This is a genomic window from Rhizobium sp. AP16, assembly GCF_000281735.1.
In the GTDB taxonomy this organism is placed as follows: domain Bacteria; phylum Pseudomonadota; class Alphaproteobacteria; order Rhizobiales; family Rhizobiaceae; genus Rhizobium; species Rhizobium rhizogenes.
Genome location: NZ_AJVM01000039.1, coordinates 1 through 50,397 on the forward strand (window position 1 = coordinate 1; position 50,397 = coordinate 50,397).

Below are 50,397 nucleotides of genomic sequence, written 5' to 3' on the forward strand. Positions count from 1 at the left end.
GGCGGGCGTAACCGCCGGTATCGATCTGACCTTGGCGCTGGTCGAGGCGGATCTCGGCCGGAAACTGGCACTGGCCGTTGCACGTGAGCTCGTCGTCTTCCTCAAGCGGCCAGGCGGCCAGGCGCAGTTCAGCACCATGCTGACGCTGCAGGAGGGCGGCGAGCGCTTCGATCGCTTGCACGGATGGATCATGGACAATCTGCGCGCGGACCTCTCGCTGCCGGCCCTTGCCGATCAGGCCAACATGAGCGCACGCAGCTTCTCGCGGCATTATCGCCTGGCGACGGGACGTACACCGGCCAGGGCTGTCGAAGATATTCGCGTCGAGGCCGTGCGCCGGCTTCTGGAACAGGGCCTTTCCGTCCGCCAGGCACGCATGCGCTGCGGCTTTGGTTCAGAGGAAACCCTGCGGCGAAGCTTTCTGAGAAGCTTTGGCACAACGCCGCAAGCCTTTAGTGACCATTTCGGGTAGTTTAGTCGCACGATATGAACTCGCATTGAGGCATTTGCCTCGCCTGACAAAGCCTGCGATTAACCCTTCCTGATCAGAGGACACCATGCTTACCTTGGAAACCTCACGGCTGATCTTCCGTCCTTGGCAAGACCGGGATCGCGCACCATTCGCCGCCATCAATGCCGATCCCGAGACGCGCCAGTATTATTATCCAAGCCTGCTCACGCCTGCGGAAACGGACGCGATGATCGATGAGGCCAATGAACAATTGGCGAGCGAAGGGTTTGGTTTTCTTGCCGTCGAGCGCAAGGCGGACGGCGTCTTGATCGGTGGGGCCGGTCTCTCGCGTCCCGGCCCCGAAGTTCCCTGCAACTTTCCCCTCGAGATCGGCTGGATTCTCGGACGCTCCTACTGGCGACAGGGCTATGCGACGGAAGCTAGCCATTGCTGCCTCGACTTCGCGTGGAAGGAATTGCAGGTAAAAGAGGTGATCGGCTACACCTCGACCATCAACACTCCCTCGCGCTGCGCTATGGAAAAGATCGGCATGGTGCATATGGAAGACGCCGATTTTGAGGATACGACCGTTCCCGTCGGACACGTCCTGCGCCCGCATGTGCTCTATCGGATCAGCCGCCCCTTTCGCTAGGAGCGGCCTGGCGTTTCAACGCGAGCCGCCGCGAAATGCCGCGCCGGCATGGCGAGCCGGCAATCGGTCACCCTCGCGGAAGATCCGGTTTCGCAAAGACCCCTCGGCATAGGCGGTCTTGTAAAGACCACGATCCTGCAAGGCAGGCACGACGATGTCGATGAAGTCCTCGTAGCTCTCCGGCGTCACCGTTCGCGTCAGATTGAACCCGTCGATCTCGCCTTCGGTGATCCAGCTTTCGAGCTCATCGGCAATCTCAGTGGCATCGCCGACGATAACGGGATAGCGACCGCCGACGGCGAGCTCCTTCAGCAATTGCCGCTTCGTCCAGCCGCGCTGCTGTGCGAGCTGCGTTGCCGATTGAATGGCGTTGGAGGTGCCATAGGAAATCGGATCGTCCAGCTCGTAGCGGGAAAAATCGATGCCGGTGCTGGCCGCGAAATGCGCAAGTCCCGCTTCCGGGCTCGCATGGCGCAGATAGTCTTCGTATTTTTCTCGCGCCGCCTGCCGCGAGTGGTCCGGGATCACGGTAGTCCCGACAAATATCTTCACGTCCTCTGGCCGCCGCCCCGCCTCGACAACCGCCTGCCTCAGAATGCGCGATGTGGTCCGCGCCGCGGTCTTGTCGGTTGCGGTGATGAACACACATTCCGCGTGCCTCGCCGCAAACTGGCGGCCCCGCCCCGACGTGCCGGCCTGATAGAGCACCGGCGTCCGCTGAATGGACGGCTCGGAGAGGTGGTAGCCATCGACCTGATAGAAGGGTCCGCGATGATGGATCGGCCGCACCTTGGCCGGATCGGCGAAAATACGCGCCTGCCGGTCGGCGCGCACAGCATCGTCATCCCAGCTTCCTTCCCAGAGCTTGTAGAGCACCTCCAGATAGTCGTCCGCGCGATCATAGCGCGAGTCGTGATCCGCCTGCCCATCCTGGCCGAGGGCGCGTGCGGCGCTGTCGAGGTAGCCGGTGACGATGTTCCAGCCGACGCGGCCGCCGGTCAGATGGTCGAGCGTCGACATACGGCGGGCGAAGAGATAGGGCGCTTCGGAATTGAGGTTGACGGTAATCCCGAAGCCGAGATGGCGCGTCACCGCCGCCATGCCGGACACCAAGAGCAGTGGATCGTTGACCGGAAGCTGGATGGATTCGCGCAGCGTCAGGTCGACGGAGTTCTGATAGACGTCATAGACGCCGACGATATCGGCAAGGAATATGCCATCGAACAGGCCACGTTCCAGCGTCCTGGCAAGCGACGTCCAGTAGTTCAACGTCTTGTATTGATCCGATCGGTCACGCGGATGCGTCCAGAGACCATGATTGATATGGCCGACGGAGTTCATGTTGAAGGCATTGAGGAGAATCTGCTTTTTCATGACATCGATGACCTAGATCGCGCCATGGCGCGGCGGCAGCTTGCCGTTCAGGTAGTAGTTGCCGACCGCCTGATATTTCCAACGAACGGGGTCATGCAGCGTGTGTGTCCGCACATTGCGCCAGTAGCGATCAAAATTGTCCTCAGACAGCGTCGAGGAGGTACCGGAAAGTTCGAACAGCTTGTTGGCGGCGAGCAGCCCGGCCTTCGTTGCCAGAATTTTTGCTTCCGCCACGGCGATCGAGGCACGCGCGACGCTCTCTTCCGTCATATCGGCCCGCACTGCATCGATCTCCGCCGCGGCACGATCAAGCAGCACCTGCGCCGCCCGCAGCCGTAGCCAGACATTGCCGACCTGATGCAACGTCAGGGGATCCTCGGTAGCGCGATCGACCTTGGCATCCAGCCAGGGACGGGCGCGCTCACGGATGAAGCGCAGCATCTCCTGATAGGCACCGAAGCCGATGCCGAGATCGATGGCCGCATGCATGATCTGTGCAAACGGCCCGATGGTCGTCGGCCGTTCGAAGGAGGTCTGGAACGGAACGACCCATTCCGGCTCTATCCTGACCCGCTCGAACAACACCGTGCCGCTGCCCGTCACGCGCTGCCCGAAACCATCCCAGTCGTCATGGATGGTGACACCCGGCGCGTCCCGGGGCACGAAGGCGAGATAGGTGACAGGTGCGCCGTCTTCCTCGGCAACGACGAGGGTCGGAATCCAGTGGGCATAGATCGCGCCCGTGCAATAGAACTTCTTTCCGTCGACATACCAGCCACCCGGATCGCGCACGAGCCGGGTGCGGCGCTTGAAATTGCGCTGACCGATTTCGGCGAGTGCATTGCCCAGCCGCTCGCCGGCCAGCACGCGCTCGTAGAAAAAAGCCTTCTGTTCCGCGCTCCCACCGACGCGAAGCACCTCCAGCGCGTAGTAATGGTTCTGCGGAATCTGCGACAGCGATCCGTCCGCGGCACCGATGGTGACGATCGTCTGCGCGACGGTCTTTGCCGAAACGCCGGCCCCGCCATACTCACGGGGAACGGTAATCCCCCAGAGGCCGCTGGTGCTGTACTGGTCGAGTTCCGCCCAGGGCAGAAGCCGTTCGCTATCCCGCGATGAGGCGCTTGCCGCAAAATCGGTGGCAAGACGTTCCGCGATCTTAAGTGCCTGCGCATCATCACGGATGATATCGGCGGGGCGACTTGGCGGCGGCGCGGGAGAAACCGGCTTGGGTGAGTTGATCTCGGTCATGTCGCTTTCGCGCTCCTAATTCCACTGATGACGGGCGGGAAAGACACCGTTGAGCTGGTAGTTACCAAGCAGGTGATATTTCCAACGCACTGGATCGTGCAGCGTATGCACCCGCGCGTTGCGCCAATGCCGGTCGAGATTGTGCCCGGCGCGGGTTGCGGCTGACCCTGCCAGATCGAACAGCTTCTCGGTTGCTTCGAGCGCGATCTCCGTCGTCAGGATCTTCGCTTCGGCAACGGCTGCCGACGCCCGCGCGCTGGACGCCTCGGTGATCGGCGCACGCGCTACCTCGTCCAGCACCTCACCGGCGGCGTAGAGCAGAGCCTGCGCGGCATGCAGTTCGGTGTAGAGATGGCCGATCTCGTGGATGATGGTCGGATCGTCGCTTGCCGATTGCAGACCGGAATCCATCCAGGGACGGGCATAGTCCCTGACGAAAGTAACCGTATCCTCGATCGCGGCTTTAGCGATACCGGCATCGATCGCCACCTGGATCAGTTGTGAGACAGGGCCGGTGATGCCCGGACGGTCGGCAAGCTGCCAGACGGGGAAAACCTGTTCGCTGCCAATGGCAACATCGGTGAATTCCACAGTACCACTCGCCGTTGTCCGCTGGCCGAAAGAGGACCAGTCGTCGATAACATTGACGCCGCTAGCGTCATAGGGTGCCCAAACCTGAACCGGGCGCTCCTGATCGTCGATGGCGCGTGTCGGGATCCAGTGCGCGAAAAGTGCTCCCGTCGAATAGAAGCGCCGACCGGTGAGCCTCAGCCCGTCAGGCGTCTGGCGCAGACGCGTCGTGCTGACATTGACGGCATTGCGGCCGCGCTCCGGTCCGGCATTGCCGATACGATAGCCCCGGAGAATATCGCCATAGAAACGGCGCTTCTGCTCTTCCGTGCCGATCTCGCGCAACAGCGACAGCACGCCGAACTGGTTCTGCGGGATCTGCCCAAGCGCCGGATCAGCCGCACAGAGGATCTCAAAGACCTTGGCGAGCGTGACATGGGAAACTTCGGCGCCGCCATAGGCGTTCGGTACGGTGATGCCGCCGAGGCCGCTTTCCGTATAGAGATCGATCTCCTCCCAGGGGAGCCGCCGTTCGCGGTCGCGCTCGGACGCCCCCGCCCGGAATTTTTCGACCAGCGCCTCGGCGGCCTTGATCGCCTGATCGTCGGTTTCGATCAGCCGGGGCGGCCATGGCGGTGCCGGTCGGCGCGGCTCCGGCTTTTCGGTGGATATAGTGTTCGAGCCCGTGGGGTAGGCATCGGTCATGCAAAACTCCTGAGAAAACGTCAGCGCGCCCGCAGGCGGCTAACGGCATAGTCGCCGGTGAACTGCACGAGGCAGACCAGCGCGATGAGGACGACGATGACCATGGCCATCACGGTCGTGTCGTAGCGTTGATAGCCGTAGCGGATCGCCATGTCGCCGAGGCCGCCGGCACCAATGGCGCCCGCCATGGCGGAGGCGCCGATCATGCTGACGATGGTGATGGTGAAGCCGCCGACGATGCCGGGCAGTGCTTCCGGCAGGAGCACATGGCGAACGATGTGCCAGCGGCGGCAACCGATCGCCTGCGCCGCCTCGATCAGCCCGGCATCGACCTCACGCAGGCTGACCTCGGCAATGCGGGCGAAGAAAGGCGTGGCGCTGATGGACAATGGCACAATGGCGGCCCAGACGCCGATCGTGGTGCCAGTCAACGACCGCGTCAGCGGCAAGAGGGCGACCAGAAGCACGATGAAGGGCGTAGCGCGGAACCCATTGATGAGCGCCGCCAGTACCCGGTTGAGGCGCGGCGCATGGATAAGGCCGCCCGGCCCCGACAACACCAGGAACACTGCCAGCGGAATACCGATCGCAAGGGCGAAGACGGCGGAGACGCCGACCATGACGATGGTGTCGAGCAAGGCCTGCCACAGGCGTTCATACATCAGCGTCGACATAGCCCAATATCCTTGTTTCATGCGCGAGACCATCAAGCCGTGCCAGCCTTTGGCTTTCCGGTCGGCGCGTGGTGATCAGCAGCCGGCCGTGAACATGGCCGTCGATCCGGTCGAGCGAGCTTTGCAACAGCCGCACCGGCGCGCCGATGGCGGCGGCAATGGCGGCAATATCCGGCTCCAACCCGCCTTCGCCCGTATAGGACAACGCGATGATCGCATCTTCGCGGCGGGCAGGATCGGCCTCCAGCCGCAGGCGCCGCGCCACATCCTCGGGTATATCGCGATGCAGCGGCTGCAGCAGCGCACGGGTGGCGGCATGCTGTGGATTGCCGAAGACGCGCCAGACCGGACCGGATTCGACCATGCCGCCCTGTTCGAGGACGACGACATGATCGCAGATCTCGCGGATGACGCTCATCTCATGGGTGATCAGCACGATGGTCAGGTTGAGGCGGCGATTGATATCCTTCAGCAGCTGCAGGATCGACAGCGTCGTCTCGGGATCGAGCGCCGATGTCGCCTCGTCGCACAGCAGGATTTCCGGATGATGAACCAGGGCGCGGGCAATGCCGACGCGCTGCTTCTGGCCGCCGGACAGGCGTGAGGGATAGGTGTCGCGCTTGTCCTCGAGCCCGACGAGCGCAAGAACCTCGGCAACGCGTTCCTCGATCTGGCGGCGCGGCACGCCCGCCACGATCAGCGGCAGCGCGACATTGCCCCACACAGTCTTGGCGGACAGCAGGTTGAAATGCTGGAAGATCATGCCGACCCGGCGGCGGAGCGCCACCAGCACATCCTCATCATATCCGCCGATATCCTCTCCGTCGACGAGAACGCGGCCGCTTGTCGGTTTTTCCAGCCGATTGATCGTCCTGAGCAGGCTCGACTTGCCGGCACCGCTGCGCCCGATAATGCCGTAGATCGCGCCTGCCGGTATATCCAGGCTGATGTCCTGCAGCGCCTGCACCGATCCCGCCGAAGACGTATAGGTCTTGCCGATCCCCTCGAAGACGACGGAACCCGGGCGTTGCCCGGGCTCGGCGCCCTGCTCCTCGAGCACCGTCTGGCTGCGCTCCGCGCACGGAACGGGCCAGACCGTGGCCGGAGCGATATCGCTGTCGATCACGGCAGCCATGGCAGCGTGTAGAGCTTGTTGTCGGAGCCGAACGCCTTATTGATCGCGTCGCGAACTGCCGTGGAATTCTGGTAAAGGGCAACCAGTTCCTTCAGCGCCGGATTGTCCGCCTTGTCCTTGCGGACGGCGAAGACGATTGCGAACTGCTTGTCGTCGACGCCGGAATAAAGCAGGCCGGAAGACGGATCGAAGGTCTTGGCCGCGACGATGAAATGCGGGTAGCCCTGCGCCAGATCGACGTCGCCGGTCACACGCGCAAGCTGCGGGCCTTCGATTTCCTTGAAGGTCAGCTTCTTCGGATTGTCGGTGATGTCATCCAGCGTGCCCTTGAAGCCGACACCATCGCGCAGCTTGACGAGGCCCGCCTTCTGCAACAGCAGCAGACCGCGGCCCTGGTTGACCGGATCATTAGCAATGGCGACCGTGCCGCCCTCGGGAATGCTGGCGAAGTCCTTATGCTTCAGCGAGTAGAGGCCGATATTGGCAAGCACGCCCTGGCCGACGCTGGTAAAATCATAACCGCGCTCCTTAATCGCGTTGTCAAGGAAGGGCTTGTGCTGGAAATAATTGACGTCGATGTCGCCCGACTGCAGCGCGACATTCGGCGTCGTCCAGTCGCTGAACTCGACGATCTCGATATCCAGTCCCTTGGCCTTGGCCTCCGGAACCAGAGCCTCGATGGAATCGGCATAAACGCCGGGCACGACGCCAACCTTCAGCGTCTCCGCGAAGGCCTGGGTGGAAAGCAGCAGAACGGCGGCCGCAAACAGATTTGCGATGGTAAGTTTCATCTATGTCCCCTCAGTCAAAATAGGTGAGTCAACGCTCCCTCGATGGGGATGATCATAAAGACGATAGTTTTTATGCACAAAACGTGCCGTGCCAGAATCCGGAAGCACCGGGCAAATTTATTCCGCGCTGCGGCATATCGGCGAAAAGTTTGCCGCGCATGGTTTGAACGGTGCCTCCGCAGCGGCGTGGCGAAGGCGAGATGCGGGCAAAACAGATCCCGCCATTTCGATGCAAGCATTCATCCGGTTGTTATGGTAAAAGACTATCTTCGCTAAAAAGATGTACTGCTCTTTCGTCGTGCTTCGCATGAGAGTTGATGTGCAGTCCGAACCCGGTTTGCGTCCGGCTTCCGCCCCGCAGCCTCGGCGTCCTTAAGGGACGCCCGATCCTCAAAGGCGCATCGACCCTCTGGCGAACGGACCATTTGGGGGGATGAGACATGCGAGTTATAGCGGCAAGTGCGGTTCTGCGCGCCCGGGCAGTTGCGGGAACCTATGTGGTCATCCTGGCCTGGGACTTCGTCGCCGGGCAGGACGCCAAGAAAACCGGGCTGATGGGTTTCGCCATTCAACGCGAGGAGCTGAAGGACGGCGCTGTTATCGAGCGCTACTGGATGACCGGCATCAAGCGTTTCAAGGACAAGGATAAAGGCCTGCCGCCGGGGACGCCCGTCAGCACGGCGGAGCATCCGGTACAGAGCTTCCAATGGGCCGACTATACGGCGGAAACCGATCACACCTACCGCTACCAGATCGTCCCGGTCTACGGTACGGTGAAGATGCTGCAGCTCGACACCGCCTCGGCCGTCACTCTCGAAATCGCGACCGAGCTGGAATATCTGCTCCATCCCGACAAGAGAAACGACCAGGCGCGCCACGACGTCTATTTCAATCGCGGCGTGATCGGCTCGCAGGCCTATGCCCGCCGTTTCGGCAACCGCATGCCCAACGCCGACAATCCTATGGCCGAGGAAATGGTCTGGCTGTCGCGCGGGCTCTTCGAGGCGCTCATCAAGTTCATCGGCCTTGCCGAGGATCATCGCTTCGGGCTTCGCGCCGCACTCTATGAGTTCCACTATCAGCCGGTCGCAAATACCTTTGCCAAGGCAGTGGAAGCCGGCGCCGACGTGAAGATCGTCTTCGACGACGAAAAGACCTACAAGGCCGCAAACGAAGCGGTCATCCACAATGCCCGGCTCGACGAGATGAAGGTAGTCATCCCGCGCACCGTGACCGAGGGCATCCGCCACAACAAGTTCATCATCCTGCTTGAGGATGAAAAGCCGATCGCGGTCTGGACTGGGTCAACGAATATTTCCGACGGCGGCATCTTCGGCCACTCGAATGTCGGCCACATCGTCTGGAGCCCGGCGATCGCGGAGACCTATCTCGAATACTGGACGCTGCTGTCGCAGAACCTGACGCCGACCAAGTTGCGGCCGAAAAATCGCGAATTGACGCCCCTTCCCCCTGGCCGCACCCAGCCAAACAGCGTCACGCCGGTCTTTAGCGCCCGCGACGCGAAAGACAGCAGCGAATCGCTGCAATGGTATGCCGACCGGATGGGCGAGGCGCAGGAGATTTCCTGCATCACGCTCGCCTTCAACCTCGACAAGGTCTTCAGCAAGGTGATCGCCCAGGACAATGACGTGCTGCGCTATATCGTCAAGGACGACGACCTCGGTGACGGCGAGATCATCGGCCGCGACCGCGACGTCCTGTTCGCCGCCGGCGGACGGCTGGAGGTTGGTGCTCTGGCAAATTTTCTGGCCGAGCGCGACAACCCGCTCAACACCAACGACTACATCCACGACAAATTCATGCTGGTCGATCCGTTGAGCAACGACCCGCTTGTCGTCAGCGGCTCGGCGAATTTCAGCCAGCCGTCGCAGCGCATCAATGACGAGAACATGATCGTCATTCGGGGCGATACGCGTGTCGCCGATATATATTTCGGCGAATTCATGCGCATTTTCGACCATCACTACGCTCGCTATGTCGTCAAGAAGCTCACCGATGCCAACAAGCAGGATCCGGATGCCGGATATCTGAAGGCGAACCCGGAGGACTGGCTGCGCGGTCAGTTCGACGAACGGAGCTACAAAGCCAAGCGCCGGAGATATTTCGTCGGACCATGAGGAATTGCGGCCATTCCGCTCTTTTCACAGGGACTAAACCCAGCCTAGGTTAGGAGACCGAACTCCAGACAAGGCTGACGCTCCATGACAACGCATCGCTTCGTTCCGACCGCCTATCACAATGTCATCGGCTCCCTTTCCCCGGCATTGCGCATTGCCGATGGTGACACCGTCATCACTGAGACGATCGATGCCGCCGGCTATGACAAAGACGAGGTTCGGCAGGCCCCGGGCCCCAACCCGATGAACGGCCCAATCTTCGTTGAAGGTGCAGAGCCGGGCGATTCTCTCAAGGTCGAAATTCTTGGCATGGTCCCGACGCGCGACACAGGTTTTACCCGCAGTGTCGTTGCCGGCAATGTTGTCGATCCCTCGGACATCAGGACATTGCCGGCAGGCGACAAGGCGATCTGGCAGATCGATCGCGAAGCTTTGACGGTCCGGCTTTCCGAGCCGGTTGCCGGTCTGGAGGCTTTCGTGCTGCCGCTATCGCCGATGATCGGCTGCTTCGGCGTTGCTCCATCCCTCGGCCAGGCCATATCGACCGCCACCAGTGGCGAGTTCGGCGGCAATATGGATTATCGCCTGCTCGGCCCCGGCACGACCATCTGGTTTCCGATCTCCGCACCCGGCGCGCTCTTTTTTCTCGGCGACTGCCACGCGGTACAAGGAGACGGCGAGATCGTCGGGACCGGTATCGAAACCACCTTCGAGGTGACGGTGCGGCTCAGCGTCGAAAAGAAGAAAACGATCGTCTGGCCGCGCGGCGAGACGGCGGATGATATTTTCACCATCGGCAACGCCCGGCCGCTCGACCAGGCGCTACAGCATGCGACCAGCGAAATGCTGCGCTGGCTTGAAGCCGATTACGGCCTCGACAAGACCGCCGCCAGCCACCTGCTCGGCCAGGTCGTGCGCTACGATGTCGGCAATGTCTTCGACCCGGCCTATACGATGGCCTGCCGCGTTTCCAAAAGCTGGCTGACGCGGCGCTAAAGCAATTCCAGAAAAAGTACGCAGCGGTTTCCGTCCGGAATTGCGTCAAAACGAGAGGATAGAGCTGTTCGGCGAAATCGATCAGCCGGCGTCGCGTGATTGGTCCCGCCTCTGGTTGCGGGAAACGTTCATCTCCTGCCGTTCCTGCGCCAGGCTGCTGACGGCGGCGCGCAGTTGCGGGTGGCGGGACATGAACAGGTTGAAATCGCGACGTTCCAGGACAAGGAACTGACAGAAGTCGACGGCGACCACATCGGCTGTTCGTCGCGCGCCCGTCAAGACCGCCATTTCGCCGAAGAAAGAGCCGGCGTCGAGCGGGATCTCCTCGTCCTCGAGCTGCACTTCGACCGCGCCGGAAGCAACGAAGAACATGCTGTCGCCCCGGTCACCGGTGCGGATAACCCGGTCGCCCGGCAATGCCGATCGTGGCCGGAAGAGCAGCAGCAGTTCCTCCTGCGCGCCCTCGTCGAGCTCGGCGAACATCGGAAAGGTCTCGATCAGCTGCTCGATTTCGAGATGATGCTGCCGGTCGCGCTCTTCGCGTTGCTCGCTGATGACGGCCAATTCGCGATACAGGCTATCATGCTTCGCCATGCCATAATTGGACGCGAAGGCAGGCCATCGGGAAAAGATCCATGCCTCCAGCCTCCCAGTGCCGGCGAAAACCAGCTGATTGAGCGTGATCGACAAAATCGCGCCGGCAAGGATCAGATCCTGCCCCTCGCGCGGCAACAGCCCCAGCGAAACGCCGAGGCCCGCCAGGATAAAGGAAAACTCGCCGATCTGGGCAAGCCCGGCGGCGACGGCAAGGCCCATGCTGACGGGATAGCGCAGCAGCACCACCACACAGAAGGCAATCAGCGCTTTCCCGAGAATGATGAGGGCGAGCACGCCGATGATCATCAACGGTTCGCGCACCAGTACCGAGGGATCGAAGAGCATGCCGACGGAGACGAAGAACAGTACCGAAAAGGCATTCTGCAACGGCAGGGAATCGGCGGCCGCCCTGTGGCTGAGATGGGACTCGCTCATGATCAGGCCGGCGAAGAACGCGCCGAGTGCAAAGGAAACGCCGAATATCTCCGCCGCTCCGAAGGCAATGCCGAGCGCGATGGCGAGAACGGACAGAGTGAAAAGCTCGCGCGAACCGGTGCGCGCCACCGAGGTCAGCAGCCAGGGAACGATCTTCGGGCCGATGAAGATCGCAACGGCGGCAAAAGCGGCCACCTTGAGGAGCGTGATGCCGATGGTCAGCCAGATCGACCCCGTGGCGGCATGGCCGCCCGCATCAGCATGTCCCCCGAGCGCTCCTGCAAAGGCCGGCAGCAGGACGAGCGCCAGCACCATCGCCAGATCCTCGACGATCAGCCAGCCGACGGCGACGCGCCCGTTGGTCGAACTCACCAGATTGCGCTCCTCCAGTGCCTTCAGGAGCACGACGGTACTGGCGACGGCAAGGCTCAAGCCGAGGACCAGGCCGGCGCCGATGCCCCAGCCCCACAGCGACGCAAGACCGATGCCCAGAAGCGTGGCGATGGCGATCTGACCGATCGCACCTGGAATGGCGACCCCGCGCACTGCGAGCAGGTCCGCCGCCGAAAAATGCAGCCCGACGCCGAACATCAGGAGGATGACGCCGATCTCGGCCAATTGCGAAGCGAGCGCCATATCGGCGACAAAGCCCGGCGTCGCCGAGCCGATCATCACACCGGCGACAAGGTATCCAACCAGCGGCGGCAAATGCAGCCGGTCGGCGAGATAGCCGAAAATGGCGGCAAAGCCAAAACCGGCGGCAATCAATGCTATCAATGCGACGTCGTGCGGCACCGCGACCCTTCCCGTTTTCCGGCGTTGCCGCCGTGTTCCTGCTGTTTCGCGCTACGCTAGCATCGCATTTGCGGGGACGTCTACGGGATCATGCGAAACAAAAGACAAACCGCCGCCTTGCCGAAACAAGGCGACGGCGAAAGCAGCGGTTACTGATCGAGAACGATCTGCAGCTTGACGTCGCTCGGGCGTGCTTCCACGGCGCGATCGAAGGCTTCGATCGATTGCTCGAATGTAAACGTCTCCGAGATCAGCGGCTTCAGGTCGACGCGGCCGGAGGCGATCAGCGCGATCGAGCGCTCATATTGATGCGCGTAGCGGAAGACCGTTTCGATGCGGACTTCCTTCGTCGAGGCGGTCGAGACATCAAAGCCGACCGGGGCGACCGGCAGGCCGACGGCGACGATAACGCCGCCCGGACGCGGCAGCTCCATCACGGTCTCCCAAGCCTTCGGCGAACCGGAGCATTCGAAGACGACATCGGCGCCCCAACCGTCGGTCAGGCGCCTGACCTCCTCGATCAGGTTCTTCTCGCGGATGTTGACGGGGATCACGCCCTGATACTGCGCAGCGATATCGAGCTTCGGCTGGGCGAGATCGGCGACGATAGCGCGGGCGCAGCCGCCGGCGAGGGCTGCGATGGCGACCATGGTGCCGATCGGCCCTGCGCCGAGCACGACGGCGGTATCGCCGGGTGTAATCTTCGCCTTGGCCGCCGCCTGCATGCCGACCGCGAAAGGCTCGACCATCGCACCCTCCGCAAAGCTGACATTGTCCGGAAGCTTGAAGGTATAATTGGCCGGGTGCACGACAAAGGGCGTCAGCACGCCATGGATCGGCGGCGTCGCCCAGAAGGTGACGGCGGGATCGACATTGTACATGCCGAGGCGGCTCGCCTTCGAATTGGCATCGGGAATGCCGGGCTCCATGCAGACGCGGTCGCCGACCTTCAGATGAGAAACACCGGCACCGACTTCGGCCACCGTGCCGGCCGCCTCATGACCAAGCACCATCGGCGCATTGACAACGAACGGGCCGATGCGGCCATGGGTGTAATAATGCACATCCGATCCGCAGACGCCGACCGTGTGGATCTTGATCTTCACTTCGCCCGGCCCGACCTCCTGTGGCAGGTCGATGTCGCGCAGCGCCAACTCATGCTGACGCTCCAGTACCAGGGCACGCACCTTGCTCATCACGTCTTTCCTCTTTCAGAAGTCATTCCGCCCCCGCACGGCCGCAAGGACATCCTCATTCGTTATATAGCCATGACTTGCATCACAAAATGACCTTTCCGCGAAAACCAGACCAATTTGGCTCAATATGAGGGAAAATGGCGCGAACCGCCCATTAGTATATTAATATTAGAATATCATTTTAAAGAGACGCCCCAAGACTAATCATATTGGCAATATTGACTAGTGCTCCATTTCTTGTCCTTTTAGCAGGTACGGAACAGGAGGACGCTCAAATGGTATATGACTGGACCGGCCAGCGCACCCGCCGGACGAAGGTGCTGCGCGCAGCGAGCATCGCACTATTTCTTCTCTTTTTGATCACAGTCCCCGTTTTACTGCTGCACTACAACTTCATTCAGTATCCTTATTGAGTCGCCGGACGACGATTGCTTTCGGCTGGCCGCCCCTGATCAGGCGGCCCTTTTGGCGTTCGGCTTCCGCTTGCGCGAGACGTTATCCCCAGCTTTCGGATCGAGCGGCAGGCAATCGAGAACGGCCAAGAGCGCGATGACGCCGAGCATGAGGAAAGCCAGGCGAAATTCGATGGCGGTGATCCCGCTCATGCCGAGCGGCGCGCTGATGGCCTGGCCGATGCGGATGCCGATGGCGCCGACGGCAATCCCCATTCCCATCGTCAGCTGAAAGGCCGTGCTGAACAGCGTATTGGCACCCGTCATCTGCCGCGGAGGGATGTCGGCAAAGGCGATGGTGTTCAGCGCCGTGAAATGCATCGAGCGGAGCATGCCGCCGATGAACAGCACGGGGATGATGAACCAGATCGGCGTATCCGGGGAAAACAGCGCACAGGCGGCGATGAAGATCGCATTGAGGATGCCGTTGACGATCAACACCGGCTTGAAACCGAAACGCCGCAGGATCGGTGTCGTACCCGGCTTCATCGCCAGATTGCCGGCAAAGACCGCCAAGGTCAGCATGCCTGCATGAAAGGCGCTCAACCCGAAGCCGACCTGGAACATCAGCGGCAGCAAGAAAGGCACCGCGCCGATAGCAGTGCGAAACAGCGACCCGCCCCAGATGGTTACGGCGAAGGTCGGCAGCCTCAATCCTGAGAGGTCGATCAGCGGATGCTCGCTTCTGCGGAAGTGGACTATAGCGACGGCAAGCAGCACAAAGCCGGCAATGACATAGGCCCAGGCTTCCAGCCAGACCGGATCCGGACGGCCGATAAGCTCCAGCCCATACATCAGGCTCGCGAGGCCAAAGCCGCTGATGACGAAGCCGATCCAGTCGAAGGGCGGCCTGGCTGCATTCTTTGTTTCCGGGATCAATACGAGCGCGAAGATGAACGCCACTATGCCGAGCGGCAGGTTGAGATAGAAAATCCAGCGCCAGCTCGCATGGTCGGTGATGAAGCCACCGAGCGGCGGCCCCAGAATGGGCGCCACCAGCGCTGGCCAGGTGATCGTCGCAATCGCCGAGATCAACTGGTCCTTCGGCGTGTTGTTGAGGACCACAAGCCGGCCGACCGGCACCATCATCGCGCCGCCGATACCCTGCAGGATCCGCATGGCGACGAAGGAACCGACACCGTTCGCCAGACCACATAGGACGGAGGCGAGCGTGAAAATGACGACAGCCGTGGTGAACACCAGGCGCGCGCCGAACCGGTCACTGATCCAGCCGCTGATCGGGATGAAGATACCAAGCGTCAGGAGATAGGCGCTCATGCCGATATTGAGATCGACGGGCCGGGCGCCGAAGGACGCTGCCATCTGCGGCAGGGCAGTGGCAATAACGGTGCCATCGAGGTTTTCCATGAAAAAGGCGCCAGCCACGAGCAGCGCAATCAACAACGGTCGGGAGCCGGAGGTCTGCATTGCCTCCTCCCGCTTGCGCGTGGACATATCATTCATTCCAAAACTGCTCCGAATCCGCCTCGTATCCCCAGCCATCTAAACGGTTTCCCGCCGTTACCGATAGGCTGAAATCGTCACACCATTCGATGAAGCGATCACATTTCGCTTAATCGCCGGATCAGAATTTGATCGCGATGCCCCCGCATCGTCGCCCTCGTTTATCGAACAATCCGATCAATGTGAGACCAGTAGGCAGGCCCACACAAGACATGGTAAAGTTTTCGTCAAGATATGGCGCAACGAGAACGGCCAAACCGACAACGACCAACTATGGAACCACCACGAGCGAGCCTGTACGCACCAGCGTGAAGCCAGCTAGAGCCGCTATGAGCTAGAGCCACTATAAGTTGGCGATTTCACTCGCATCGCCTTCCAATCAGACATAAGAGTCCAACGAATGAAACATGGCATTGATGCAATGATTGCTCCGGCGACCCCGATTTCGAAAATGATCGTCACGCAATCGCCATTCGATGCCTATGTCCGCAAGTACGGCACCATCCCCCGCCGCGGCGTCTTCGGTTATTTCGTCCATGAACTCGGCCGCCGTATCGTCGGCGGCAGCTATCCGGTCGGGGCGACGCTCCCGAACGAGCCCGACCTCGTGGAACAGTTCGGCATCAGCCGCACGGTCATCCGCGAGGCGATGAAATGCCTGGCCGGCAAGGGACTGGTGGAAATCAAGACCCGCGTCGGCACCCGCGTCAAGGAACGCGCCAACTGGCATCATCTCGATACCGACGTCATGGTCTGGTACTACGAGACCGGGCCATCGGCCGAGATCATGCGCTCGATCAGAGACCTCCGGCGCGTGCTGGAGCCGGAAGCAACGGCGCGCGCCGCCACACGCGGCAGTGACGCGGATATTGCCGCTATCGCCGCCGCCTATGAGGACATGGTTTCCACTCTCGGCGACATCAACATCAATGCCGATGCCGATCTGCGCTTTCATACTGCGATCTTCGCCGCCACGCACAACATGGTCTACGCGCAGCTCATCGACCTGATCGCCATCGCGATCTACGCCAACCGCACACTTTCAAGCCATGACGAAGTGGCCGAAGGCCAAAAACGGGCTTTGCCCTACCACAAGGCCATTCTCGACGCGATCGCCGCCCGCGACCCCGAGGCCGCACTCAAGGCCTCGCATCACCTGCTCGATTCCTGGGGCGGCAACGACTACGATTTCTGAGGCGCAACCGTCGCAAGAGCCGTAGCGCTCATTCATTCCTTGCTAATGCGTCATCGCCTCCTGCGCATCTGTCTTCGGTATCTGCCGGCGGCCGGCATCATGCGCCACCGGAATGAGCCAGGTGGTCGCAAACGCGAGGATGGCGAGCACGACGACACCCCAAAAGCTCCAGTGCAGCGCCGCGTCGAAGACGCCGCGGATCGCCGGATCGGCTGCGAGATCGGAAAGACCGGTCGGCTGGTTCAACACCTCATGCAGCCTGGCGGCCAGATCGCCGCTGCCAAAATGAACGATACCGATATTGAGCACGGCGCCGAGGGCGGTCGCGCCGAGCGTGTTGCCGAGGCTGCGCGAAAAGATGATCGACGCCGTGGCGCTGCCGCGCATCGACCATTCGACGCTTTCCTGCACCAAGACGATACTGGTCAAGCTGATGAGACCCATGCCGAAGCCCATCAGAAAAGAGCCGAGGCCGGCCAGGATCGGGCTGCTTTCCGGCGTCAGAAACACGAGAAAAATCGCGCCGAAAGGGAACATGAAACTGCCGGCACGCAGCGTCCTGCGGATGCCGAAGGCGCGGAAGAAACGGCTCGACAGCATCACGGCCAACGGCCAGCCGACGATCAGCATGGTCAGCGTGAACCCCGCCACCAGCGGCGAGCGGCCAAGCACGCCCTGCACATAGATCGGCAGGATGGTCGTCAATCCGATCAGCGCCATGCCGGCCAGAAGCGTGACCGCATTGCTGGTCGCTATCAGCCGTCGGCTCCAAAGTTCGATCGAGATGATCGGCTCCGCCGCACGCCGCTCCTGCCAGATGAACAGCGCCCCGGTGACGACGAAGACCGCTGCAAGCGGCCCGAGGACGCCGAGGCCGGAGTCGGTCTCGGTGAGGATCACCAGCAGCGAGATGATAGCGATCGAAAACAGGATCGTGCCGAGATAGTCGATCTTCGCTTCACGCGGCGTGATCTGCTCATGCAGGAAGAACGTGAAGCCGATGATGGTCAGCACGCCGATCGGCAGGTTGATCCAGAAGATCCAGGCCCAGGAGACATTGTCAACGATGATGCCGCCGACTAGCGGCCCAACGACGGCCGACACCGCCCAGACGCTGGCAAGCGCCCCCTGCACCTTGGCACGCTCCTCCAGCTTGTAGAGGTCGCCGACCACGGTCATCGTTACCGGCTGGATTGCGCCGGCGCCGAGGCCCTGCAGCAGCCGGAAGGCAATCAGCGAGGCCATCGACCAGGCAAAGCCCGCCAGCGCTGACCCCACAAGAAAGATCAGAATGCCGCCGATCAACATCGGCTTGCGGCCGAAAATATCCGATAGCTTGCCGTAGATCACCGTTGTCGTGGACTGCGCCAGCAGAAATGCGGAGAAGACCCAGCTATAATAGGTAAAGCCACCGAGCTGGCCGACGATGTGCGGCATGGCTGTGGCGACAATCGTTGCTTCGATCGCGACCATAAAGGTCGCTAGCATGATCGAAACAATGACCAACGGACGTCTCGATCGATCGGCCGTGCTGGACATGACATTCCTTTCTGACAAGTCCACCCGACCGCAAACGCATATAGGCCGTCAATACGGCCATGGGGGAACGATAAATTCCTGAGATCGACGTCGGAGGGCTACAAGCTCCAGGGGCATTGCCCGCTGAATCATTATGGTAAGCATTGCATACTTACGCCTGCGGATGTCAACCGTTTAACAAAGGTTGGCGGATCACCACACGCCGTCGTGCAGCGCCGTCGCCTCTTCGCACAGCATCGGCCCCACCACCTCGACCTTGCGCTGGCCCGCTTCGAAAACGACGCGGCAGGGCAGATCGAGCGTGGGATTTTCCGGATGATTGCCGGTGATCGCCTTGAGCTGGCTTTCGCTGAGACCATAAACGACGCGGCCGACGCCAGCCCAATAGGCGGCGCCGGCGCACATGGCGCAGGGTTCGGCGGAGGTATACATCGCGCATTGTACGAGAAAGCCCGGAGAGTATTGCTGCGATGCCCTGGTCATCAGCACGCGCTCGGCATGACCGGTCATATCCTGCGTCGGATTATAGGCGTTTTCCTGCTCCATCAGCACGGTGCCGTCAGGTCCGACCAGAATGGCGCCGAAAGGATGGTTGCCGTTCAACCGCGCCCGCGCCGCCACTTCGAAGGAACGGCGCAAAAAGACTTCGTCGTTAAGAGGTGCGGTCATGGTCCCTGCCCTGCGATGAAACGCGATATCGCAACTTGCGCGATGCTCATCCGGCTGACAAGTCGCTAATTCAGGGCAGCGCGCGGAAATCCACGGCCGGGCAGAACGACTGCCCGACCGTGGATTGATCTCAGGCGATGCTTTCTTCGAGATTGTCCAGGATCGCGTTCCAACCCTTCGTATGGCCTTGCCTTGCCTCCTCGCTGCGGAATTTCACCTGCTTCAAGGTGATTTTCGTTGTATCGGGACCCAGTTCAGCGAGATCGATGGTCACCACGCTGTCGTCGAGCGAGTATGGCGACTCCCAGGTAAAGGAGAGGCGGGAATGGGGGTCGATCTCAAGATAGGTGCCCGCATGCGGGATCTCCCGCTCGGCGGTTATCATGACGATCGAGAAACGCCCGCCCTTGACCGGATCGGTCTTGACCCTGGACGCCTCACCGCCCGTCGGCGTTCGCATGAATTTCGCCAGCATTTCAGGCGAAAGCCAGGCATTGAACACTTTCTCGCGCGGGGCCGCAATCGTGCGGTTCACTGTCAATTCAAGCTCAGTCATCTCTTTCATCCTTCGAAACGAGTAGATTCTCCAGCGCCGCAAGGCGCAGTTCCCAAATCGACTTCAGTTGCACGAACCAGCCCTCCGTCAGCTTCAGCGGTTCGAGCTCCGCGGCAATGAAATGCTCGCGGCCCAAGGTCCTGCGGGTGACGAGACCTGCCTCCTCCAGCACCTTGATGTGCTTGGAGACGGAGTTCAGGGACATCTCGAAATGCGCGGCGAGCGCCGTCACTCTCAACGCGCCCTCCTGAACAAGCAGCGTCAAGATTTGTCGCCGGGTGGTATCGCCGGCGGCCTTCAGAATTCGTGACAGAGCGTCTTCGTCCATTTATTCATCCATATGGTTGAATATACAAAATCACGCGTGATAGTCAACCATATGGGTGAATATTTTGTATTACCACCAGAGCCGATAGCGGCAATGATGAGTTTGACCGAGGGTTTCTTGTAGAAAATCAATCCCACCCTGCGGGCCTCCCGCCCATAGGCCGCACTATGGATTTAGGTCCTCAGCGCAAGCTATTACGATTGATTTGTTCACTTCCCGAACTTACTGTCAGACTAAATACGCAGGCGGACCATCGAATTGCTCACCTCCTCGCAGCGGCAGCTTCTACGCGTCATCAGCGAATCCGGCCCTCTCAGCCGAACGGTTCTCGCCGCATCAATGGGGCTCAGCAAGGCGGCGATGAGCGGCATCGCCCGCGATCTGATCAGCCTCGGCGTTCTCCATGAGACCGAGACGGTCTACGGCCAGGGCCGGCCATCGATCTTGCTCGACCTGTATCCGGAGGGCGCCTTTTTCGTCGGTATCTCGCTGCTCGAGGATCCGGCGCCGATGGTCCTCAGCGACCTCAACGGCAAGATTATTGCACGAGAGACCATGCCGCTATCGCGTGATCCGGAGATCATCGCGAGCCTGGTCGCCGATGCACTACCGAAACTGCTTGCCGGGCAGCCGGACGCGGCCGGCAAATTGTCAGGTCTCGGCGTCGCCCTCTCCGGTTTCGTCGACGAGAAGCAAGCCAATTGCGTGCAATCCACCCTGCTCGGCTGGCAGGACGTGCCGCTTGCCCGGATCATTCGTGAGAAGACCGGCATCGAGACCTTCATCGAGAACGATGCCAAGGCAGTAGCCGTCAGCGAGAAACTGTTTGGCAGCGCGCGCGACATTCTGAATTTCAGCGTCGTCTCGTTTGGCGATGGCATCGGTTGCGCCCATTTCATCGGCGGCAAGCTTTATCGCGGCAATCACGGCGGCGCCGGCGAAATCGCCCATTGCACCATCGAGCTAGAGGGTTCGCCCTGCCGCTGCGGCAAGCGCGGCTGCCTCGACACGGTCGCCTCGATGAAGGCAATCAAGGAAATGTCGAAGGCGGCAGGTCTTGCCTGCACGTCATTGACCGAGCTGGAAGAAGAGGCCTCGGTCGGCAATGCCGCCGCCATCCGCATCCTGCACCGGGCCGGCGGCGCCCTTGGTCTGGCGATCGCGCACCTGATCCAGTTCAATGATCCCGGCATGATCCTGGTCACCCATGTCGAAGGCAATTTCGACGGACAGCTCGGCACCGTCATGCAGCAGGCGATCGAAGCCAATGTGCTGCCCCGCTATGCCGGCCAGACGCCGATCCGCACCCAGCGTGTTGACAGCGACGTCTGGGCGCGAGGCGCCGCCAGCATCGCCGCCCATAATTTCCTGATTGGTCCCAACCCGAATTAGAGGTTTCCCATGCGTATCGCCGTCGGCGGCATTCATACCGAGTGCAGCACGTATAATCCGGTCCTGGCCGAAGAAAAAGATTTCCGCATCGTGAGCGGCGAAGCGCTGACTGCAGCGCCGTATTTCGCTTTCCTGAGAGATTACGACGCCGAGTTCCTACCGACGATCCACGCTCGGGCGATTGCCGGCGGCCCGGTCGCCCGCCATACCTATGAGGCTTTCAAGGCGGAGTTTCTCGAGCGCCTGAAGCCGTTATTGCCGCTCGACGGGCTTTATCTCGCCATGCATGGCGCCATGTATGTCGAGGGCATGGAGGATGCCGAGGGCGACTGGATCACGGCTGCCCGCGCCCTTGTCGGCGACGATTGCCTGCTGTCTGCCAGCTATGACCTGCACGGCAACATCACCCAGCGCATCATCGACGCGCTCGACATGTATTCCACCTATCGCACCGCGCCGCATATCGATGTCGAGGAAACCATGCGCCGCGCAGTGAAGATGCTGACCGAGAGCCTGAAGACCGGCGTGAAACCGATCCTGCTTTGGGCGCCGATCCCGGTCGTCCTGCCCGGCGAGCGCACCAGCACGGTCGATGAACCGGCCAAGAGCCTCTACGACCTGCTGCCCGGCATCGACGCCATCGACGGCGTCTGGGATGCCTCATTGATGGTGGGTTATGTGTGGGCTGACGAGCCGCGCGCCACCGCCGCTGCCATCATGACCGGCACGGATCGCTCTGTGCTGGAGCGCGAAGCGAAACGGCTGGCACAAGCCTATTGGGACGTGCGCCGGGATTTCGTCTTTGGTTGCGAGACAGGCTCGATCGAGGAATGCGTCGCCAAGGCGATCACGAGCCCAACTACTCCGGTGGTGCTGGCCGAATCCGGCGACAATCCGACCGGCGGGGGTGTCGGCGACCGCGCCGACGTGCTGGCGGAACTGATTGCCAAAGGTGCTGACGGCGTCGTTTTCGCCGGGATCGCCGACAAGGCCGCGACCGAGGCCTGCTATGCAGGCGGCGTTGGCACAAAGCTCGATCTCACCGTCGGTGCCTCGCTCGACACCAAGGGCAGCAAACCGGTAAGAGCTGAATTCACTGTCAAATTCCTGCTGCAAACCGACGATGCAGCAGACCGGCAAGCCGTCGTCTCCATCGGCGGTATCGATCTGGTTCTATCGGCAAAACGCCGCCCCTATCACAACATCGCCGACTTCACCCGCCTCGGCCTCGATCCGCATCAAGCCAAGATCATCGTCGTGAAATCCGGCTATCTGTCGCCGGAGCTGGCTCCGATCGCCAATCCGAACCTGATGGCGCTCTCGCCCGGTGTGGTCGACCAGTTCGTCGAACGCCTGCCGCGGCTGCGCAAGCAGAAGCCGACCTATCCCTTCGACAAGGATTTTGCCTTCGCGCCCGAGGTGTCGCTCTCGGCACGTTCGAGCGGCCGGTAGCAGTCCCGGCTGGGGGGCGCTGCGCAAACATTATGCATTGAGCAGACTTGCACAAAAAAGAGCTTGACGCTGCGCTCGAGTTGAACTTGTATCGAACCAATCGAAAATTGGTTCGGACCATTTCACCTCATGGCAACCAGCGGCCTTCCCGAAAATTCGACCCATGCCCTGGAGAAGCTCCGGGGTCTTTTGGGCTCGGACAGTTTACTGCCGGATGGGAAACTGCCGACCGAGCGGGCGCTTTCGGAGATGTTTGGCGTCAGTCGCCGCGCCATCCGTCGCGCGCTCGAGGTGCTCGAGACCGAAGGCCGCATCTGGCGGCGCCAGGGGTCCGGCACCTATGCCGGCCAGCGCCCGGATGACTGGAGCCAGCATGTCGGATCGATGATTGCCGGCACCAATCTCATGGAGATCATGGAGGTGCGCCTGCGCGTCGAGCCGCAGCTCGCCCAGCTCGCCGCCATGCGCGCCAAGCCTGACGATATCGAGCGCATGTACGAGCTGACGAAGAAGATCGTTGCCAGCGACGATGCCGATAGCCGTGAGCTTTGGGATGGCGCACTGCATCGCCTGATCGCGCAGAGCGCCGGCAACCAGTTTTTCCTGACGATCTTTGACGTCATCAACCACGTCCGCCAGGACGAGGCGTGGCAAACCATTCGCGAATTGGCCCGCAGCACCAACAACACGCGCCCGGCCTCCTACGCCCAACACATGACGATCATCGACGCGATCGCAGCACGCGATCCGATGAGAGCCGCTGAAGCCATGCGCCAACATCTGCTGATGCTGCAGGAGAGCTTGATCCGTGTCACCTCGCTCGACGCGCAACCGCCACGGAAGGAAATGACCAAGGCGTTTGACTGACCATGGGCGCAACTGCGCCGAGACTGCCCGACCGGAGGGGAAACCGGCCGGAACCGCATTGAAAACAAAAATATAAACAGGAGAACAGGATGAAGATCGCCAAATTTCTGACATCGCTGGCCGCCGGCGTGTTGATCGCGCTGCCGGCCTTTGCCGTCGAACTCAAGATCGGCCTTCAGGACGATGCCGACGTGCTGGATCCGGCACAATCGCGCACCTTCGTCGGCCGCATCGTCTATACCGCACTCTGCGACAAGCTCGTCGATGTGACGCCGGATCTCAAATTCGTGCCGCAGCTTGCCACCTCCTGGAAATGGTCCGCAGACGGGAAGCAGCTGACAATGGAATTGCGCCAGGGCGTCAAGTTCCAGGACGAAACGCCGTTCAACGCACAGGCCGTGGTCGACAATATCCAGCGCTACCAGACCCTGCCGGAATCGCGCCGCAAGAGCGAGCTCTCCTCCGTCGCCAAGGTCGAGGCATCCAGTGAACATGAAGTGACCTTCACGCTGAAGGCGCCCGATGTCACTTTGCTTGCCCAGCTTTCCGACCGCTCCGGGATGATGGTCTCGCCGACCGCGGCCAAGGCGGCTGGTGCGAAGTTCGGCGACCATCCCGTCTGCTCCGGCCCGTTCAAGTTCGTCGAGCGCGTGCAGCAGGACCGTATCGTGCTGGAGAGGTTCCAGGACTACTGGAACAAGGACAATATCTTCATCGACAAGGTGACCTACCTGCCGATCCCCGACACGACGGTGCGCCTGGCTAACCTGCGCTCGGGCGATCTCGACATGATCGAGCGCGTCGCCGCCTCCGACGCCGGCACCGTCAAGAGCGATAGCAATCTCGTCTATGCCGATGCCATCGGTACCGGCTGGCTGGGCGTCTACGCCAATGTCGGCAATGGTGCGCGCGCCGACAATCCGATGGGCAAGGACAAGCGCCTGCGTCAGGCCTTCTCGCTGGCGATCGACCGCGATGCCGCCATGCAGATCGTCTATGACGGCACCGGCCTTGCCGGCAACCAGCCCTTCGCGCCAAACAGCCCCTGGTACGACAAGGACATCCCAGTTCCAACCCGCGACGTCGACAAGGCGAAGGCGCTGATCAAGGAAGCGGGCTACGATCGCGTGCCGGTGGAACTCGCGGTCGCCAACAATCCCGTCTCGATGCAAATGATGCAGATCATCCAGTCGATGGTGGCCGAAGCCGGCTTCGACGTGTCGCTGAAATCGACCGAATTCGCCACGCTGCTCGACGCGCAGACGGCCGGCAACTATCAGCTCAGCCGTTCCGATTGGTCCGGCCGCGCCGATCCGGATGGCAATATCCAGCAGTTTGTGACCACCGGCGCCGGCCTCAACGATTCCAAGTACAGCAATCCTGAGGTCGACAAGCTGTTGCTGGAAGCTCGCCAGTCGCAGGACGATGCGGTGCGCAAGCAAAAATATGATGCGGCCGAGGCGATCCTGAACGAAGACCTGCCGATCATCTATCTCGGCCATCAGGCCTGGATCTGGGGCTACAACAAGAAGATCACCGGCTTCGTAGCCTCGCCGGACGGCATGATCCGCCTCGCCGGCGTGAAGAAGGGCAGCTAGTTCGACAGCAGCCTGCGGGAAAGACATCTCCCGCAGGCCCTTACCGAGATCAGGATGCGCTCATGTACACCTACATCGGAAAAAGACTGCTGGTCGCCATACCGACGCTGCTGATCATTTCCGTCTTCGTCTTTTCCCTGCAGAAGCTCTTGCCGGGCGACCCGATCCTTGCCATGGCCGGCGAAGAGCGCGATCCGCAGGTCCTCGAGTTTCTGCGCGAGAAATATCGCCTCAACGATCCTGTCATCTATCAATACGGCTATTGGCTGCAGGGCGTCGTGAAGGGCGATCTTGGCACATCGCTGCGCACAAACCAGCCGGTGTTGACGCTGGTCGCCGAGAAACTGCCGGTGACGATCCAGCTTGCCGTGATGTCGATGATCTTCGCTTTTGTCATCGGCATTCCCATGGGCATATTGGCGGCGGTGAAGAAGAACACCATCATCGACTATCTCGCCAATGTCGTTGCCCTGTGCGGATTGTCGGTGCCGAATTTCTGGCTCGGCATCATGCTGATCCTGCTGGTCTCGGTGAAGCTGCACTGGCTGCCGGCCTCCGGCTACCAGCCGTTCTTCGAGGATCCCTGGCGCTCAATCCAGACCATGCTGATGCCCTCCTTCGTGCTCGGCAATGCGCTCGCCGCCACATTGATGCGCCACACCCGCTCGTCTATGCTGAGCGTGCTCAGCGCCGACTATATCCGCACAGCCCGCGCCAAGGGGCTTTCGGAAGTCGTCGTCATTTTGCAGCACACCTTCCGCAACGCCATCCTGCCCATCGTCACCGTCAGCGCGCTACTCTTCGGCGAACTGCTGGCCGGTGCGGTGCTCACCGAGCAGATCTTCACCATTCCCGGCTTCGGCAAGCTCATCGTCGACGCGGTCTTCAACCGCGATTACGCCGTCGTCCAGGGCGTCGTGCTCTGCACTGCCGTCGGCTTCATTGGTATGAACCTCATCGCCGATATTCTCTACGTCCTCCTCAATCCACGTCTGAGGGCAGCCCTATGAACGCGATCGTGCAGACGGCTGTTGCCACCGCCCCGGCCAAGCGCGCGCCGAACCGAGCCTGGCGCAAATTCAAGGCCAACAAGGGCGCGCTGGTCGGCATCTCCATCATCCTGTTCTTTACCTTGGCTGCCATCCTCGCCCCAATCCTGCCGATACCCGATCCGGTCGCTACCAGCTGGTCGGCGATCCGCAAGGCACCCTCGGCGGCCCATTGGTTCGGCACCGACGACATTGGCCGTGACGTCCTCTCGCGCATGATCTGGGGCACGCGGGCGTCCCTGATGGCCGGCATATTTTCCGTCGCCATTGCGGTAGCGATCGGTGTCCCTCTCGGCCTTATCTCCGGCTATTACGGCGGCTGGATCGACCAGATCATCTCGCGTGTCACCGAAGCGTTCCTCGCGATGCCCTTCCTGATCACCGCGATCGCGCTTGCCGCCTTTCTCGGACCAAGCCTCACCAATGCAATGATCGCCATCGGGCTGTCGGCGACGCCGGTCTTCGTGCGCCTGACGCGCGGCCAAGTACTGGCGGTGAAGACGGAAGATTATGTCGAAGGCGCTCGATCGATCGGGCTTCGTCATTCCAGCATCATCATCCGTTACATCCTGCCGAACGTCTTTGCCCCGATCCTGGTGCAGGGAACGCTCACCATCGCCACGGCGATCATCGCAGAGGCCAGCCTCTCTTTCCTCGGGCTCGGCCAGCAGCCACCTGCACCGAGCTGGGGCTCGATGCTCAACGTCGCGAAGAATTATCTCGAGCAGGCACCCTGGATGGCCATGTGGCCGGGCGCTGCGATCTTTCTCGTCGTCATCGGTTTCAATCTCCTCGGCGACGGCCTGCGCGATGCGCTCGATCCGCGCGAAGCATGAATCATCTGAAAGGACATCCGCAATGACCGCATTCACGACACGCCCGGAAATCCTCGGCACCTTCGGCGTCGTCACCTCCACCCACTGGATCGCTTCCGCGGTCGGCATGAGCATTCTCGAAAAGGGCGGCAACGCCTTCGATGCCGCGGTTGCGACTGGCTTCGTGCTTCAGATCGTCGAGCCGCATCTTTGCGGTCCCGGCGGCGACATGCCCGCGATCATCTATTCAAAAAAGAAGGACAAGGTCGAGGTCATCTGCGCCCAAGCTCCCGCCCCCGCCGGCGCAACGATCGAGCACTATACGAAGGAGGGCCTGTCGCTGATCCCCGGCGACGGCCTGCTCGCCACTGTCATCCCCGGCGCTTTCGATGGCTGGATGCTGATGCTGCGCGATTACGGCGAGCTCACCGTCCGTGATGTTCTGGAACCGGCGATCCACTATGCCGAGCACGGCCACCCCATTCTGCCCCGTGTCGCTGCGACCATTGCCGGCCTTGCCGACTTCTATCGCAAGGAATGGCCGACCTCCTACGAGACCTGGCTGCCCGGTGGCTCCGCTCCGGAGCCGTGGTCGAACTTCAAGAATCCTGTCCTTGCCGAAACATGGAAACGGGTGATCGCGGAAGCGGAGGCAAAGAGCGGCCGCGAGGCACAGGTCGAAGCGGCGCGCGACGCCTATTATCGCGGCTTCGTCGCCGAGGCGATCGACAGCTACGTCCGCAAGGCCGAGGTGATGGATGCCAGTGGCAGCAAGCACAAAGGCGTGCTGACCGCCGACGACATGGCCAACTGGTCGGCAACGATCGAGGAGCCACTGACCTATGATTATCACGGCTGGACCGTCGCCAAGATCGGTCCCTGGGGCCAGGGACCGGCCTTCCTGCAAACACTGTCGCTGCTGAAGGGCTTCGATATCGCCGCGATGGACCCCGCCGGCGCGGATTACGTCCATACCGTTACTGAGGCCATGAAACTCGCCTTCGCCGACCGCGAGGTCTATTACGGCGATCCGAATTTCTCCGAAGTGCCGCTCGATATCCTGCTCTCGGACGCCTATGCCACCGAGCGCCGCAAGCTGATCTCTTCGGAAGCCTCGTTCGATCTGCGTCCGGGCAAAATCGCCGGCTTCGAAAGCCAGTACGATCTCACCATGGCCATGCTGGAAGCGCCGGAAGCCAAGACCGGGGCGGTCTATGAGCCGACCATGTCGCATCTGACCGAGAAGCGCGGCGACACGGTGCATATCGACGTCATCGACCGCGAAGGCAACATGGTGTCGGTGACGCCCTCCGGCGGCTGGCTGCAATCCTCGCCGATCATTCCCGGCCTCGGCTTCTGCCTCAATTCGCGCGCGCAGATGTTCTGGCTGAAGCCCGGCCTGCCCTCGTCGCTTGCTCCGGGCAAGCGCCCGCGCACGACGCTGACGCCGTCGCTCGCGCTCCATGAAGGCCGCCCGACGCTCGCCTTCGGCACGCCCGGCGGCGACCAGCAGGAGCAATGGCAGCTCGCCTTCTTCCTGCGCTATGTCCATCACGGCCTGAACCTGCAGGAAGCGATCGACTGGCCGCTGTTCCACAGCACGCATTTCCCAAGCTCCTTCTACCCCCGCACGCGCGAGCCTGGCGGTCTTACGGCCGAGGCAAATTTCAGCCCCGAGGTGCTCGATGCGCTGCGCCGGAAGGGTCACAAGCTGACGGTTGCTCCGGAATGGACGGTCGGACGGTTGACCGCCGCGCGGCGTGATGCCAGCGGCCTGCTGCGCGCAGCCGCCACGCCGCGTCTGATGCAAGCCTACGCAATCGGGAGATAAGCAAATGACCTGGTCGATCGTTGCCCGCGAGCCTGAAACCGGCCATCTCGCCATCGCCGTCGCCACCCGCTTCTTCGCTGTCGGCAGCCTGGTGCCGCATATTCGAGGCGGCATCGGCGCTGTCGCGACACAGGCTTTCGTCAGCCCGCTCTATGGCATTGATGGCGTTGCGATGCTTGCCGCCGGTCATGCACCGGAGGAGATCGTTACGACCTTGACCGCCCCCGACGACGGCCGCGAGCAGCGGCAGTTCCACCTGATCGACGCCAAGGGCAACAATGCCGCCTTCACCGGCGCCAAATGCGTCGACTGGGCCGGCCATCTGATCGACGACAATGTCTCGGTTGCCGGCAATATGCTGGCCGGGCCTCAGGTGATTGCCGAGACGCTTTCGACCTTCAAGAAGACCAAGGGCAAACCGCTCGCCGAGCGGCTGCTCGAGGCCATGCGCGCCGGCGAGGACGCCGGCGGCGACAAGCGCGGCAAGCAATCGGCAGCACTCGTGATCCATCGCGATCAGGATTACGCCTGGCTGAACATCCGCGTCGATGACAGCGCCGATCCGCTGACCGAGCTCGAACGGCTCTATGCCGTCGCGCAGGAACGCTATCTCCATTTCGCCGAGACTATGGCGACGCGGCAGAACCCTGATGGCATGATCGACCGCCGCGAGATCGACGAAAAGATTGCGGCGCTGGAAGCCGCAAGAATTGCCGAGGGGCGTCCGTCCGCATCTTTCGCCACATTACCGAAACTGTCTTGAGCGGAAACAGATGCCTGATACGATGCGCAAAATCATAAAGGGGAACTCATGACGACCACAGCCGCGCAGCAGATGAATCCCGATGTAAAACCTGTCCTCTCCGTCTCCAATCTGACGACGTCCTTCCTTGCCGATGGCGAGTGGCGATCGGTGGTGAAGAACATCTCCTTCGATGTCATGCCGGGCGAAACAGTGGCGATCGTCGGTGAATCCGGCTCCGGCAAGAGCGTCACCTCGCTGTCGATCATGCGTCTGCTCGCCAAGGGCAGCAGCCGCATCGAAGGCTCGGTCAAGCTCAATGGCCGCGAGATCCTGTCGCTGCCGGATAATGAGATGCGCAAGGTGCGTGGTAAGGATATTGCCATGATCTTCCAGGAGCCGATGACCAGCCTCAATCCGATCTTCACCATCGGCCGGCAGATCTCCGAGGCCCTCACCTGCCATGGCGATATCTCCAAGGCGGAAGCCAAGGCCGAGACGATCCGGTTGCTGGAAAAGGTGCGTATCCCGAACGCCGCCTCGCGCTTCGACGAATATCCGCATCAGTTTTCCGGCGGTATGCGCCAGCGCGTGATGATCGCCATGGCGCTAGCCTCGCGTCCGAAGCTCCTGATTGCCGACGAGCCGACGACGGCGCTCGATGTAACGATCCAGGGGCAGATCCTCGATCTCATCAAGGTGCTGCAGGAGGAGGAAGGCATGTCCGTCCTCTTCATCACCCACGATATGGGCGTCGTCGCAGAGATTTCCGACCGCACCATCGTCATGTATCGCGGCGAGGCGGTGGAGACGGGCAACACCGACGACATCTTCCATCGCGGCCAGCATCCCTATACCCGCGCCCTGCTTTCCGCTGTGCCGCGCCTCGGCTCGATGAAGGATCAGGCCTGGCCGTTGCGCTTCCCGATCGTCGATATCAGAACCGGCGAACGTAGCGAACCCATACCCCTTGCCGATACGGTCGACCACCGCAAGACGCCCATCCTCGAAGTGAAGAACCTCGTGACCCGCTTCAACCTGCATGGCGGACTGCTCGGCCGCACCACCGGCGCCATCCATGCCGTCGAGAACGTCTCCTTCGATCTTGCCCAGGGCGAGACGCTGTCGCTGGTCGGCGAATCCGGCTGCGGTAAATCCACGACCGGCCGCTCGATCATGCGTCTCATCAATCCCAATGCCGGCGAAGTCCGCCTCGACGGCTATGACGTGATGAAACTCGACGCGCTCGATCTGCGCCGCATGCGCCGCAGCATCCAGATGATCTTCCAGGACCCCTTCGCCAGCCTCAATCCGCGCATGACCATCGGCGCCGCCGTGGCTGAACCCTTCATCGAGCATAATCTCGGCACCCGCGCCCAGGGACGCGAGAAGGCGGCCGACCTTCTGGAACGCGTCGGGCTGAAGGCGGATATGATGTCGCGTTACCCGCATGAATTCTCCGGCGGTCAGCGCCAGCGCATCTGCATTGCCCGCGCCCTTGCCCTCGACCCGAAGGTCATCGTCGCCGACGAAAGCGTCTCGGCCCTCGATGTCTCGATCAAGGCGCAGGTCTGCAACCTTCTGATGGATCTGCAGCAAAGCCTCAATCTCGCCTATCTCTTCATCTCGCACGACATGGCCGTGGTGGAACGCGTCAGCCACCGTGTCGCGGTGATGTATCTCGGCGAGATCGTCGAGATCGGCCCGCGCGCCTCGGTATTCGAGAACCCGCAGCATCCCTATACGAAGAAGCTGATGGCGGCCGTCCCCGTGCCGGATCCGGCGCGGCGCGGCATCAAGCGCAATCTCGCCGTCGAGGAGTTGAAGAGCCCGGTGCGGCCGGTCGGCTATGTCACGCCGAGGCGTCGCTATCGCGAGGTCACACATGGTCACCTCGTCCGGATGGATGAGGCCGCTTAAGCCGGATCGTGACCTTGACTTCATTGGAAGCAGGGGGTGATATCCGCCCCTGTTTCAAGATGATTTGGAGTGATTGCGATGACCGACAGCGTACTCGATATTCCGGTAAAGAGGATCGACGGCAGCGAGACGACGCTTGCCGACTACAGCGGCAAGGTCATCATGGTCGTCAATGTCGCCTCCAAATGCGGCCTGACAGCGCAGTATGAATCGCTGGAAAAGCTCTATGAGGACAAGCGGGATGACGGCCTAGTCATCGCCGGCTTCCCGGCCAATGATTTCAAGGGTCAGGAGCCGGGCACGGATGACGAGATCCTGAGCTTCTGCACCCTGACCTATGACGTGCAGTTCCCGATGTTTTCCAAGATCGCTGTAACAGGCGCAGAGCGCCATCCGCTCTACAACAGCCTGATCGGCTCCGGCGTCGAGATCACCGGCGATGGCCCGATGCGCGAGCGCCTTGCAAAACATGGCCTAGAGACCGGGCAGGATGGCGGGGTCATCTGGAACTTCGAAAAATTCCTGATCGGCCGCGACGGCAAGGTTGCCGCTCGCTTTGCGCCTGACGTGACCGCTGACGATCCCCGTCTGCTCTCCGCTCTGGAGAAAGAGCTTGCCCGCGCCGGCTGAGGCATTGCGCGGATTTTCGATAAATACGATTTTATTTCAATGCGTTACCTCACCATGGAGTAGCGGCGCGGAGCTTGCTCGGATTCGCCGCATCATTGCCTCCCCTCTTGCCCAGGAGTATGCTCACGCGTCCCATATATGGACGGAACGCTGCATCAATTCTGGGAGGAGGATGTCATGCGTGAACCTGATGTACAGAAACTCGATGCCCTGGTCGGGCGCTTGGTCGGCGATCTCGGCGCAGCGGTCTCCGGTGTTTTGGTAACACTCGGAGACCATTTGGGCCTGTTCAAGGCTATGGCGGATGGAACGCCGATGACCTCGGCGGAATTGGCCGACAAGACCGGCGTTAGGGAGCGCTACCTGCGCGAATGGCTGTCGGCACAAGCAGCGGCAGATTACGTCAGCTACGACGACAAGACCGAACGCTTCTACCTGACGCCCGAACAGGCGATGGTATTTGCGGAGGAAAACAGTCCCGCCTTCTTCACCGGTGCCTTCGATGTCGTTCAATCCATGTGGCTCGATGAACCGAAGATCGCCAATGCTTTCAAGACCGGTAGCGGTCTCGGCTGGCATGAGCACAGCGCCTGCCTGTTTCGCGGCACGGAGCGTTTCTTCCGGCCGGGTTATAACAGCCATCTCGTCTCGGAATGGATACCGGCACTAAGTGGTATGCATGAAAAGCTCGAAGCCGGCGCTGCCGTCGCCGATGTCGGCTGTGGCCATGGCGCCTCGACCATCCTGATGGCGCAAGCCTATCCGAACTCCACATTCTTCGGCTTCGACTATCACCTTCCCTCTATCGAGCGAGCGAAAGCGGCGGCCAGGGAGGCGGGCGTCGACGGACGGATCACCTTCGAGCGGGCGACAGCAAAGGACTTCCCGGCTGCCGGCTACGATTTCGTGGCGATGTTCGATTGCCTGCACGACATGGGTGATCCCGTCGGCGCCGGCAAACATGTCAAGGAAAGCCTTGCCGACGACGGCACCTGGATGATCGTCGAACCCTTTGCGCATGATTGCCTGAAGGACAACCTCAATCCGGTCGGCCGCGTCTTCTACGGCGCATCGACGATGATCTGCACGCCGGCCTCGCTGGCGCAGGAAGTCGGCCTGGGCCTCGGCGCGCAAGCCGGCGAGTTGAAACTGCGCAAGGTCGCCATGGATGCAGGCTATTCGCATTTCCGCAAGGCGACTGAAACGCCATTCAACATGGTCTTCGAAGTCAAGGTCTGAACCCGCGCCACACCTGTCGAACGCGCGAGATGCAGGCTGGTCTTCACAGATGGGACCGCCTTTACCGAACAGGCACGCGAGCGCCGGTTGGAATAGACCGGCGGCTCAAGCCATTCCGCTTGAGCGACGATTCCGGGTGTCGAACGAGACCAAGCACAGCTCTTACGCTGTGCAGGGCATAGGGCGAAATTAACGGTTTTCCGAAACGCCAGGGCGACCGAGTCGGGTCTCTGGATGTTGACTTTCATAAAAGCAACTTTAAAGTGTATTTATTACATCCATCTACCGGAGAATATTATGGATAGATACACGAAAACCATTTTGACCGTCATCGCGGTGGCGCTGGTCGCTATCGCCGCTCAGAATGCCATTACCCCTGCAAAGGCCGTCGGCGGTGGCTGCGGCAGAGAGAATTACAATCCTTGTTGGGTTAAACTTGTAAATTAGCGCGCATCCAGCTCCGCTATTTGAAGGCAACCACCGCTGTTTGAGTTCGAAACTCGCGACATCGACGACAACTGGCTTGCTCCACATCGACGACCAGACAGGATTGCCGAAACAGTGACCCAACTAGGATCACCGTTTCGGCAGTCCATCAGGATGCGGCGAGTTTGCGCGCGGCGGCGATAGCGGTGCGGGCACCGGTGCGCAGCTGTGCCGTTTCTGCGCCAGCGATGACCAAGTCGAGACCGAGCTTCAGATATTGTCCGGCGCGTTCGCCATCGCTGCCGAAGGCGCAGATCAGCTTGCCATGGGCGCGGCAGCGCGCGAGCGCATGGCTCATCGCCTGGTCGATCGCGGCGCTATCGGGAGCAAGCCGCGCGCCGTTCGATAGCGCGATGGAGAGATCGGCCGGCCCGACGAAAATGCCATCGACGCCATCGACGGTGAGAATCTCGTCGATGGCATCGAGTGCCGTGCGGGTCTCGACCATGGCGATCGTGACGGTCAGGCTGTTGCCGCGCTGCAGATAATCGTCAGGCGCTATGCCAAAATGGTTGAGGGCCAGCGACGGTCCCCAGCTCCGCTCGCCGAGCGGCGGATATTTCGTCGCCTTGACCAGGGCGCGGGCATCATCGGCGGAATTGATCATCGGCGCGATGATGCCGGAAGCGCCGGCATCCAGAAGTCGTGAGGCGGAGGCGAAATCGCCGACCGGGATCCGCCCGATCGCCGGTTTACCGGCCAGCCGCACCTGGGCGATACCGTTGGCGGCAGACCCCATATCCCACATGCCATGCTGCATATCGAGCACGACCGCGTCGAAATCCTCTTGCGACAGGTGATTGACGAGCAATGGATCGGGCGTGCCAATCCAGGCAGAAATCATACCGCCATTTTCCCGGCGCTTCAGACGCCCGGCGAAACCGTCAATATCAATCGTCATGGTGATTTTCCTCAATAATTACCACGCCCGCAACGAGCGAGACACTTCCCTCCAAGACCTCCTTCGACAACACAAACAAGGCCCTCATCCCCACTGACAATACTCAATTCCAGCGCCTCGGCTACCCCGAAAATACAACCGGCGCCACATGCCGTACGGCGATTCAAAACCGTAGACAGCATTCAGCTATCGACTTCGTAAAGAAAACTTACCAAAATATATTGTGCGGAAGCGACAGACGAAGGAATTCACCGAAAATTGCGCAGAAAGGCCTTGACGGATTATTCGATCGCCGTAATTTGTTCTTAAAATTGACGAATTGGTGACAATGGATATATCAACCTCTATCCCCCACACCCGGCAGGCCACATCGCGTGCGGTATTGCGCACCATCTTCGAAACCGCTCCCGTATCCCGTGCCGAACTGGCCCGGCTGACCGGGCTCTCGAAACAGAGCATGTCCGAGATCGTTCGTGATCTGGAGACAGAAGGCTGGCTCCGTGTCACTGGCCGCACCCAAGGCTCAGTCGGGCGGAGTGCGGTGACTTATGAGCTGGAACCGCGCAAGGCCTTCGTCTTCGGCGCCGATGTCGGCGGCACAAAGATCCATGCGGCGTTGGCCGGCCTTACGGGCGATATCATCGAAGAGGCCATCGAGGGCACGGATGCGCGCGGCGGCGAACATGTCATCGAGCAAATCGCCCGCATGCATCAAGCGCTGCTGCAGAAATCCGGCATTGCCGCGAAATCCGTGGCAATGGGCGCGATCGGCATTCCCGGCGCCATCCACCCGAAAACCAGGCGATTGGCGATGGTGCCGAACATTCCCGGCCTAACGGAACTGACCCTAGAGGATAGTCTGCGCAACAGGCTGGGTCTCGACATCCTCATCGACAACGACGTCAACCTGGCCGCCCTTGGCGAGCAATGGCGCGGTGACGGCCGCAGCATCGACAATTTCGTCTTCGTGGCGCTCGGCACCGGCATTGGCATGGGGATCATCAACGAAGGCCGCCTCATCCGCGGCGCGCGTGGAGCAGCTGGCGAGATATCCACATTGCCGATCGGCGCCGATCCCTTCGATTCCCGCAGTTTTGCCGCCGGCGCGCTGGAATCGTCGATCGGCAGCGTCGCCATCCGTGGCCGTTATGAAGCGCTCGGCGGCACGCCTGGCCTGAGCGTGCGTGACATGTTCGAGCGCGAGGACGACCCGGTCGCCGCGATCGTGATCGACGAAGTGGCGCGTCTCGTCGCCACATCGCTTGTTGCCATCGCCGCCGTGGTCGATCCGGAAAGGGTGATTTTCGGCGGCAGCGTCGGCGCTAGGCCCGAATTGGTCGAGCGGATCATCTTCTATCTGTCACGCTGCGTGCCGGTGCCGCTCTCCTGCACCATCAGCCCGCTTGGCAGCAAGGCCGGCCTGATCGGCGCCATTGCCGCAGCACTCGACCGATTTCGCGCAACACTGTTCGAAATTCCAGGACGCGGAGAGCACGGTAAGGGTTCCATCACGGAAAAAACACCCTAAAACGATGGAGAGGACGCGATCGATCGCGAACGCGAATAGGACAGATAGAGGACGTTGAGAGACATGCAGCAGCGGGATTTTTTCAAGCCAGGCCGTTCGGTCGCCGTTTCCGACAGGGGCATGGCCGCAACCTCGCATCCGCTGGCAACCCTTGCCGCCGTCGACATCCTGCGGGCGGGCGGTAGTGCGGTGGATGCGGCAGTCGCCGCGGTTGCGCTGCAATCCGTTATCGACCCGCACATGACCGGCATCGGCGGCGACTGCTTTGCCCTCTATAGCGCAGCCGGCGGCACGCCGGTGGCGCTCAACGGGTCCGGGCGCGCGCCACAAAAGGCGAAACTCGACTATTTCCTCGAAAAAGGCTTCACCGCCATTCCCGACGACAGCCCGCATGCGGTCACCATTCCCGGCGCCATCGACGCCTGGTGCCGGCTGATCGGCGCCTACGGCCGCTTCGACATGGGCCGCGTGCTCGCACCGGCGATCGCGGCAGCCGAAGAAGGCTATTGCATCACGCCGCGCGTCGAACTCGACTGGCACCGCTACAGCAGCCGCGTCGCAAAACATGCGGCTTCAGCAGCTTATTTCCTGCCGCATGGCCGGGCGCCACGAACCGGTGAACGCATGATCAACCCGGCGCTCGCCGCCACTTTGAAAGCCGTTGCTAAGGATGGTCGCGACGCCTTCTATCGTGGCGCGGTGGCCGAGGAGATCACCCAGGTTCTGCAATCGCTCGGCGGCCTGCATGAGGAAAGCGATTTCGCCGACTACAAGGCGTTCGAGACCACGCCGATCTCCGGCAAGTTCCGCGGCCGCGACCTCTTCGAATGCCCTCCAAATGGCCAGGGCTTGGCGGCCCTCTTGATCACCCGCATCCTCGATGGCTTCGATCTGCGCGATCCCAAGCTCTCGGAAGCCGACCGTATCCACCTGCACGCCGAAGCCACCAAAGCCGGCTACGCCATGCGCGACCAACTGATCAGCGATCCGGACTACCTAACCTTCGACATCGGCGAGTTGTTGTCCGACCGCTCGATTGCCGCCATGCGCGCGAAAATCAGTCTCGAACGCGCAGCCGACGCCGCTATCTGGGATGGACCGACACACAGGGATACGGTCTATGTTTCCGTCGTCGATCGCGACGGCAATGCGATCTCACTGATCAACTCGGTGTTCATGCCCTTCGGCAGCGGTATCTACGCACCACGCTCCGGTGTGCTGCTGCAGAACCGTGGTGCTGGCTTCGTCGTCAAGCCGGGACATCCGAACGCCATCGGCCCCGGCAAGCTGCCCTTCCACACCATCATCCCGGCGATGCTGATGGAGAACGGCAAGGTACGCATGAGCTTCGGGGTCATGGGCGGGCAATATCAGGCGGCCGGCCATGCCCATATGCTGACGCAGATCCTCGACCGCGATCTCGATCCGCAGCAGGCAAGCGATCAGCCACGCAGCTTCTGCTTCGGCGGCAAGCTGTCGCTGGAACCGACGATCTCGCAAGAGACCAAACGGGATCTTGAGCGGCGCGGTCACATCACCGAATGGGCGGACGAGCCGATCGGCGGCGCGCAGGCGATCATGATCGATCACGAGCGCGGCGTCCTGCTCGGCGCTTCCGATCACCGCAAGGACGGGGTCGCGCTGGGATATTGAGCTTGGCGGGGGGGATATCACAGTATTTTTCGCGCTAAGCTTGCGTTTAATCGAAGACGCGCAATGCACGGATCGTTTTGAATGGGTTTCAATGGCAGAGTCGTCTCCCCCGCCATTGCGGTGACGAAGGAGACCACCCTAAGCCTCCCCGCATAAGGCCCAGATTACCTTTGTCCGATACCGGACAAAAGTCTACCTTCTCGGCTACATTTAAGTCGAATTGCGCACATCAATTTGCCAACATAGCCACTGGCAAGATTTTTTACTTCCGAATATTCGGAAAAACGACAGAACGCTCGATCTAAGTTGCGTGATTTCCTGGCATAGGTCGATTTATAACATCGATATCAAGGGGCGTTTTGGCCAAGCAGGCCCAAGCCCGGCATCGCGTCGTCCGAGAATTTCACATTAGCCGCAGCTTCGGTCCGCCGACACATTTTTTGTTCGGTATCGTGCAGAGACTCCGCGCTAGCTTGCGCATTTTTTTCGATAAACATAAATCGAACACTATCAGAGACTAGGATTGTTTGATCGTCCGTAGACTTTATGGCGCGGCCGACTGGGAGACCCGATTGCTCTTGCCCTTACGAGGAGAGAGCATGTCCCCGCCAAAAAAATCAGAGATTCGTAATACGCTTTTAAGGTCCTTGTCCGATCAGGACTTCGATCATATTGCGTCTCATCTTGAGGGCATTGATCTTCCCAAACGGTTCATGATCACAACGCCTGATAGGATCAGCGACTACATCTATTTTCTCGAATCGGGGATCGGATCGGTCGTGGTACGCGCTCCCGAAGGCAAGAGCGCCGAGATAGGCGTCTTCGGTCGCGAGGGGTTTTCCCCGACGGCGGTCCTTCAAGGGTCTGAGTCGGCACCCTTCTCGATATTTATGCAGGTCGCCGGCGCAGGATACCGCATCCAAAACGCGCGCATTCTGGCAGCAGCGAGCGATAGGCTCGAGCTGCGCAATCTGCTTTTAAGGTACGTCCAGGCCGCATCGATTCAAACGGCCTATACCGCATTCTCGAACGCCGCAGACCAGATCGAGCAACGCTTGGCGCGTTGGCTTTTGATGTGTCACGATCGCACCGACGGAGACAAGATCGACCTTACCCATGACTTTCTGGCCGTCATGCTTGCGGTCCGTCGCCAAAGCGTCACGACAACGCTGCACGTTCTTGAGGGAAAGCATCTTATCGTCTCTCAACGAGGCTTCGTTGCGATTAGAGATCGCGTCGGGCTGGAGGCCCTTGCAGGGAGCTCCTATGGAGTGCCGGAACGCGAATATCGAAGGCTGATCAGTCAGACCGGTTGAATTGGGCCGGAAAGTAAAGTGATGTCGGCCCTGCGTCTGTTGCGCCTCATCTCGGAAATTCGGGCTCTCAGACCGTGTGCCGTTGGATCATTTACTGTCGGCACTCCTGAACCAGGATCTGCCGACACATTGATGACGGATCGACTCAATTGTATCCTAAGCCTGCAACAATCAGTGAGATATCCCACTGAAAGAAATCGAGATCAAGGGTAACGAGGCTGCTCTTGCGACTTTGATCGAACGTGCCATCGACGACAACGGCACCATCTTCCGGTGTCACGGCGAACGTGTCGCCGTGATCCTGCCTTGTGACAAATCTCAAGAAATGAAAACGCTGCCGTCCTTCGGATGGCTCCTCGCCAATGCGCCACTCGAGGATGACGACCTTTCGGTGAGAAAGCCGGCTCGTCCCCAGCTACCCGCGTTTTATTCTCTCAGACAATCCCGCCGCTACCGCCAACGGAAGCCGGACGCTCGCTCGCAACCTTTTTCCGATAGCCGCTCGCCCGATAGGCCGCGACCGGATCGATGGCGCCGCCGGTGCGGCGACGGGCTTCTGCGAGGATCGGCTCGACATCGGCGCGATAGGCTCGCTTCAGCGTTTCCGATGCCATCAGCGCGTCATTGGTATCCTGATAGCCCGCCAATGCTTTGCGGTCGACGATCAGCGCCTGCGCATAGGCGCGGCGGATTTCGTTGGCGCTGGAGATCAGACTTTCGATCGGGTCGGTGACATTGTGCGACTGGTCGATCATATGCGCCGGATTGAAGTCGTTGACGCCGCGCTGCTCCGCATCGATCAGTTCATTGAAGACAAGGAACAGGCGGTAGGGCTCGATCGCGCCGGCGTCGAGATCGTCGTCGCCATATTTGGAATCGTTGAAGTGGAAGCCGCCGAGCTTGCCGAACTGGATAAGGCGGGCGACGATCATTTCGATATTGGTGTTTGGCGCGTGGTGGCCGAGATCGACGAGGCACTGGGCTTTGGGCCCAAGCGTCTGCGCGATCAGGTAGTTGGTGCCCCAGTCCTGCACGACACTGGAATAGAAGGCCGGCTCGTACATCTTGTGTTCGGAAAACAGCCGCCAGTCGTCCGGCAGCGCCTTGTAGATGTCCGCCATGGCCGCGAGATAGCGCTCGAACGCCCGGGTGAAATTGCTCTGGCCGGGGAAATTCGAGCCGTCGCCGACCCAGACGGTCAGCGCCTTGGATCCAATGGCCTTGCCGATCTCGATGCATTCGAGATTGTGCTCGACGGCCTGCGCGCGGGTTGCCGCGTCGACATGGCTGAGCGAGCCGTATTTGTAGGAATGCGCTTGGCCGGGGGCATCGGAGAAGGTGTTGGAGTTCATGGCGTCGAAGCCGAGGCCGAGCGCATCGCCCTTTGCCCTCAGTTCCCTGGCATCCGCCTTGTCCCATGGGATATGGAGCGACACATTTGGGGTTGCCCGCGTCAACTGGTTGATGACGGCGCAATCGTCAAGCTTGTCGAAGATACCGCGCGGCTCACCGGTGCTCGGAAAGCGGGCAAAGCGCGTGCCGCCCGTCCCGACGCCCCAGGAAGGAATGGCGACGAAAAATTCGGAGACCTTCTTCGTGATATTCTCGATATCCACGCCACGGCGGGCAAGTGTCGCGCCCAATGCCTCATAATCGGATGTCAGCGCGGCGGCGCGCTTGTCATTTTCAGCAGCGACCAGATCCGGCGCAATTCTAAACTCAGCCATTCTTTCCTCCCAAAAAGCGAAGGCTCACGTCGGCATTGTCCCGGCCGGCGCAAGCCGAATGATATCAGCGCGTGAAGCTCTGCGCGTTGCCGGCGTCGACGTTGATGATATTGCCGGTCGACTTGGCGGAAAGGTCCGAAGCCAGGAAATAGATTGCCTCAGCAATATCCTCCGGGAAGACATTGAGCTTCAGCATCGAGCGCTTGCGGTAATGTTCCTCCAGATCGTCCACCTCGATCTTCGAGGAGGCGGCGCGCTGTTCGCGCCATTCGCCATTCCAGATCTTCGAGCCGCGCAGAACCGCATCGGGATTGACCGTGTTGACGCGAATACCCGCATCCGCGCCTTCCAGCGCCAGGCAGCGAGCCAGATGGATCTCCGCGGCCTTGGCCGTGCAATAGGCGGCGGCATTCGGCGACGAAGCCAAACCATTCTTCGAGGCGACGAAGACAATATTACCGCCGATATTCTGGCGGCGGAACAGACGGAAGGCTTCGCGCGAAACGAGGAAGTAGCCGGTGGCGAGAATGTCGATATTGCGATTCCACATCGAAAGCTCCGTGCTTTCGATCGGCGCGGAGGAGGCAATGCCGGCATTGGACACGAGGATATCGATGCCGCCGAACTCGACGCAGGCTTCCGCGAAGGAGGAGATGACCCCCTCTTCCTTGGTCACATCTAGCTTAACGCTGCGCACCGCGTCGGCGCCGTATTTCTTGGCGAAATCGGCTTGCGTGTTCTCAAGCGCCGCCTGATCGATATCCGCCAGCACGACGCAGGCGCCCTCGTCCACCAGACGCGCCGCCGTGGCGCGGCCGATGCCGCCGGCACCGCCGGTGACGAAGGCGACGCGGCCGGCAAGGCTCTTCGGCTTCGGCATGCGCTGCAGCTTTGCCTCTTCCAGCAACCAATATTCGATATCGAAAGCTTCCTGCTCCGGCAGACCCTGATATTCGGACACGGTGGAAGCGCCGCGCATGACGTTGATGGCATTGACGTAGAATTCGCCGGCAATACGCGCCGTCGCCTTGTCGCGGGCAAAAGACAGCAGGCCGACGCCCGGCACCAGGAAGATCACCGGATTGGGATCGCGCATGGCGGGCGAATTGTCGTGCTTGCAGTCATTGTAATAGCGAGCGTAGTCGGCGCGATAGTCTTCCAGCGCCTTGTCGAGACCGGCGATGATGGCATCGACATCCGGCTTGGCCGGATCGAAATCGACGATCAGCGGGCGGATCTTAGTGCGCAGGAAGTGGTCCGGGCAACTGGTGCCGAGTGCGCCGAGCGGGCGCAAATCCTTGGAATTGACGAATTCGAGCACGGCGTCCTGATCGTCGAAGTCACCGAGCTTGCGCTCCGCCTTACCGATGCGGCCACGGATTTCCGGCATCAGCCGGGCGGCGATCGCGCGGCGCGCGGCTTGCGGCAGGCTCTGGACCGCTGCACCACCGAAAATGGTCTTGCCCTCGGTCTTTGCCGCAAACCATTGAATGGCCTTGTTGATAATCGCGAGCGTCAGCTCATAGCAATCCTTGGCATCGTTGGCCCAGGTGAAAAGACCATGACTTTCGAGCACGACGCCCTTGGCGTTCGGGTGCGCCTTGACGAAGGCTTCGAGATCAAGGCCGAGCTGGAAACCGGGGCGGCGCCAGGGCAGCCAGCCAATGTCGTCGCCGAATATTTCGCGGGTAAGTTCGCGAGAGTTCTTGGAGGCGGCGATCGCGATGATCGCGTCAGGATGCATGTGGTCGACATGGGTGAAGGGCACGAAACCATGCAGCGGCGTATCGATGGAGGCGGCGCGGGCATTGAGATTGTAGGTGCAATGCGGCAGGAAGCCGACCATGCGATCCTCGTCGGCAACACCCTTGTAGATGCCCTTGAGGCTGTCGAGCTTGTCCTGATAGAGCGTGGCGAAACCATCGAGCTTGATGGTGCCGACGTCGCCGCCGGAACCCTTGACCCAGAGGATCTTGACCTTCTCGCCGGTCAGCGGATCGGTTTCCATGACCTTGGCCGACGTGTTGCCGCCACCGTAATTGGTGATACGCTTGTCGGCGCCAAGCAGATTGGAGCGGTAGAGCAACTTGCCCGGCTCGTCGAGCTTGGCCGCGTAGGCGTCATCCCAACGATTGTCCAGAAGTCGAACCTCAGCCGTCATGTCATCCTCCCATGGAATCATCATTTGCGAGCGCACCAAAACCACGGCGCCGCCCCGTTACGATCAGGATATCGCTCACAGAGAGTCGTTTTGTCAATCGAAAACGATCATATTTGATAATGTTGCGATGCAATATGAAAGTTTATGATCGTTTATGATTGACACTCTGCCATATTTACGGAATAACCGCCAACAAGGAGGAACCGATGCACGAACGCGAACGCCATCGCATCATTTTGAGCGCCGTACAGGAAAAACCTGTGGTGACGATTCAGGATATTTCTGAATTAACCGAGGCCTCTGAAGCGACGATCCGCCGTGATATCGCGGCCCTGCATGTGCAGGGAAAGATCCGGCGCGTGCGCGGCGGCGCCGAATCCATCCATCCTCCGCAGCTCGGCAATCTGGCCGGCCGCCCCTTCCGCGTTTCGGAAGGCGTCAATATCGATAAGAAACGCGCAATAGCGCGCAAAGCTGCCGAATTGTGCAATCCGGGCGACGCCATCATCATCAATGGCGGCACGACGACATTCCAGCTCGTGCACTATATTTCGGCCTTCCGGCTGCAGGTGATGACCAATTCCTTCGCGATCGCCGAACATCTGGTCAAGCATTCGAAAAATACGGTGACGGTTCCGGGCGGCGCGATCTATCGCGAGCAGAGCCTGATCCTGTCACCCTTCGACAACGACACAACGCGGAATTTCTACGCACGGCGCATGTTCATCGGTGCGCAGGGCGTCGGCCCGCTCGGCATCATGGAGGCGGACGCGCTGCTGATCCAGAGCGAGCAGAAGCTGATGCGCCAGGCCGACGAGATGATCGTCATGGTCGATTCCAGCAAATTCAAGCAGCGCTCCAGCCTGATCCTGTGCCCGCTCGAACAGGTGACGACCATCATCACCGACGACGGCATTTCGGCGGAGACCGTAAGGATGATTGAGGATGCGGGCGTATCCCTGATCATAACAAGCGTTTCGGCACAGGCCGAAGAGGAGGATTCCCCATCAGTCGCGTGAGGTGCGCGTCTATGGCGGAGTGAGCATAGACTATCAACTTGGGAGGAAGAGACATGAATATTGCAAAGAAACTGGCGGTTGGCGTCGCGCTTGCCGCAGCACTGATGGCTGGGACGGCAAGTGCGAAGGACATCAAGATCGGCCTCGTGGTGAAGTCGCTCGGCAACGGCTTCTTCGAAGCGGCCAATAAGGGCGCACAGGAAGCCGCCAAGGAACTCGGCGGCGTCCAGGTGATCTACACCGGCCCGACCTCGACGACGGCCGAAGGCCAGATCGAAGTCATCAACTCGCTGATCGCACAGGGCGTTGACGCCATCGCCATCTCCGCCAACGATCCGGACGCTGTGGTCCCTGCCCTCAAGAAGGCAACGCAGCGCGGCATCAAGGTTATCTCCTGGGACTCCGGCGTGGCTCCGGCCGGCCGCATCCTGCAGCTGAACCCGTCCTCGAATGCGCTGATCGGCAAGATGTGCCTGACGCTCGCCAAGGATCATCTTGACGGCGGCAAGGGCGATTTCGCCATCCTGTCGGCCACCACCACCTCGACCAACCAGAACATCTGGATCGGCGAGATGAAGAAGCAGCTGAAGGACTTCCCCGGCCTCAACCTCGTCACCACCGTCTATGGCGACGACCTCTCGGACAAGAGCTACCGCGAAGCCCAGGGCCTCCTGACCTCGCATCCGGAAGTCAAGGTCATCGTCGCTCCGACGACCGTCGGCGTGCTCGCCGCTTCGCAGGCCGTCAAGGATGCCGGCAAGATCGGCAAGGTCTACGTGACCGGTCTCGGCCTGCCGTCCGAAATGGCCGGCGCCATCAAGTCGGGCGCCACGAAGGAATTCGCAATCTGGAACCCGATCGACCTCGGCTATTCGGCAACGCAGATCGCTTATCGCCTCGTCAAGGGTGAGACCACCGGCAAGCCGGGCAGCGAGATCAATGCCGGCCGCATGGGCAAGATCAAGGTCGGCGAGAACAGCGAAGCCGCCATGGCCGATCCCTTCGTCTACAACGCTTCGAATATCGATCAGTTCTCCAAGGTTTTCTGATCGAAGCCTTGTTCGTAGCCCTCCGGCGGCCTCGGCCGCCGGACCTGGTTTCACCCTATCCGGTACATTGCTGATGACCACAGTCCTTCAACGACCCGCCACAGGTACGCCAATGGTGGACAGTACAGCCATTCTGGAAATGCGCGGCATTTCGCAGATCTTTCCCGGCGTGAAGGCGCTCGACGGCGTCAGCATCTCGCTTTATCCCGGCAAGGTCACCGCGCTCATCGGCGAAAACGGCGCCGGCAAGTCGACACTCGTCAAGATCCTCACCGGCATCTACCGCCCGAACGAAGGTGAAGTCCTTGTCGATGGCAAGCCGACCACCTTTCACAACGCCCAGGCCGCCATCGACGCCGGCGTTACCGCCATTCACCAGGAAACCGTGCTCTTCGATGAGCTGACGGTTGCTGAAAACATCTTTCTCGGCCACGCGCCGCGCACGAAATTCCGCACCATCGACTGGAAGACGATGAACAGCCGCGCAAGGCAGCTGCTGGAATCGCTGGAAAGCACCATCGATCCCTCGATCCGCCTGAAGGACCTCTCCATCGCGCAGCGCCATCTCGTGGCGATCGCCCGCGCGCTGTCGATCGAGGCCCGCATCGTCATCATGGACGAGCCGACCGCGGCTCTCTCCCGCAAGGAGATCGACGATCTCTTCCGCATCGTCGGCAACCTGAAGGCCCAGGGCAAGGCCATCCTCTTCATCAGCCACAAGTTCGATGAGGTTTATGAGATAGCAGACAACTTCGTCGTCTTCCGAGACGGCCGCGCTGTCGGCCATGGCCGGCTGAAGGAAACGCCGCAGGACGAGATCGTCCGCATGATGGTCGGCCGTGACGTCAAGGATGCCTTCCCGAAGGTGCCCGTCACGATCGGCGACACCGTGCTCGAAGTCGCGAATTATTGCCACCGTACCGAATTCCGCGACATTTCCTTCAAGCTGCGTCGCGGCGAGATTCTGGGCGTCTACGGCCTGATCGGCGCCGGCCGCTCCGAGCTCTGTCAATCGCTGTTTGGCATCACCCGGCCGCTTTCCGGCAAGCTGACACTGAACGGCGAGGACATCCGTATTCATTCGCCGCAGGACGCTATCCGTGCCGGCATTGTCTATGTGCCGGAGGAACGCGGCCGCCACGGCCTGGCGTTGCCCATGCCGATCTATCAGAACATGTCGCTGCCCTCGCTCGGGCGCACCTCGCGCAAGGGCTTCCTGAAAGCGGCCGACGAATTTGCGCTCGCCCGTAAATATGCCGAGCGACTGGATCTGCGCGCCGCAGCCCTGTCAGTGCCGGTCGGCACGTTGTCGGGCGGCAACCAGCAGAAAGTCGTCATCGGCAAATGGCTGGCGACACAGCCGAAGATCATCATCCTCGACGAGCCGACCAAGGGCATCGACATCGGCTCCAAGGCCGCCGTTCACGGCTTCATCAGCGAACTGGCGGCTGAGGGCCTCAGCATCATCATGATCTCCTCCGAACTCCCCGAGATTCTCGGCATGTCGGATCGAGTTCTCGTGATGAAAGAGGGGCTATCGGCCGGACTGTTCGACCGCGACGGGCTGACACCTGAAACACTGGTGCGCGCCGCCACGGGCAATGCATAGGGAGGGTTGGATGCCACGCATCCTCAAAAGACGCGAAACGCTGCTCTTCGCCATCATCATCGTGATGATCGCCGGCTTTGCGACGCGCGCGGCCGGCTTTGCCGAGCCCAGTAATCTCGCCAATATCTTCAACGACACATCGATCCTGATCATCCTGGCGCTCGCGCAGATGACCGTCATTCTGACGAAATCGATCGATCTTTCCGTCGCCGCCAATCTCGCCTTCACCGGTATGGCCGTCGCCATGCTGAATGCCGCCTATCCCGACCTGCCGCTGATCGTTCTGGTGATCACCGCCATCGTCATGGGCGCAGCGCTCGGCGCCATCAACGGCTATCTCGTCTGGGCGCTGGAAATCCCGCCGATCGTCGTGACCCTCGGCACGCTCACCATCTATCGCGGCATGGCCTTCGTGCTGTCCGGCGGCGCCTGGGTCAATGCCCATCAGTTTACGCCGGAATTCCTCAGCGTACCGCGCACGCCGCTGCTCGGCCTGCCGGTGCTCGCCTGGATCGGCATTGCCATCGTGCTGATGATGTATTTCGTGCTGCGTTATACGCGGTTCGGTCGCTCGGCTTATGCCAGCGGCGGCAATCCGGTCGCGGCCGTCTATGCCGGCATCGATGTCGGCTGGACGCGCTTCCTCGCCTTCGTACTGTCGGGTGCGCTGGCTGGCCTCTGCGGCTATCTCTGGGTATCGCGCTATGCCGTCGCCTACGTCGACATTGCCAACGGCTTCGAGCTGGACAGCGTAGCCGCCTGCGTCATCGGCGGCATCTCGATTGCCGGCGGTGTCGGCTCGGTCGCCGGCACCGTGCTCGGTGCACTCTTCCTCGGCGTCATCAAGAACGCCCTGCCCGTCATCGGCATTTCGCCATTCACGCAGATGGCGATTTCCGGCACCGTCATCATCCTCGCCGTCGTCTTCAATGCCCGGCGCGAACGCAATCGCGGCCGCATCATCCTTCGGGATCAGGCGGCGAAGGAAGCCTCGATCAAGGAGGTCGCCGCATGAGTATCGTTTCTGACGCAACCACGGAAAAACGCAGCATTCCCGACCGTCTCGGCACGCCGTTCAAACGGATCCTGGCAAGCTGGGAAGTGCTGCTGTTCGGCGTCGCCATCGCGATTTTCATCTTCAATTCGCTGGCGTCGCCCTACTTCCTCGACCCGTATAACCTCTCGGATGCGACCTTCAACTTCACTGAGAAGGCAATGATCGCCTTTGCCATGGCGCTGCTGGTCATCGCCGGCGAAATCGACCTGTCGGTTGCCGCCATCATCGCGCTTGCCTCGACCGCCATGGGGGCAGCGGCACAGGCCGGCGTCGACACGGTTGGCCTCGTTGCCATCGGGCTCGGCGTCGGGTTGCTCTGCGGGCTCTTCAACGGCTTCCTTGTGTCCGGGCTGAAACTGCCCTCGATCGTCGTCACAATCGGCACGATGAGCCTGTTTCGCGGCATCTCCTATATCGTGCTGGGCGACCAGGCCTACGGCAACTACCCCGACAGCTTCGCCTATTTCGGCCAGGGCTATGTCGTCTGGGTCTTCTCGTTCGAATTCGTCCTCTTCATCGTGCTGGCGATCGTCTTCGCGATCTTGCTGCATGCCACCAATTTCGGCCGGCAGGTCTATACGATTGGCAACAATGATTTTGCCGCGCGCTTTTCCGGCATTCCGGTCGAGCGGGTCAAATTCATCCTGTTCCTGCTGACTGGCCTGATGAGCGGTATCGCCGCCGTATGCCTCACCTCCCGCCTCGGTTCGACACGCCCGTCGATCGCGCTCGGCTGGGAGCTGGAAGTCGTGACCATGGTCGTGCTCGGCGGCGTTTCGATCCTCGGCGGCTCCGGCACGATCGGCGGCGTCGTCATCGCTGCCTTCGTCATGGGGCTGGTGACCTTCGGCCTCGGTCTTCTCAACGTGCCCGGCATCGTCATGTCGATCTTCATCGGCCTGCTCCTGATCATCACCATCGCCCTACCGATCGTCGCAAAACGCATCAAGACCATGAGCTCCAAATGACCGCATCTCTCGAACGCCACGCCTTCAAGATGAAGCTCAATCCCGGCATGGAGCTCGAATACAGAAAGCGCCATGACGAGATCTGGCCGGAACTGGTCGAGCTGCTGCACCAGGCCGGCGCCAGCGACTATTCCATCCATCTCGACCGCGAGACGAACACGCTGTTCGGCGTCCTGACGCGGCCTAGAGATCACACGATGGCGAGCCTTCCCGATCATCCCGTCATGAAAAAGTGGTGGGCGCACATGGCCGATATCATGGCGACCAATTCAGACAATTCGCCGGTTCAGAGCGATCTCGTCACGGTCTTTCATCTGCCATGACCGATCATCGCCAAAGCTATCGCCGCATTGCCGTTCTCGACATCGGAAAAACCAATGCCAAGGTGGTGGTGCTCGACGCGTACAGCGGCGCCGAGATCGCCGCCGTAAAAACGACCAACACGGTGCTGAAGACCGGTCCCTATCCGCACTACGACATCGAGCGGCTGTGGGATTTCGTCATCGGGGCACTGAAGGGCTTTGCTCAGGCTCCCGGCTTCGATGCAATATCGATCACCACCCATGGTGCCTCGGCCGTACTTCTTGCGGCTGACGGCGGTCTTACCTTGCCGGTGCTCGACTATGAGCACGTCTATCCGGACGCTGTGCAGCAGGCTTACGAGCGCCTGCGGCCGCCCTTCAGCGAGACCTTTTCGCCGAAGCTTTCGGGCGGGCTCAATGTCGGCGCGCAGATCCATTATCAGAAGAGCCAGTTCCCGGACGATTTTGCCCGCGTCCGCGCCATCCTCACCTATCCGCAATATTGGGCCTTCCGGCTAACCGGCGTTGCCGCCAACGAAGTCACCTCGCTGGGTTGCCATACCGACTTTTGGAATCCGACGACCGGAGCCTATTCCTCGCTGGTAGATACGCTCGGCATTCGTCCATTAATGGCATCGATCCGCTCCGCCTTCGACGCTCTCGGGCCAATCCTGCCCAGGATCGCCACGGAGATCGGCGTCGATGCGCCGGTTCCGGTCTATTGCGGCATCCACGATTCCAACGCCTCGCTGCTGCCGCATCTGGTGGAGAATGAGATACCCTTCGCCGTCGTGTCGACCGGCACCTGGGTGATCAGCTTCGCCGTCGGCGGCGATCTCGAGCATCTCGATCCGACCCGCGATGCCCTCGCCAATGTCGATGCCTATGGCCGCGCCGTCCCCTCCTCACGCTTCATGGGCGGGCGGGAGTTTGAGATTCTCGCCGGCGAGATCGGGCAGGCGGATCCCAATGCTATCGAAGCTTCGCTCGAAACCGTGATCGGCAAGAGCATCATGCTGCTGCCGAACGTGGTCGAGGGATCCGGCCCCTTCCCCGGCAAAAAGATGCGCTGGATCGGCGATGTACCGGCAAGCCCGGCGGAACGGCTCCCGGCCGCCAGCCT

The 50,397-nt window shown here is 61.0% G+C and carries 44 protein-coding genes; 28 read left to right on the forward strand and 16 right to left on the reverse strand.

Annotation, left to right across the window (positions count from 1 at the left end):
* Nucleotides 1–472, forward strand: a 472-nt coding sequence (locus PMI03_RS14090; protein ID WP_039974013.1) for a GlxA family transcriptional regulator, incomplete at its 5' end; no start/stop codon positions are given.
* Nucleotides 473–557: 85 nt separating this feature from the next.
* The gene (locus PMI03_RS14095) at nucleotides 558–1,103 is read left to right on the forward strand and encodes a GNAT family N-acetyltransferase (RefSeq protein WP_007694309.1); all 546 of its coding nucleotides are present in this window, start codon (nucleotides 558–560) and stop codon (nucleotides 1,101–1,103) included.
* 15 nt (nucleotides 1,104–1,118) lie between these two features.
* Here PMI03_RS14095 and PMI03_RS14100 read toward each other — a convergent pair whose 3' ends face one another.
* The 6 genes from PMI03_RS14100 to PMI03_RS14125 are packed head-to-tail and all read right to left on the reverse strand — an operon-like array spanning nucleotide 1,119 to nucleotide 7,603.
* Nucleotides 1,119–2,477 (reverse strand): LLM class flavin-dependent oxidoreductase, encoded by a 1,359-nt coding sequence (locus PMI03_RS14100; RefSeq protein WP_007694312.1) that lies wholly within the window; start codon nucleotides 2,475–2,477, stop codon nucleotides 1,119–1,121.
* 12 nt (nucleotides 2,478–2,489) lie between these two features.
* Nucleotides 2,490–3,728, reverse strand: coding sequence for an SfnB family sulfur acquisition oxidoreductase (locus PMI03_RS14105; protein WP_007694314.1), 1,239 nt, complete (start codon nucleotides 3,726–3,728; stop codon nucleotides 2,490–2,492).
* A gap of 15 nt (nucleotides 3,729–3,743) precedes the next feature.
* Nucleotides 3,744–5,003 (reverse strand): SfnB family sulfur acquisition oxidoreductase, encoded by a 1,260-nt coding sequence (locus tag PMI03_RS14110; protein ID WP_007694316.1) that lies wholly within the window; start codon nucleotides 5,001–5,003, stop codon nucleotides 3,744–3,746.
* 20 nt (nucleotides 5,004–5,023) lie between these two features.
* The gene (locus PMI03_RS14115; protein ID WP_007694318.1) at nucleotides 5,024–5,677 is read right to left on the reverse strand and encodes a methionine ABC transporter permease; all 654 of its coding nucleotides are present in this window, start codon (nucleotides 5,675–5,677) and stop codon (nucleotides 5,024–5,026) included.
* Nucleotides 5,658–6,812 (reverse strand): methionine ABC transporter ATP-binding protein, encoded by a 1,155-nt coding sequence (locus PMI03_RS14120; protein ID WP_007694320.1) that lies wholly within the window; start codon nucleotides 6,810–6,812, stop codon nucleotides 5,658–5,660. Before PMI03_RS14120 ends, PMI03_RS14115 begins: the two co-directional genes overlap by 20 nt.
* Nucleotides 6,800–7,603, reverse strand: coding sequence for a MetQ/NlpA family ABC transporter substrate-binding protein (locus tag PMI03_RS14125; RefSeq protein ID WP_007694323.1), 804 nt, complete (start codon nucleotides 7,601–7,603; stop codon nucleotides 6,800–6,802). The genes PMI03_RS14120 and PMI03_RS14125 overlap by 13 nt, the downstream gene beginning before the upstream one ends.
* 440 nt (nucleotides 7,604–8,043) lie before the next feature.
* On the opposite strand from PMI03_RS14125, the gene PMI03_RS14130 reads away from it, so the two are divergent.
* Nucleotides 8,044–9,741, forward strand: a complete 1,698-nt coding sequence (locus tag PMI03_RS14130; RefSeq protein ID WP_007694325.1) for a phospholipase D-like domain-containing protein — start codon at nucleotides 8,044–8,046, stop codon at nucleotides 9,739–9,741.
* A gap of 84 nt (nucleotides 9,742–9,825) precedes the next feature.
* Entirely contained in the window at nucleotides 9,826–10,737 is a 912-nt protein-coding gene (locus PMI03_RS14135) for an acetamidase/formamidase family protein (protein WP_007694327.1), read from the forward strand.
* 81 nt (nucleotides 10,738–10,818) lie between these two features.
* On the opposite strand, the gene PMI03_RS14140 is transcribed toward PMI03_RS14135, so the two are convergent.
* Both PMI03_RS14140 and PMI03_RS14145 read right to left on the reverse strand, forming a co-directional pair.
* Nucleotides 10,819–12,564, reverse strand: a complete 1,746-nt coding sequence (locus PMI03_RS14140; RefSeq protein ID WP_007694329.1) for a cation:proton antiporter — start codon at nucleotides 12,562–12,564, stop codon at nucleotides 10,819–10,821.
* Nucleotides 12,565–12,713: 149 nt separating this feature from the next.
* Complete coding sequence (locus tag PMI03_RS14145) at nucleotides 12,714–13,760, reverse strand: NAD(P)-dependent alcohol dehydrogenase (protein ID WP_007694331.1); 1,047 nt, start codon at nucleotides 13,758–13,760, stop codon at nucleotides 12,714–12,716.
* Between the two features lie 275 nt (nucleotides 13,761–14,035).
* On the opposite strand from PMI03_RS14145, the gene PMI03_RS31685 reads away from it, so the two are divergent.
* Nucleotides 14,036–14,173, forward strand: a complete 138-nt coding sequence (locus PMI03_RS31685) for a hypothetical protein (RefSeq protein WP_007694332.1) — start codon at nucleotides 14,036–14,038, stop codon at nucleotides 14,171–14,173.
* 39 nt (nucleotides 14,174–14,212) lie between these two features.
* On the opposite strand, the gene PMI03_RS14150 is transcribed toward PMI03_RS31685, so the two are convergent.
* Nucleotides 14,213–15,676 (reverse strand): DHA2 family efflux MFS transporter permease subunit, encoded by a 1,464-nt coding sequence (locus PMI03_RS14150; protein ID WP_007694334.1) that lies wholly within the window; start codon nucleotides 15,674–15,676, stop codon nucleotides 14,213–14,215.
* A gap of 400 nt (nucleotides 15,677–16,076) precedes the next feature.
* On the opposite strand from PMI03_RS14150, the gene PMI03_RS14155 reads away from it, so the two are divergent.
* Nucleotides 16,077–16,871: a FadR/GntR family transcriptional regulator gene (locus PMI03_RS14155; protein ID WP_007694337.1), complete on the forward strand. Its 795-nt coding sequence runs from the start codon at nucleotides 16,077–16,079 to the stop codon at nucleotides 16,869–16,871.
* Between the two features lie 42 nt (nucleotides 16,872–16,913).
* Here the strand turns inward: PMI03_RS14155 and PMI03_RS14160 are convergent, their stop codons facing one another.
* The 4 genes from PMI03_RS14160 to PMI03_RS14175 all read right to left on the reverse strand — a co-directional run bounded on the left by PMI03_RS14160 (nucleotide 16,914) and on the right by PMI03_RS14175 (nucleotide 19,963).
* The gene (locus tag PMI03_RS14160; protein ID WP_007694339.1) at nucleotides 16,914–18,410 is read right to left on the reverse strand and encodes an MDR family MFS transporter; all 1,497 of its coding nucleotides are present in this window, start codon (nucleotides 18,408–18,410) and stop codon (nucleotides 16,914–16,916) included.
* Between the two features lie 192 nt (nucleotides 18,411–18,602).
* The gene (locus PMI03_RS14165; protein WP_007694341.1) at nucleotides 18,603–19,079 is read right to left on the reverse strand and encodes a nucleoside deaminase; all 477 of its coding nucleotides are present in this window, start codon (nucleotides 19,077–19,079) and stop codon (nucleotides 18,603–18,605) included.
* A 130-nt stretch (nucleotides 19,080–19,209) separates the two neighbouring features.
* A complete protein-coding gene (locus tag PMI03_RS14170) occupies nucleotides 19,210–19,635 on the reverse strand; it encodes an SRPBCC domain-containing protein (RefSeq protein WP_007694343.1) in 426 nt (141 codons plus the stop codon).
* The gene (locus tag PMI03_RS14175) at nucleotides 19,628–19,963 is read right to left on the reverse strand and encodes a helix-turn-helix transcriptional regulator (RefSeq protein ID WP_007694346.1); all 336 of its coding nucleotides are present in this window, start codon (nucleotides 19,961–19,963) and stop codon (nucleotides 19,628–19,630) included. The genes PMI03_RS14170 and PMI03_RS14175 overlap by 8 nt, the downstream gene beginning before the upstream one ends.
* A gap of 258 nt (nucleotides 19,964–20,221) precedes the next feature.
* On the opposite strand from PMI03_RS14175, the gene PMI03_RS14180 reads away from it, so the two are divergent.
* From PMI03_RS14180 to PMI03_RS31690, 12 genes are all read left to right on the forward strand, one after another.
* Nucleotides 20,222–21,355, forward strand: a complete 1,134-nt coding sequence (locus PMI03_RS14180) for an ROK family transcriptional regulator (RefSeq protein ID WP_007694355.1) — start codon at nucleotides 20,222–20,224, stop codon at nucleotides 21,353–21,355.
* A 9-nt stretch (nucleotides 21,356–21,364) separates the two neighbouring features.
* Nucleotides 21,365–22,807 carry a M81 family metallopeptidase gene (locus tag PMI03_RS14185; RefSeq protein ID WP_007694357.1) on the forward strand — a complete coding sequence of 481 codons (1,443 nt, stop codon included), beginning with the start codon at nucleotides 21,365–21,367 and terminating at the stop codon, nucleotides 22,805–22,807.
* Between the two features lie 129 nt (nucleotides 22,808–22,936).
* Entirely contained in the window at nucleotides 22,937–23,674 is a 738-nt protein-coding gene (locus PMI03_RS14190) for a FadR/GntR family transcriptional regulator (RefSeq protein WP_007694360.1), read from the forward strand.
* 89 nt (nucleotides 23,675–23,763) lie between these two features.
* Nucleotides 23,764–25,272 (forward strand): ABC transporter substrate-binding protein, encoded by a 1,509-nt coding sequence (locus PMI03_RS14195; RefSeq protein WP_007694362.1) that lies wholly within the window; start codon nucleotides 23,764–23,766, stop codon nucleotides 25,270–25,272.
* A 62-nt stretch (nucleotides 25,273–25,334) separates the two neighbouring features.
* On the forward strand, nucleotides 25,335–26,282 hold the full coding sequence (locus PMI03_RS14200; protein ID WP_007694364.1) for an ABC transporter permease: 948 nt from the start codon (nucleotides 25,335–25,337) through the stop codon (nucleotides 26,280–26,282).
* Nucleotides 26,279–27,157 carry an ABC transporter permease gene (locus PMI03_RS14205; protein ID WP_007694366.1) on the forward strand — a complete coding sequence of 293 codons (879 nt, stop codon included), beginning with the start codon at nucleotides 26,279–26,281 and terminating at the stop codon, nucleotides 27,155–27,157. Before PMI03_RS14200 ends, PMI03_RS14205 begins: the two co-directional genes overlap by 4 nt.
* Before the next feature lie 22 nt (nucleotides 27,158–27,179).
* Entirely contained in the window at nucleotides 27,180–28,967 is a 1,788-nt protein-coding gene (locus PMI03_RS14210) for a gamma-glutamyltransferase family protein (protein ID WP_007694367.1), read from the forward strand.
* 4 nt (nucleotides 28,968–28,971) lie between these two features.
* The gene (locus tag PMI03_RS14215; protein WP_007694369.1) at nucleotides 28,972–29,730 is read left to right on the forward strand and encodes a DUF1028 domain-containing protein; all 759 of its coding nucleotides are present in this window, start codon (nucleotides 28,972–28,974) and stop codon (nucleotides 29,728–29,730) included.
* Nucleotides 29,731–29,778: 48 nt separating this feature from the next.
* Nucleotides 29,779–31,629, forward strand: a complete 1,851-nt coding sequence (locus PMI03_RS14220; RefSeq protein WP_007694372.1) for an ABC transporter ATP-binding protein — start codon at nucleotides 29,779–29,781, stop codon at nucleotides 31,627–31,629.
* 78 nt (nucleotides 31,630–31,707) lie between these two features.
* Entirely contained in the window at nucleotides 31,708–32,259 is a 552-nt protein-coding gene (locus PMI03_RS14225; RefSeq protein WP_007694373.1) for a glutathione peroxidase, read from the forward strand.
* 177 nt (nucleotides 32,260–32,436) lie between these two features.
* The gene (locus tag PMI03_RS14230; RefSeq protein ID WP_007694375.1) at nucleotides 32,437–33,498 is read left to right on the forward strand and encodes a class I SAM-dependent methyltransferase; all 1,062 of its coding nucleotides are present in this window, start codon (nucleotides 32,437–32,439) and stop codon (nucleotides 33,496–33,498) included.
* A 297-nt stretch (nucleotides 33,499–33,795) separates the two neighbouring features.
* Nucleotides 33,796–33,945: a hypothetical protein gene (locus PMI03_RS31690; protein ID WP_007694376.1), complete on the forward strand. Its 150-nt coding sequence runs from the start codon at nucleotides 33,796–33,798 to the stop codon at nucleotides 33,943–33,945.
* A gap of 148 nt (nucleotides 33,946–34,093) precedes the next feature.
* On the opposite strand, the gene PMI03_RS14240 is transcribed toward PMI03_RS31690, so the two are convergent.
* Complete coding sequence (locus tag PMI03_RS14240; protein ID WP_007694377.1) at nucleotides 34,094–34,885, reverse strand: HpcH/HpaI aldolase/citrate lyase family protein; 792 nt, start codon at nucleotides 34,883–34,885, stop codon at nucleotides 34,094–34,096.
* Between the two features lie 328 nt (nucleotides 34,886–35,213).
* Here PMI03_RS14240 and PMI03_RS14245 point away from each other — a divergent pair, with 328 nt between their 5' ends.
* The 3 genes from PMI03_RS14245 to PMI03_RS14255 all read left to right on the forward strand — a co-directional run bounded on the left by PMI03_RS14245 (nucleotide 35,214) and on the right by PMI03_RS14255 (nucleotide 39,382).
* Entirely contained in the window at nucleotides 35,214–36,413 is a 1,200-nt protein-coding gene (locus PMI03_RS14245; RefSeq protein WP_007694378.1) for an ROK family transcriptional regulator, read from the forward strand.
* Between the two features lie 63 nt (nucleotides 36,414–36,476).
* The gene (gene ggt, locus PMI03_RS14250) at nucleotides 36,477–38,066 is read left to right on the forward strand and encodes a gamma-glutamyltransferase (RefSeq protein ID WP_007694379.1); all 1,590 of its coding nucleotides are present in this window, start codon (nucleotides 36,477–36,479) and stop codon (nucleotides 38,064–38,066) included.
* Nucleotides 38,067–38,665: 599 nt separating this feature from the next.
* Entirely contained in the window at nucleotides 38,666–39,382 is a 717-nt protein-coding gene (locus tag PMI03_RS14255; RefSeq protein ID WP_007694380.1) for a Crp/Fnr family transcriptional regulator, read from the forward strand.
* A gap of 434 nt (nucleotides 39,383–39,816) precedes the next feature.
* Here PMI03_RS14255 and rhaI read toward each other — a convergent pair whose 3' ends face one another.
* Nucleotides 39,817–41,109 carry an L-rhamnose catabolism isomerase gene (gene rhaI, locus PMI03_RS14260; protein ID WP_007694381.1) on the reverse strand — a complete coding sequence of 431 codons (1,293 nt, stop codon included), beginning with the start codon at nucleotides 41,107–41,109 and terminating at the stop codon, nucleotides 39,817–39,819.
* A gap of 64 nt (nucleotides 41,110–41,173) precedes the next feature.
* Nucleotides 41,174–43,270 carry a bifunctional rhamnulose-1-phosphate aldolase/short-chain dehydrogenase gene (locus PMI03_RS14265; RefSeq protein WP_007694382.1) on the reverse strand — a complete coding sequence of 699 codons (2,097 nt, stop codon included), beginning with the start codon at nucleotides 43,268–43,270 and terminating at the stop codon, nucleotides 41,174–41,176.
* A gap of 206 nt (nucleotides 43,271–43,476) precedes the next feature.
* On the opposite strand from PMI03_RS14265, the gene PMI03_RS14270 reads away from it, so the two are divergent.
* From PMI03_RS14270 to PMI03_RS14300, 7 genes are all read left to right on the forward strand, one after another.
* On the forward strand, nucleotides 43,477–44,289 hold the full coding sequence (locus tag PMI03_RS14270; RefSeq protein WP_007694383.1) for a DeoR/GlpR family DNA-binding transcription regulator: 813 nt from the start codon (nucleotides 43,477–43,479) through the stop codon (nucleotides 44,287–44,289).
* Between the two features lie 53 nt (nucleotides 44,290–44,342).
* Nucleotides 44,343–45,338, forward strand: coding sequence for a rhamnose ABC transporter substrate-binding protein (gene rhaS, locus PMI03_RS14275; RefSeq protein WP_007694384.1), 996 nt, complete (start codon nucleotides 44,343–44,345; stop codon nucleotides 45,336–45,338).
* 73 nt (nucleotides 45,339–45,411) lie between these two features.
* Nucleotides 45,412–46,947 carry a sugar ABC transporter ATP-binding protein gene (locus tag PMI03_RS14280; RefSeq protein ID WP_012650128.1) on the forward strand — a complete coding sequence of 512 codons (1,536 nt, stop codon included), beginning with the start codon at nucleotides 45,412–45,414 and terminating at the stop codon, nucleotides 46,945–46,947.
* 10 nt (nucleotides 46,948–46,957) lie between these two features.
* Nucleotides 46,958–47,962, forward strand: a complete 1,005-nt coding sequence (locus PMI03_RS14285; protein WP_007694386.1) for an ABC transporter permease — start codon at nucleotides 46,958–46,960, stop codon at nucleotides 47,960–47,962.
* Nucleotides 47,959–48,972, forward strand: a complete 1,014-nt coding sequence (locus tag PMI03_RS14290) for an ABC transporter permease (protein ID WP_007694387.1) — start codon at nucleotides 47,959–47,961, stop codon at nucleotides 48,970–48,972. The genes PMI03_RS14285 and PMI03_RS14290 overlap by 4 nt, the downstream gene beginning before the upstream one ends.
* Nucleotides 48,969–49,295: an L-rhamnose mutarotase gene (gene rhaM / locus PMI03_RS14295; RefSeq protein WP_007694388.1), complete on the forward strand. Its 327-nt coding sequence runs from the start codon at nucleotides 48,969–48,971 to the stop codon at nucleotides 49,293–49,295. Before PMI03_RS14290 ends, rhaM begins: the two co-directional genes overlap by 4 nt.
* Nucleotides 49,292–50,397 (forward strand): FGGY-family carbohydrate kinase (locus PMI03_RS14300; protein ID WP_007694389.1); only part of this gene is annotated, 1,106 nt, incomplete at its 3' end. The genes rhaM and PMI03_RS14300, both read left to right, overlap by 4 nt.

Excerpts from the sequence above, each read along its gene's own strand:
- PMI03_RS14125 (WP_007694323.1), bottom strand. The coding sequence starts at position 7,603 with ATGAAACTTACCATCGCAAATCTGTTTGCGGCCGCCGTTCTGCTGCTT.
- PMI03_RS14215 (WP_007694369.1), top strand. The coding sequence starts at position 28,972 with ATGACCTGGTCGATCGTTGCCCGCGAGCCTGAAACCGGCCATCTCGCC.
- PMI03_RS14285 (WP_007694386.1), top strand. The coding sequence starts at position 46,958 with ATGCCACGCATCCTCAAAAGACGCGAAACGCTGCTCTTCGCCATCATC.
- PMI03_RS14230 (WP_007694375.1), top strand. The coding sequence starts at position 32,437 with ATGCGTGAACCTGATGTACAGAAACTCGATGCCCTGGTCGGGCGCTTG.
- PMI03_RS14095 (WP_007694309.1), top strand. The coding sequence starts at position 558 with ATGCTTACCTTGGAAACCTCACGGCTGATCTTCCGTCCTTGGCAAGAC.
- ggt (WP_007694379.1), top strand. The coding sequence starts at position 36,477 with ATGCAGCAGCGGGATTTTTTCAAGCCAGGCCGTTCGGTCGCCGTTTCC.
- PMI03_RS14255 (WP_007694380.1), top strand. The coding sequence starts at position 38,666 with ATGTCCCCGCCAAAAAAATCAGAGATTCGTAATACGCTTTTAAGGTCC.
- PMI03_RS14145 (WP_007694331.1), bottom strand. The coding sequence starts at position 13,760 with ATGAGCAAGGTGCGTGCCCTGGTACTGGAGCGTCAGCATGAGTTGGCG.
- PMI03_RS14200 (WP_007694364.1), top strand. The coding sequence starts at position 25,335 with ATGTACACCTACATCGGAAAAAGACTGCTGGTCGCCATACCGACGCTG.
- PMI03_RS14110 (WP_007694316.1), bottom strand. The coding sequence starts at position 5,003 with ATGACCGATGCCTACCCCACGGGCTCGAACACTATATCCACCGAAAAG.
- PMI03_RS14100 (WP_007694312.1), bottom strand. The coding sequence starts at position 2,477 with ATGAAAAAGCAGATTCTCCTCAATGCCTTCAACATGAACTCCGTCGGC.
- PMI03_RS14130 (WP_007694325.1), top strand. The coding sequence starts at position 8,044 with ATGCGAGTTATAGCGGCAAGTGCGGTTCTGCGCGCCCGGGCAGTTGCG.
- PMI03_RS14265 (WP_007694382.1), bottom strand. The coding sequence starts at position 43,270 with ATGACGGCTGAGGTTCGACTTCTGGACAATCGTTGGGATGACGCCTAC.
- PMI03_RS31690 (WP_007694376.1), top strand. The coding sequence starts at position 33,796 with ATGGATAGATACACGAAAACCATTTTGACCGTCATCGCGGTGGCGCTG.
- PMI03_RS14280 (WP_012650128.1), top strand. The coding sequence starts at position 45,412 with ATGACCACAGTCCTTCAACGACCCGCCACAGGTACGCCAATGGTGGAC.
- PMI03_RS14165 (WP_007694341.1), bottom strand. The coding sequence starts at position 19,079 with ATGACCGCACCTCTTAACGACGAAGTCTTTTTGCGCCGTTCCTTCGAA.
- PMI03_RS14240 (WP_007694377.1), bottom strand. The coding sequence starts at position 34,885 with ATGACGATTGATATTGACGGTTTCGCCGGGCGTCTGAAGCGCCGGGAA.
- PMI03_RS14245 (WP_007694378.1), top strand. The coding sequence starts at position 35,214 with ATGGATATATCAACCTCTATCCCCCACACCCGGCAGGCCACATCGCGT.
- PMI03_RS14105 (WP_007694314.1), bottom strand. The coding sequence starts at position 3,728 with ATGACCGAGATCAACTCACCCAAGCCGGTTTCTCCCGCGCCGCCGCCA.
- PMI03_RS14150 (WP_007694334.1), bottom strand. The coding sequence starts at position 15,676 with ATGAATGATATGTCCACGCGCAAGCGGGAGGAGGCAATGCAGACCTCC.
- PMI03_RS14115 (WP_007694318.1), bottom strand. The coding sequence starts at position 5,677 with ATGTCGACGCTGATGTATGAACGCCTGTGGCAGGCCTTGCTCGACACC.
- PMI03_RS31685 (WP_007694332.1), top strand. The coding sequence starts at position 14,036 with ATGGTATATGACTGGACCGGCCAGCGCACCCGCCGGACGAAGGTGCTG.
- PMI03_RS14220 (WP_007694372.1), top strand. The coding sequence starts at position 29,779 with ATGACGACCACAGCCGCGCAGCAGATGAATCCCGATGTAAAACCTGTC.
- PMI03_RS14155 (WP_007694337.1), top strand. The coding sequence starts at position 16,077 with ATGAAACATGGCATTGATGCAATGATTGCTCCGGCGACCCCGATTTCG.
- PMI03_RS14270 (WP_007694383.1), top strand. The coding sequence starts at position 43,477 with ATGCACGAACGCGAACGCCATCGCATCATTTTGAGCGCCGTACAGGAA.
- PMI03_RS14225 (WP_007694373.1), top strand. The coding sequence starts at position 31,708 with ATGACCGACAGCGTACTCGATATTCCGGTAAAGAGGATCGACGGCAGC.
- PMI03_RS14185 (WP_007694357.1), top strand. The coding sequence starts at position 21,365 with ATGCGTATCGCCGTCGGCGGCATTCATACCGAGTGCAGCACGTATAAT.
- PMI03_RS14135 (WP_007694327.1), top strand. The coding sequence starts at position 9,826 with ATGACAACGCATCGCTTCGTTCCGACCGCCTATCACAATGTCATCGGC.
- PMI03_RS14160 (WP_007694339.1), bottom strand. The coding sequence starts at position 18,410 with ATGTCCAGCACGGCCGATCGATCGAGACGTCCGTTGGTCATTGTTTCG.
- PMI03_RS14170 (WP_007694343.1), bottom strand. The coding sequence starts at position 19,635 with ATGACTGAGCTTGAATTGACAGTGAACCGCACGATTGCGGCCCCGCGC.
- PMI03_RS14210 (WP_007694367.1), top strand. The coding sequence starts at position 27,180 with ATGACCGCATTCACGACACGCCCGGAAATCCTCGGCACCTTCGGCGTC.
- PMI03_RS14120 (WP_007694320.1), bottom strand. The coding sequence starts at position 6,812 with ATGGCTGCCGTGATCGACAGCGATATCGCTCCGGCCACGGTCTGGCCC.
- rhaM (WP_007694388.1), top strand. The coding sequence starts at position 48,969 with ATGACCGCATCTCTCGAACGCCACGCCTTCAAGATGAAGCTCAATCCC.
- rhaS (WP_007694384.1), top strand. The coding sequence starts at position 44,343 with ATGAATATTGCAAAGAAACTGGCGGTTGGCGTCGCGCTTGCCGCAGCA.
- PMI03_RS14290 (WP_007694387.1), top strand. The coding sequence starts at position 47,959 with ATGAGTATCGTTTCTGACGCAACCACGGAAAAACGCAGCATTCCCGAC.
- rhaI (WP_007694381.1), bottom strand. The coding sequence starts at position 41,109 with ATGGCTGAGTTTAGAATTGCGCCGGATCTGGTCGCTGCTGAAAATGAC.
- PMI03_RS14175 (WP_007694346.1), bottom strand. The coding sequence starts at position 19,963 with ATGGACGAAGACGCTCTGTCACGAATTCTGAAGGCCGCCGGCGATACC.
- PMI03_RS14205 (WP_007694366.1), top strand. The coding sequence starts at position 26,279 with ATGAACGCGATCGTGCAGACGGCTGTTGCCACCGCCCCGGCCAAGCGC.
- PMI03_RS14195 (WP_007694362.1), top strand. The coding sequence starts at position 23,764 with ATGAAGATCGCCAAATTTCTGACATCGCTGGCCGCCGGCGTGTTGATC.
- PMI03_RS14190 (WP_007694360.1), top strand. The coding sequence starts at position 22,937 with ATGGCAACCAGCGGCCTTCCCGAAAATTCGACCCATGCCCTGGAGAAG.